The organism is Chlamydia felis Fe/C-56 (genome assembly GCF_000009945.1).
GTDB classification, from domain to species: Bacteria; Chlamydiota; Chlamydiia; order Chlamydiales; family Chlamydiaceae; genus Chlamydia; species Chlamydia felis.
Map to the genome: position 1 here is coordinate 230687 of NC_007899.1, position 57671 is coordinate 288357.

Sequence of the window (57671 nt, forward strand, 5' to 3'; positions counted from 1 at the left end):
TAGGATGTGGTGAGAAAATCCTTCCTTATAAAGACTGCAAAAGAGAAGAGAGATTCGTACTATATTTTTCTGATCAAGGAGTCCTTACTAAAGATGCCTTTTCTTACGTACGTTCCGAAGACTTCTCTCAAAGGGAAGAAAATATCTCTTTATACAAAAAAGAAAATGATTTAGAGAAGTCTGTATTTCGTTTCCGTCGGGATCTGGAAGAGAAAAAACAAATGCTAAAAAAGATGTGGAGTCCTTTTCATGCTCATGTCTGTATGTCCGGAGCTGGGGCAACTTTATTTGTAAGCTATCCCAGGAAACTGGAAATAGATCCTTCCATTGCCAAAGCTATTCACGCAACTATCCAAAATAGTCAAGGTGTGCTTGTAAATAGCCTACGCAAACACAGCGGGTGGTTCCCGTGTCCCGATAATTTATTTGCAACAACAAGATAACAAAGCTCCTTCAGCAATAGAAGCGATCTTACTGGCTTCTACAGAAAGAGTGCTCTCGGCTTGGCAAACTTCGTAAGATTGATCGTCTTTTCCCTGCTCGTGTGAAAATCCAAGAACACACGAAGATGCAGAAGTAATCCTTTGAAGCGCTTTTTTTATTTCTTCAGTATTGCTATCGGTAGTCAATAGTGTGATTGTATGCGACATAATTGTACCCTCATCTATTTCTTTTACTTATAGAAACAAAAAATTTTTTACAATTTCTTTCCCTCACTCTTTTTTTAAAGGAGAGAAAATCTGGAACTATTTATCTCGCGTTTGAGAAAAGGTTTTTGAGACTTTATTTTTACTCAAAATATCTCTATTGCTAACTATAAGAATTAGCATCTCCTTGGATTGTTTATGATTTTACCTCAGTATTCTTCATCATTGAAGGCGGGAGCTGCTCTACTTTTTTTCTTTTCGATATTGCATACATTTCTTACGCCTTGGTTGTTTAGTCAGTGCCAACTGTATCAACATAAAAAGATGGTGTTTCCTGAACGGTGGAAGAAATATCTTTGGTTAAGCGAATTCTATCGATTGGTAAGTAGAGTTGAGCTGGTTTTCGTCCTTTGGGCGGCTCCTCTATTTTTATGGTTTCTCTATTCCGAGGGATATAGAGTGACCATGAGTTATTTCAATAGCAGGAATTACGTGTTTTCCTTGTTTATTGTTATTATGCTAATTCTTCTTGAATCCCGACCCATTGTATATTTCTCAGAACGTATTTTTTCAAATATTGCAAAAATAGGGAAACAGTCCCCACGATGCTGGTGGTGGACCCTAATGATAGCTTCGCCACTATCTTCTGTGCTCCTTAAAGAAACGGGAGCTATGATTATCGCCTCAACATTGCTTGTGAGGAATTTTTATAAGTTCTCCCCATCTCCACGTTTTGCTTACGCTACAATGGGATTACTGTTTTCTAATATTTCTATAGGGGGATTAACATCAGCTCTATCTTCCAGAGCCTTGTTTATTATTCTACCCTCAGTAAAATGGGGAAATGGCTTTATTCTAAAATATTTCTGTTGGAAATCTATACTTGCCATTTTGCTGTCGACAACTATCTACTATCTTATTTTCCGAAAGGAATTTAATAATTTTCCTAGGGTTGTTACTAACCCCTCTATGATGAATGAACGTGTACCGAAATGGATTATCTGTGTACATATTGTTCTTGTAGGCTCTGTAATACTGGCTCGATCTATCCCATTAATCATGGCTGCCATTCTCATATTTTATTTGGGATTTCAGAAATTCACCATTTTCTATCAGCACTCGATCAATATCTCTAAGGTATGCTTTGTGGGGCTGTTTTATGCCGGCCTTGTGATTTTCGGAGAACTTCAAGAATGGTGGGTATTGGAGTTAATGCATAGAATGTCGGATTTTGGTTATATGATCACCTCATATACCCTTTCCATATTCTTAGACAATGCTCTGGTGAACTATCTTGTTCACAACCTCCCAGTAGCTACAGATTGTTTCCTTTATCTCGTTATCGTAGGATGCATGTCTGCTGGAGGCCTCACAATTATTTCTAATATGCCCAATGTTGTGGGTTATCTAATCCTAAAACCCTCATTCCCTGCTTTATCATCGTCTTTGGGATGGTTGTTCTTATTTGCACTAGGACCGTCAATCATTTCTTTGATGATCTTTTGGTTTCTCAGAGATGTCCCAGAATTTGTTTACTGCTTCTTCAGATAGGAAATACTTATCCCTCTTTCCCATGAATATACACAGGAATTTCTTCTCCTAATTTCTGGTTAAGAAATTCCTGACAGTAAGATTTAAAAGTCGCATAATCCATATTCTGGGCTGCGGAAATTTTTTCATTAGGTAGTGAAAATTGAACAGAGGCCTTTTCAAAGGCGAAGGAAAATAATGCTGATCCCATGGATTCCAAAGAAGAAGAAGGATCAGTAATGTTTTTTATATATGCATTTTTTAAATCAGAAAAATATTGATCCGACATACCAAATTTCTCTGGAGATACAGCAACCTCTTTGATGAAAGTCTGCGTTTTTGTTGCAAGTTCTTGAGGCGTGTAAGCGTTAGAGCGAATATAAAACAGGCCTGAAGGACATAGTAAAGGCTCGTGATAACATGCTCCTACTACATAACCCAGCTGCTGCTCCGTGCGTAAATGATAAAATGCTATGTGATGTAACCATTTAAACATCATCTCTGTAGCAACGATATGATCCACGGAAGAAGAATGCTTATCTTGAAGAACTAGTAACATAGCATTTCCCGATAAAGGATAGTCTATTTTTATACTTGAGACTTCTTTGTCTTGCCTTTGATAGTAAAAAGCATCCGCAGTATATGTAGGATAAGAAGAGGTGAAATCTTTAACGATAGAGATTAATTGTTGTTCTTGCTCATGTGATGACGGTCCAAGAGCCAAAGCCTCAACATGTAATTGTTCAAACATGAGTTTTGAGAAGTTTTCAATCTCTTCAAAATCTATTGTTTTCAGAGCAGATAGTTTATCTTGATAAGAGTACACATCATGTAATGTATAAGACCAAAGATTAGCCATTCCCGCGCGTATGGGGCATTTCGTAATCTTTTGCTGATAGGTTTCCATGAGCTGCTGCTTATAAATCTCGAATCTCTCTTTGCTTATAGAGGGATCAAAGGAGGATAAAATAGACCTTAATAGAATCGGGGCTGTTGTGCTGTACCCTGAGATTTCTAAGTTCAATCCATCCCCACGCAAAGAAGTAGAGAAACATAGCCCAGCCTGAGAAGCCTAATAGTATTGCTTAACGAGGCGTTCGTTAATGGCTAGAGAACATAGATCGGTGGCTATTAAAGAACGAATATCCTTTCTCGAGATACTGGGGGAGCGCATGCGTAAATTTATAGAAAGTTTGGGCGTGGTGTAATAATGATCTTCACAATAGTAGAAGGTAAGACCAGAATCTTTATAAGCCAGGCGAGGTGAGAAAGGAAACTCTGTACTTTCTCGTTTAGATATCTCTACGACCTCAATATTTTTCGGAATATAGATATTCTGTTGGGGTAGAGTCATAAGCTCTTGGGAAGAAGCTTGTTTGTAGGACTCTAAATCTGACAGAGGTTTTTCATAATAATCCATATTAAAAATTGTGTCGTGGTGTTTTATTGCCTCTTTCCAATTTTCAGAATTTTTTGAGGATAAAACATAGCGTGCCTGATAGGGGTCAGAGAGAATTCCTAAAATATGTTGTTCTTCTTCAGAGGAGTATTCAGGATAAACAAGCGATTGATACGGGAAAGTAGTGAGATCTTCATTTACAAGATTTGTGATTTGTTCCAGAAGAGTTTTAAATAGATCCGTTTTTGAGCTGTAGCAGTATTCTAAAGTATTAATCTTAGAGATATCTTGTAAACAGTGTTTGGGGATCCCTTGCTTTTGGATTTGATGTAGACACTCAAAAGTATGGAGTAATACTCTGGAGTATTCTTTTTCTCCTTTGTCAGTAAGCTGATAATACAAGGTAAAATTCCCCGTATTTTCAGATGTCTTATAAAATCCAGAATCAAACTCTGTAATAAGCTTTTCTTCTTTTAATAAAGAAACAAGACTACCCGGAGCTTCGTGATTTAAAACATAAGAAAGAGCGGCATAATAACCCAGAGGCGCTTGAGAGGTGTTATTATCTATATGCCAGTAGATTTGTATACTTGCTGTGGGTTCTACAGCAGTGTTAATATAAAGTTTCCCTGCTGAAGAGGTGTCCTGAGAGGGAAAAATCGGCTTGTGAATTTTATGGTTTTTCTTGGAAGGGATTTGAGAGAAGATTTTTGAAAAGATCTTCGTGGCTTTCTCTATAGGCTCTGTCGTATGGATAACAGCAATCATGTTTTCTGGATGATAATGCTGGTTAAACCATGTGTGCATGTCTTGAGATCGTACTTGTGCTAGCGTAGAAGCATTTCCACACCCAAACCTTTGAATGGGATTCCCTTGAGGTGCAATGAGTTGCTGAATGCGGTAGACACGGCGAGGATCCGTATTTGGGTGTATGGAAAATTCTTGGTGTACAGCATTTTTCTCCCTGTCAATGTCCTCTTGATGAAAAAGAGGTTGAATAAATAAATGTACAAATTGATCAAGAGCTTCGGTAAATGCTGAGTTGTTTATAGAGAATAGATACCTTGTCGTATAGGAACCGGTAAAAGCATTATAAGTTCCATTGTTATTGCTTAGGAAAAGAGAAAATCCGTCATTACTGGGATATTTTTTATTTCCTAGAAAGACACAGTGTTCTGTTAAGTGTGCTAGTCCAGGAAATTCCTGAGGATCTGAGGAATTCCCTGTTTTTACTGCTAAAGCAGCCCCTGAAGTGGAGAGCCCTGGATTAGAAATTATTAGAAGTTGTAATCCGTTGGCACAGATTACCTTGGAAATTTTTTGATCTGCTATGGAAGGAGTAAGAACTTTTAGAGGACATTGATCGGGAAGCGACCTTGTGTGTTGTTTGCATGATGTTACTAATAAAGATAGCATTAAAGTAACAGACAATGCCTTCCAAATCATTCTTATAGTTCCTCATATAACTTCGTTAAAATGGAAAATGCTTTTTTCGATCTTAATACTCGTTGGCTATGTTTATCGCACTGCATAAGTTCTTCTTCGGAACATAGGCTGTCTAATAAAATCTCCTCACCAAAACTAAAGAAAATCGGAGCAAAGAAAATTGCTCGATATTCCCCAATAGTATCTTCTACAGTCGGTGGTGGAGGGAGAATGTCATAGGTTTTTAATGCGAATGGGTAGAAATGCGCCGGTTTCCCCGAAGCCTTGGTTAATAAACGAAACATTTCTATGCTTTCGGGTTGAAATTCTGTGGGATAAAGAAAATCATCTTTTGTTTTTCTGTCTCTACCTCCTGCAGGAGCTACGTAAATAAATTTCCCCCCCTCATTTAGCAGAGTTTTCAATGTTTTCATGCTTTTCTGATTATGATGAAGCTTCTCCTCTTTTTGTTCTGGAGGATTATTAATATGCCGTTTTGAGTAAATACATAATAAGTCACAACCCATACTAAAAGGACGAGCTAGGGGATCGGAGGTAACACGGTCTCCTGCCACAAAAATCATATTTTCCAAAAGCTGAGCATGGGTCTTCCCTAAGGCATAGTACATCAACTGGGGATCACATTCTGTTTGATGGTTCGCGAGCAAAATCACATTGTCTTTGCGATCTATAAATTCTTGTATGCGATCTAATTGATGAAGGTTATGAATTTGAGAGCGTTCGTCATCCACAAGGACAGAGAAAAATTGCTTACCAAAATCAAATAGATCTACCGGAGAACGGATTTTCTTGTGGTAAGGAGGAAAGATAAAAGGATCTTTAAGATCCTCTATGATAATTTTCAGCCACTGCAAACATAATTCCTCCGCTTGTGCCAAAGAACATTTCTTGGTTGCTGCATCAAGATAGTTCTGATGATAGATCTGAAATTTCTGATACAGAGGTTCTGGTAGGGATTGGTTGCCAAAGGCCTGTGATAAATAGGTAGAAAAATGCATAACCATGCCTATAGCTCAATACTCTCTCCTGTAATTAATGAGAAGAACTGGTAATGATTGAGATGAAGCGAGTCTGATGTGTTAATTTGTAATTTTGCTTTTAAATGTTTAGCTAATCGGATGAGTTCATCATCGTCTTTTTCCTGTTTCATATAATTAGCAATTTCAGGATGGACAACTAAACATAAGTTGGTGTGTTCTTTATGATTGATAACTTTTTTGAGATCTCGTTCAATTTCAATGACCACACTTTCTGGGGTTTTGATAATCGCGTTACCACTGCAATAAGGACACGTTGTAAATAGTGTTTGCATTAAGGATTCACGATTTCTCTGCCGAGTCATTTCTACAAGGCCGAATTCGCTCATGCTTAAAATAGTACAACGTGCGGCATCGTATTTCATATGTTCTTTTAGACGTTCTAAAACGCGACGTTGGTTCTTACGTGATTTCATATCTATGAAATCAATAATAACTAGTCCCCCAACATTACGTAGGCGCAATTGTCTAGCGATTTCCTCTGCAGCTTCTAAGTTGATTTGAACCAAAGTCTCCTCAACACCACTTTCTAATTGCGTGCTTCTTCCAGAGTTCACATCAATTGTATGCATAGCTTCTGTTTTATCGAAAAATAGATAGCCTCCGCTCGATAACCAGATTTTTCTCTTAGTTGCTTTATCAATTTCTTTTTCGATATTAAAACGCTCAAACATGGGAGTTGAATCGCGATAGTATTCTATCTTTACAGAAGAGTCTGGAGAGTACTTCTTGAGCATGCGTTTACATTTTTGATAGGTAGAGTAATCATCAATCAGTAGGCGTTTGTGATTCTTATCTATGCAGGTGATCACAGCCTTTTTTAGGATGTCCGTCTCTTCGTAAAGTAGGCAGGGCTGGTCTGTGGAATGGAATTTTTCTAAAATACCCTTCCATGTAGCCAATAGGTCGTGAGCTTCATTGATTAAAGCATCAGTAGAAGCGAGTGTGCTAGCTGTTCGACAAATAAGACCCATATCTTGCGGCATTTCAAAAGAACGAATTAGTTGTTTTAATTGGTCTCTCATATGAGGATCTTCTATTTTTCTAGATACACCGCGATGAGGGGAGTTAGGAAGCAAAACTAAATAACGTCCGGGAATGGAAATGTTCGAGGTTAGACGCGCTCCTTTCGTCCCTATAGGCTCTTTCACCACCTGAACTAATACAGGGCTGTCTAATTTTAAAAGTTCTTCTATTGGGGCTTCAGGTTTTTCTCCGTTTTCTTTTGAGAGAACATCGAAATCCATATCGAACATTTGTTCAAACTTCTTAGAGTTTTCTAATACGTCTGAAATGTGAATGAAGCCATTTTCTCTTTCATCAATGTTAATGAAAGCAGATTGAATGTTTCTTAAGATATTAGTTACGCGACCTCGATAAATGTTGCCTTTGAGTTGGCGAATTTTTTTTCTTTCAATGATGAGATCAAAAAGCTGTCCGTTTTTTAGATGGGCGTAGCGAATTTCTTTAGACTCTATATTTAATAAGATGTCGTTTTCCATGGTCTTCCTTGATGCCTAATCCATATTTCCTGCTTTTGCTCGGATGTAATTCAGGAATAGGTTTGTTTGTAGAAGCGTAGTTCTAAACTTCCTAGGTATTTGTCTATTGACTGCGAAAAAAAATTATAAAAAAAATAGGTAAAAAATTCTACAGAAATGGTTTATTGATTCTTTTAAATTAAAAATGATAGTTTTATTTATTGTCTCAATAGATTTAAAGTAGGTCCTTGTTTTCTATAATTACCTTGTTTGGTAAACTCTTGTCTTCAAACTCACAGCAACTCTAAACTCAGCTTTGAGATTTTTCTTATGGGAAACATTGACGATTTAAAATTATACATTTTCCGACTGAAGCTTCCCGGAGAAAAAGAAGTAATAAAATATTCTTTAAGTCCGGAGAATATTCGAGATCCTGGTGAGGAGGAACTTTTCTCTCATCCTATTGAAGTTTCTGGGAATTTAGAAAAAATAGACAGTGAACAATGGTTTTTATCCTTCAGCATATCTACTGCATTAGGATTGCGTTGTTGTGTTTGTGACAAAAGTTTTTTATACTCTATTGGCTTAATAGAAGTCTCACATCTGATTTGTCATGAAGATGCCAAGTCTGGGGTGTTTGATTGTAAAGATTTAATTAGACAAGAACTCCTCTTAGAGAGCGATCGTTTTCAAGAATGCAACAAAGAAGGCTGTCCCGAAAGAGGAAATATCGTACAATTTTTAGAAGGTAGAAAAAGAATCAAAGGGGAAACCCCTTTTGATAAGTTATAAAAGGTGAGAGATATGGCAGTACCACGCAACCGACATAGCAATGCGCGAAAAAATATCCGAAGAAGTCACGATGCGAAAAAAGCGCGCCATGCGGCTGTCTGCAACAATTGTAAGCAAGCTTTTATTCCCCACACAGTTTGTACTTCTTGTGGTTTTTATAACGGGAAAGCCGTTATGACTGTGGAAAAGAAATAATAATATATTCGTGTTATGAACGTGCAAATTGGCATAGATCTAATGGGAGGGGATCACTCTCCTCTCGTTATTTGGGAAGTGCTGATCGATGTACTTAATTCTACGGCTTCGAACTCGCACTTTTCTTTTACTGCTTTCGCCTCTCATGAGGTGCAAGAACAGATACTCAGCAGTTGCACGTATAAGGAGTGTCCTAAGATAATTGCTTCAGACAGCTTTGTTACTATGGATGATTCTCCGCTGTCCGCAATTCGCAAAAAGTCTTCATCCATGGCTTTAGGCTTGGATTATCTTAAAGAGGACAAGATTGACGCCTTTATTTCTACAGGAAACACGGCGGCTTTAATTACCCTATCTCGAACTAAAATACCTGTTTTCCCCACAGTTCGTCGTCCAGCCCTACTTGTTCGCGTTCCTACTATGCGAGGGTGTGCGGTTATATTAGATGTTGGAGCCAATGTTTCTGTGAATCCCGAAGAAATGTTGGGTTTTGCTCGTATGGGGCTAGCCTATCGACAATGTATTGGTGAGAAAGAACACCCCACCATAGGTTTGTTAAATATTGGCTCCGAAGAGCGTAAGGGGACAGAGGCACATAGACAGACATTTCGCATTCTTAGAGAGACTTTTCAGGACTCTTTCTTAGGTAATATTGAAAGTGGAGACGTTTTTAGCGGTAGTGTAGATATTGTTGTAGCGGATGGATTTACAGGAAATATCTTTCTAAAGACTGCAGAAGGGGTTTTTGATTTTCTGCGTCATATCTTAGGGGATAAATTAGAGTCTGATGTTAAACGTCAGTTAGATTATACAATTTATCCTGGTTCAATGGTGTGTGGGCTATCTAAGCTTGTAATCAAGTGTCATGGGAAAGCTTGTGGTAGATCTTTATTTAATGGAATTTCTGGATCTATAGATTTAGCTCGCGCACGTGTTTGTCAGCGAATTTTATCAAGTCTTTCTTAATCTTTAAGCTCTCCTTTTTGCGATCTTTCTTTATTGACGGGATCGTGTTGATAGTGATAAACCTTTGGAAAACGAACACTGAAATATCTCTGAATTAGGTTTACGATGATCGCAAAAAAGGTTTCAAGGTTTCAAAAATCTGCATTTTCACATTCCGTAGTTATAGCCATACTGGTTTCCACCGGGATAGTAGCTAATAATCACAGACTGTACGCTTATGAATCTGTTTCAGAGGTATTTTTGGACACGACTTCTTTATCCAAGCCTCCAGTAGAAACTACTGTCGCAGGAATTTTTGGAGATAAGAAAAAAGAGAAATCTTCTGAGAAGAAAAATCCTAAAAAAGAAAATAAAGAAGCTGAAACGCATGTAGATACGTCTCTTCTACATGATATATCTTCATGTGTTACTAAGATTCTAGGAGCGGATGTCGCTCAAAGTCAGTGTTTAGTAGATGTAAGCACCTTATTTAAGACTCCTAATTCACTATCGTGGGCAAACATACACACATTGCCTGCAAATTCTGAGAAAGACGGATACGAAGTACAAGATCCTCAGCACGGGTTGGCTTTTTGCTATAAAAACTCCTCAGAGGATTCTGGAGGCAAAAATAGTCCGGGATTTTTAGGTATAGCTCTTATAGGTGCGGGATCTAAATCAGGACTATCTTTCTCTAATTTGAGTTCTATAGCTTCCGGAGCTGCTGTATACTCAGATGAAGATGTTATTTTTGAGCATTTTAAAGAAAATCTCTTATTTGAAGGCTGTGCATCTCAAGCCTGTGGCGGAGCTGTTTCTGGTCGAAGTATTGCTTTAAATGGTTGTCATGATGTTTCTCTACTTAACTGCAAGAGTGGTGTCGATCTTACAACTTCTGGTGAGATCGCAGATTTTTCTAAAGGAGGCGGAGTTCTTAATGTTCATAAGATACATGGCGAAGCCCACACATCGAGATTTTCTAATGGAGAAGTTTTATTTCTAGATAATTCTGGGACTTTTTTAGTGAAAGGAAACTGTGCAGAGAGTGCTAATGGCGGATCTGTGGCTTGTGCGCAGTTTGTTTGCTCCTTAAATCTTGGTGATCTTTCCTATATTTCCAATCGAGCTCTATCTGGAGGCGCAGTATCTTCTCTTAAGTCTATGGATTTTTGTAAGAATATTGGAACTTTGGATTTTGTAGAAAATTGTGCTTTAGCTTCTTCTCAAAGCTCTGCCTTTTTAGGAGGAGGAGCTTTAGCCTCTGGAGAAAGAATTAGTTTCTTAAACAATGAGAGAATTTCTTGTTGTAAAAACACTTCTAAATCTCATGGAGGAGCGTTTTTATCTAGATATGTAAGAATAGTAGAGAGTGTTGGGGACACTTGTTTTAAGGAAAACTCTGCCGAGTTTACAGGTGGAGCTGTGAGTGCTCAAAATCAGGTGGAAATCTGCAAGAATTTTGGAAGCGTTATTTTTGAAAAAAACACATCTAAACTTGGGGGTGGGGCTATTTATTGCTTGCTTCCTGAACAGCCTTATACAAGTTCTGAAGAGCCGTTACCAGGATCAGGTGATATTAAAATTATCGATAATTCAGGTGCTATCAAATTTGAGGCTAACGAGAATCTCATGAATTCTCCAGAGACTCATAGCCATCTTGGTGGTGGTGCTCTTTATGGAGCGAATATTTTGATTTCTGGAAATACAGGAGAAATTATTTTTTCTAAGAATGCTTCTAGTCAATGTGAATCCAATAGTACACATCTTGGTGGAGGAGCGATTTTTGCTAATGAAAGAGTTATGGTTTCAGATAATTCTGGAGCAATTACCTTTTCTTATAATAGTGGAAAATTTCTCCCTCTTCCAATGCCTTCTGCAGAGGTTTCTGAAGAAAATAGCTCTCAAAATGCTCCTGTAGAATCTTCTAAACTCGTAGATTTGGGAGTCCGTGGTGGAGGAGCGATTTTTGCTAAGAGCATAGACATCGAAGATAACACTGCAGCGATAGTCTTTGCTGAAAATTCCATGGAAATAAAGAATAATAAAGCTCAAAAAGAGAATCCTTTAGGAGGAGGAGCTTTATTCGGAGCAGAAGCTATTGGTTTGAAAAATAACGCAGATTTATTGTTTTCCAGTAACCATGTTTCTGGTGAGAATAGTAGTGGTGGGGCTGTTTTATCTAATGCAGTAACCATTTCCGATAACAAAAAAGTTCAGTTTGTCCGCAACTATTCACAATTTCTTGGTGGGGCTATTTGTGCTCTAGGAGACAAATTAAGCATCAACAATAACGAGACCACAATTTCCTTCATCGGCAACAGAACAGTTTCCGCAGGCGGAGCTATTGCTTGTGCTGAGGGAGAGGTATCTATTTCTAAGAACTTGGGAAGGGTAGAATTTAAGGATAACTTAGTTTTTGGCGATCCCTATGTTGAGAATCTGGAAGAAGGACAAATTAATACGGTAGGACATCATAGTGGAGGCGGGGCTGTCTTTGCTAAAACTGCGGTAGTTATTCGTGAAAATAACGATAAAGTGCTTTTCTCAGGAAATACTACAGGGTGTTTCGGTGGAGCTATTTTAACTGGTTCTTTAACTCCAGCAGAAGATCAAGAGCGTTTTGCTTCTAGAGTGGTGAGTGCTAATACCAAAGTGGTCATTACTGAAAATGTCGGAGATGTGATCTTTTCTGGGAATAGCACCTCAGCGGCGCAACATCCTGACCACAATTTATTCGGTGGGGGTGCAATCTATACCCAAGATCTGATCATTAATAAAAATGAAGGTTCTGTAGCTTTTTATAACAACTATTCCCCTAGAGGTGGAGCTGTTCGTATTAGTGAAAAAGGATCGGTAATCCTAGAAGCTGTAGGAGGCGATATTGTTTTCCAGGGAAATAGAGGTGCTGAAGATGCCTCTGATGGAATTTACTTTTCTGGGAAAGAATCGAGATTAGTTGAGGTTTCTGCCATTGGTGAAAATACCGTAAGCTTTTCGGATGCTATTGTTTTCGAGGACTTAACTTTACGAAAGAGCTCGGAATCTCATGAGAACATTTTACTTGATCCTACTTTAATATTTAATTCTAAGTCGAAAGACGATTCCGGAGTGACTCATTCTGGAAAAGTTCGCTTTGCTTATGCGACATCTAAAATTCCTCAGGTAGCTGTTTTAGAATCTGGGACTTTAGTTTTATCTGATAAAGCTCAGTTATGGTTATGTGGTTTAAAACAGGAAAAAGGTAGTGAAATTCTACTTTCAGTAGGAACAGTACTACGTATTTTTGATCCTAATGTCAAATCTGTAGAGAAAATAGAAAGCCCTTCTGCGAAATCTTATTATAGTAATTACGAGATAGAGAAAAATCCTATTGAGAAAACCTTAGCGGATATTAGTAGTATAGGCGTAGATTTAGCTTCGTTTGTTACTAACGATGATGGCTCATCACCGTTACCACCACAAATTATTGTTCCTAAGGGGACAACAATTGGTTCAGGATCTTTAGATTTAAGTCTCGTGGATTCAGATGGAGCTGGTTATGAAAACCATGCTTTATTAAATAAAGAGACAGATCTTACTTTGATTTCGTTTAAGAGTGCCTCTACAATATCAGATACTCCCGAGCTAGAGCGAATTTTAGAAGATATAAATGTTAAAGTTTCTGTCCCAACAATAACAGAAGAAACCTATGGGCATATGGGAAGATGGTCCGATCCTCAGGTTGTTGATGGTAAATTAATGATCAATTGGAAGCCTACCAGTTATAAGTTAAATCCTGAGAAAGATGGGTCTATAGTATTGAATACCTTATGGGGACAGTACGGAGATTTGCGAGCTTTAAAGCAACAACAGTTGTCTCACAATATTACCGCACAAAGGATGGAATTGGATTTCTCAACGAACATTTGGGGATCTGGTATGGGAACATTTTCCAATTGTGCAACGATTGCTAAAGTAGATGGTTTTACACATCGTGCTGGAGGCTATGCTCTAGGTTTAGATACGCAGTTGATCGAAGACTTTTTAATTGGGGGAAGCTTCGCGCAATTCTTCGGTTATACAGATAGCCAATTGTATTCTTCTCGTAGTAACCAAAGTGGCTATTTAGGCTCTGGATATGTAGGAATTTTGGCAGGTTCTTGGTTATTTAAAGGTATGTTTATCTACAGTGATATTCATAATGACTTGAATACAACGTACTCCGCACAATCTTTAGGTGTGTCTAAAGGGTCTTGGAATAGCCGAGGAATCTTAGCAGATGCTCATGTGGATTATCGTCATATTGTAAACTCTCGCAGATTTATCTCTTCTATAGTCTCTGCTGTTGTTCCTTTTGTAGAGGCTGAATATACCTATATGGATCTTCCTGCTTTTACAGAGACCGGAGATGAAATAAGATCTTTTGCTGAAGGACATTTACAAAATGTTACAATTCCTTTTGGATTGACTTTAGAGCATAACTACTCTCGAGGACAACGTTCTGAGGTCAATAGCTTGAGTTTTTCCTATGCTCTTGATGTTTATCGTTGGGAACCTAAAGTTCTTATTAACCTACCAGTAGCATCCTATTCTTGGGAAGGGATCGGCTCAGATCTTGCTAGAAAATCGATAAAAGCTCAGTTTAGTAATGATACTGAGTGGAACTCGTATTTTAGTACGTTCTTAGGGGCCACTTATGAATGGAGAGAACATACGGTGTCTTATGATGTGAATTGCGGTATGCGGGTAATATTCTAGGGGGCACCGGCTATTTCGAGAATCGAAAAGGCGTTGTGTTGTTTACACAACGCTTTTTTTAGATAGAAGAATGGATTAGGTGTTTTTAGAAACTATGATATCCATAATGTAAAGTAGGTAGATAATACCTTCTCTTTGGAATTCGCAATTATCATCGTAGAAGCAATCCATTACTATGTTAAAGTGTTCTCCAGTTTCAGGCAAATTGATGAGATTGGCAACTTCACTAAGAAGGAAACTATAAATATTGGCTTGTATTTCTGGTGGTGATGTTAAGAATGCATCATAGATGTATTGTATTAGCTCAGAGTACGAAGACTTATATGTTTGCTCAAAATGGTTCTTGAGTACGAAATATTTTAATTTGTTCACAGGAGTCTTTGATGTCTGACGTAAGGTTAGAGCTGAAAGATTCTCATTTAAATGATCAACAATTAAGCCCAGTTCTTCTCCATATGCTTCTTTTAAACCATTGATTTGGTGCCATTCGTCTTGCTGAGAAATAAGTTGTTGTTGAGACAGTAGTTGCTCTTTAAACATTTGCAACCACAATAGTATCTGATCTCTCCCAGAACTTCGTGTATTGTAGAGATTATTGATATTTCTGAAGATAGACTCTGCCCAAGTAGGTTTGCATTTATCTGCGTAGGAGGAGATTTCACGAAGAGCATCGCGTTTCTTTTCTTGAGAAATTTTAGGGTCTTCCAGAGCTAAGATCAAATGATGCATCATGATAGGGAATGTTTGTGCGTCGGGGTGGGAGGTATCTTCTTTTAATTCTACGGTAAGATAGTGGATGATGATCTGCCAACCGGAATTCCAGCTATTTAGCTTATGAATTAGCCTTGTTAGATGTTTGTAGTTACATGAATGCTTTGAATATGTTGTTGTTGCTAAAGAATTTAAAAATGGCGAGGGTAGAGGAGCTAGACTTAAGATGTCTGTCGCCATATTGGGTTCAAATTCTTCTGATACCTTCTGAAGAATCTCGCTTTTTGTTTTTTCAACAAAAGTTTTTTGGAGTTCGGTTAGGGGGAGAAGAGCTTTAGGGGTTGCAGGAAGAGAAGAAATTTCTTGGGGTTTTCTTTGGCAAGGGCATAAGATTGCTAAAATAAGTAATTTAAAAGGGATGAGTAGAATGTAAATTGCCAGAGAGGAGAGGATAGAAACCACGCATATTAGAGTTAGGAGTAGATAATCCCAACAAGATTCTGGTGATTTTAGGCAAGAACCTATAGCTCGAAAATTTTTAGAGAATAAGAAACAGTAGTCAGCACGTTGGATGAATGTCGTAAAGCGTTCGCAATGCGAAAGAGGGTAAGGCTCGGAGACTATGGGAAGCCGAAGGGTATTTGGATTAGGGAACACGCTCATTAGTGTGAATTTATTTAGGGAAATTAGGGCTTATTGTTTTTACTATTATACTGTTTTGTTGGTTGATTCTGATTTAAATGTATAAGGATTTGTTGTTTTAATTTTATAATTGCAAAAAGAGCTTCTTGGGATCGTTCTTAATAATAAGAAGAAGGATTCCGCGGTTAAGGGGAGGAATGGAATCGTGGTGTATTGTGAATGTTAATCATGAGAGAAGAACGTTCGTAATAATCATAACAAGATTATGTTTTTCTGAAATGTTTAATAGAGGCGTTTTTCCCTGGGACAAAAAACTAAAGCGACATAACCTTGAAGTTATGAGGCTTTAGAGATGTAGGAGATTCAAGCAGGCGGTTAAAGATTTATTCTAAGGTGTGCTAGAACGATCCTGAGCGGTGATTACCCCTTCTTTTAATAATAGGTAAAGAATTGCTTCTCTAGACGGATTATAATTGTTGTCTTCTGGGAAGAAAACTTCCGTCATAATGTCCGCCCGATATTCTTCTGGGATGCCTATAGCCGTTAAGTCTGCTAGGATAATATCTCTTAGAGCTAGGATTTGATCCTGAGATCCTCCAAGGGCTTGTGATAGAGCGGAATTGACCAAGCCTTCACCACTAGTTTCATAAGCATTCAGAAATTCTTGAAGATAGTTCTCATGTTTTGTTCTGTACCTGTCACTTGCTAGAGTTCGTGTGTATGTATCTAAAAATACACCCGTATTGTCTAATCCTAATTCGGCACCGTACTGATGTTTAAATGCTGTCATTATGTGCCATTCTCGTTCGTCTCTACATATTTGTGCCAGGAGATGTTCTTTAAAAATTTGTACCCAAGAAAATACAATGTTTGTGGAAACATCGTTAGCGTTGAATATAGCTTGTAATTCCTGACCTGTGGTTCTTACCCATGTAGGAGCACATCTGTTGCTATAGGAGGCTATGTTGCTTAAGATCGATAATTTTTTGTCTTGAGGTATTTTCGGATTATTTAAAAGTTGAAGAAGCTGGTACATAGTTGATTGAGAAAGAGCTTGAGCCTCTTGAGAACTCATTAGTCTATCCCTTGCTGTTGAGAGAACTAATAGAATTCTCGACCACGCATTATGAATACTACTATTGGGTGTTAGTTCTTTAATTCGTTTTTCTAAAGGCTCGCGAATTGGCTTCCAAGTTTTAGGGGAATTCCTCGTCAATGATTCAAGATATTCATCATTAGTTGGAGCAAGATGTATGTTATCCATTTCAGTGCATACTGGGCGGGATAAGAGATTTTTTAGCAGTTTAATGTAGTCATTGAACTCTTTAGTACTTGGTTTAGATTTAAGAGTCGGTAATAGAATTCTTCTTGAGGATATACCAGAGACTCCAGCTGCGCAAGCGCCTTCTTCAGTGTGAAAAGCCATTGTTTTAGGATCAATTTCCTTTTGTAGTGCTAATTCTTGTTGCATAGCCTCTAACCATAAGTGGGCGGGGCTATTCTTATAAGAAGCTACGTATTTTAAGAGTTCTAGCTTTCTCTCTTGAGAGACGTCACTGTTCTTTAAAATAGAGTAAATTTTGAATAAATAGGCTCGAGCGAGATCCTGCGTTTCTTTCCCCTCCAGGTCTGGATCGGACTTTTTCACTATCACATCTAAGATCGTGAACCATTCTCTTCTCAAGGATAAACTTGGAGTTATTGATGTAATGTTGTTTCTTAGTCTGTTTACGAAATCCCAGCGTTTAGGTGAGTTTTCTATAAGATTGCGAATAAAGGCATTATTTTGATCTGCGTATGCCTCGGGAGAGATATCAGAAAACCTTTCTTGGGCTTCTTCTAGAGAAAGAGGTTGGTAGTCAGGTTGAGGAGCAGGTGTAGGAACAAATGCGTTCATGGGGAGTTGAAGAAGATCAAAGTTTTCTGCTTCTATGCCTGCTAAAGAAGCTAATAATTCAATATGTCTACTGTAGTGTTCCGGTTCTACTTCTGGGAAGTTGTTCTGTAGGAACATATATCTGGGGTCACTTGGGGAAATTGGTTCTTCATCAGGAATATTCGGCAATATTTCAGCATGATGGTCAAGAGAGTGTGAGGTGTCGAGATCTAAGGATGTGGGGCGTGCAATAGGTCCAAGCATTAAGTCTGGGAAGACAACAGCAGCGGGAAGATTAAGAACGTCATCATCACTTTCACCCAAAGAAATTCCTAGTAGCGTTGCATTTACACGCGCACCATTAATAAGAGCAACTTGTTGATCTGCATTGGGATAAGCTGCATTTAAGAATTCTCTAGCAGTGAGATTTTGATCGATGTCTCTTCCGGTTGCAGTGTTGGCAGAGATATCCATAGAAAGGGATGATGGTTGGCTAACTACACTTTGATCTTGAGATGTTGTTTGAACTTCTGTTTGGGAGCTGGTTGGAGTTGGTTGATGTATAGTATGAGGTTATAAAGGCTCGTGTGAAGATATAACAGGTAAAGAAGAGGGGGGGATCCATGGGACATCTTGTTGACTAAGGAATGTAGGTTGTTGAACTAGATTTGGTATTTCTTCTTGAAAGAACATTGAGGCGGGAAGATCGAGTATGCTAGTGCCTTGGGGGAGATCTTCTAAATCTAAGCAGGTAATCCCTAAGTTTTCTAAGGTAATGTCCTCTGGGTTTATTCCGGGATAGTTTATTTGTAAGTGCTCTTGAAGCGTGATTTCTTGATGGAGAATTCTTTCTGGAGGGAATGAGGGTTGGCTAGGAATGCTTGTTTGAGTTGAATATGTGGGACGGGGTGGAGGATCTTCTTGGCGGGGGGGGGTAAGGGAACTAGGGGAAAACCTAGACGGATCTAATTCAACAGAAGTCCTAGAGAACGAACTTCTTCTATTTAGCGGTGAAGGAGGAGGTTGGTACGCTGAAGAGGGAATAAGAATATTTTCATTGCTTAGCGTCGTGGGTTTAGAAACACAAGGGCAGCAGCTTAATCCGATTAGAATTAACTTTAGGGGGAGGAGAAGAATACAAAGGAGAACAGAAAGAACAGCAGATAAAACGATAACAAATATCCATCCTGGGCCAGAATGCCTTTCTGGATGTAAACAAAGACAAGACCCCAGTCTATTACAAAACGTTTTGTATATGGATGTAAAAGAAATTTTTTGATTAATTGTTTTTATTAAAGAAGTTCCCCCGTGCAACGAGGCTGCCGGTTGTGGAGGAGTAAGAGTGGATCGGAAATTATTGTGTTCCAGCGACATAAATTTACCTAAATGAAAAATGTGCCAAAAGTGCATCGAAAGGACTATTTCGTGTTCTTCCGGCAAAAAGTCCAAAAATTGTAAATAAACCACGGATTGTTTGCAACTTTTTTTCTTTCTATGTGGTTGATATTCTGGGGATTTGTTCGTAAGTTTCGAATTGTGGAGAACGGTTACGGTCTTGTTCATTGGAGACTACATAGAGAGGTCAGGGTCTACACATTATTTTTTCGAGAGTTGTTTGTGGTCCCGTGGTTAAAATTCCTTGCATGAGTAAAATGAAGGTAATCCCGGTGGAGTTTAACTCCAACTGTGTGTCATAAAATAGTGAGGAGAGAACAGAAGGAATTTCATGTTCTGGGAGTTGGAATGCCCTCATCGTTTCACAGAGATACGACGATAGGGAGTTTTTCAATTCTTGAGAAGATTCGGAGATTTGATCGCGAATATATTCAATGAGATTTTTGACGGAGGCCCTGTAATGGGAAAGGAACCTTTTGTATAACCGGTTATAGAGGGCTTGCTTTTTTAAGATTAGGTGGCTTGTAAATTGAATGCGGGCTAGAGCATCCATATTTAATCCTAGAGAGCGTCCGTGGTAATGCTTGAAACCCGCTATATGGTGCCACTCTTCCGAAGAACGGTTAGTAATAAATTGTAAAAGATTTTCTTTGAACATCTGTACACAAAATAGGACATGGTTGATACCCGTGTCTTGTTTGTTATAGATTTCTACTAACTCTCGGAATGTAACCTCAATCCATGTAGGAGGACACGCACATGCGTAGGATCCAATATAGTTTAGGAGGTCTTGTTTTCTTTGTGTGGAAATCGTAGGGTCTTGCAACGTTGCTGTTAGCTTTTGCATCGTAGAGTAATAAAGGGATCCTTCGTATGATACTTCTTGTGTAGAAGAAGTGTTTCTGTTTTTTAGATACTTGGCGTGAATATGAGTAATGATCTTTGCCCACGGCATAGGAATGGTGGGGAACAACTTGAGTATCTCATGTTCTAAATTAAGACATTTCCAAGAGGCTGTTTCTGGGACTAAGAAGGTTTTTAGGAAGGGAGAGGATTCGGGAGTTTCATGGAGAGTATCAGAGTTAATATAGAGTGTTTTTGTACATATGTCCTGTAGTTTACGTACGAAAGCTTTTATGGGAGATGTAGCAGGTATTTTAGGATCTTTTAGACACAGACTGACAGATAAGATGATTAATTTTATAGGATAGAGAAATAAAATGAAAATTGCACTAGAGATCGCTGCTAGGATAGAAATTAGCATTGTCTGACAGGGGGCTAGAGTTCCTGTACTTTGCGATAATCTCAAAAGTCTTGTTTTTATAAAAAGATATAACACATGATACCGAATGCTCTCTGCATATGTCTGCAGGGTTTGTTTTAAAGATTCCTTAGGGATAATGTTTACAGAGTAGACAGGAAAACCGTTAGAGAGAATGGTTGCCATAAAGCACGTCCCAGTTTTACAAAATTAATCAGTTCATTCAATGCTGTGCAGCACACGTGTGATTGGATTAGATTTGTCTCTTACAAATCTGTGATATGTGGTTATTGGGATAAGTAAATCTTCTGAGAAATGCGCGTAACTATACTTATCCCCCAGAAGAGGGATAGTAAGCGAGATAGGTAGCTTTACAATTATTAATTGTAAGCATGGTAATTCTAACTAAAAAATAGCCTTAATGACAAATAGTGAAAATAGAAAAAAGTTAAAAGTAGACGAAAGATTCTCGTAAAGATCAGAGAAAAAGTCGTTCTAAAAATGGCCTCGGGCCTTTTTTTAATAAATTCCAAGCATATATTTTCTGCGCATTGCTTCCCTACGGAAGAATGTTTCAATAATTTGTATTTTCTTTTTTTTGTTGATTATAAACGGTTTAGGGTAAAACAAATCGGAATTAAATTGACGATTCTTAATAAAAACTTGAAATAAAACGGGGTAGAAAATACTATATTTCAGCCGTTTATAATTTGGATGAATTTCGTATGGTTTGCGCTTCTCTTTGTTGCTATTTGAAATCGGAGAATTCTGAGAAGCGTTGTTGTAATTTCTCTGCTTCTCGAGTTCGTTTAGTAGCAACTATTGTATCGGTAATGGTGAGTCTCTTAATGCTTAGTGGAGCCATAACTCTTGCTATTCTTTTTGGAGCACAGTTAGGAATCTTATACTCCACAGTAATTATTGGCTTATCTGTGGTGATAGGGATTTTGCTTATCACCGCCAGTTTGAAATGTTTTACTTGCTTAGCTCTAGTCCCCCAGTCTCCCCGTATTTCAGGTCAGGCCTTGCGAGGTTGTGGTGAGGATATGGAGGCACAACACATATCTGTGGGAGCCTTGGAAGATTTTGATACTATAGAAACAGCATTAAGTAGTGAGTTATTGGAATATTCTCAAAAAGATCCTGCTTATCAGGATCTTGAGGATAAATTGGCTCGAGTAAAAGAAAATTTGGCTGCGGCTAAAATAGCATTTGCCATAGCTGCTGAGGAGTGTCGAAGGCTTGAAAATCTATGCAAAGATGTTGAAGCTGATGCAAGTATAAACAGCCAATATCGGGAGAGCTCGTTGGCGTTATGGCGTGCATGTTTGGAGCATGTTCAGGCTTTGCAGGCTTATGAGTGTTGTCTTGATCAACTTAGTGATATGCACCAGCTTAATGATTCCCAACGCGTAGCTCCTCAAAGGGAAAAGGATGTTAAAATTCGCATTTATACTTTGGAGAATCGGCTAACCTTATGTGGCGAAGAGTTTGATATTCTGTGTGCAGAATCAGGGTTAGAGCATGAAAAACAGGGACAACAGTCTGATCGTAAGAATGGGCATCAAGGACAAATAGAAAACTTTAGTTGTTTAAAAGAGGAGAAGTCTCATCCACCTTGTGATATGGATGAGACTAGGGTAACGGCTGATGAAGAAATAAGAGATATTGATACCTCGTGTACGCAGCATTATAGTGTTTTCAATACGACTAATGTGGAGATTGCTGATATGGTTTTAGAGGAAGAAGAGCTTCTCAATACCGTCATAATAGTTGATGAAGATATATTTATGGATGCAAATGAAAATTTATCAGAACTCAGTGACTAAAATTTATATTTGCAGGAGATTCATTATTTAAGATTTAAAGAGGAGAAATTCGTACTTATAAAAAAGCGTAGTAGATGTTAACAGAAATACCATGTCTTAATCCTTAAAAGCGTTTTCTTTGGAGTCTGTAATTTGGGGGTGAATACGTGGTAACGAATACTTGGGAGCACTAATATAGGGTAATTTGTGATCTTCACTTGTTATTATTAAAATATGCCGTGCAGCCATGCCTATCAGACGCTTGACTATATCCAACTCGTTAAAGACGAGCGTATGCAAGTTATCTATTTTATCATGGGTGTCTTTATGAAATGTTTCCAGGCGAACTTGTCTTCTAAAGTAGAAGGGCAAGGGGCGGTATCTACATATGTAAGAAGAACGGATGCTAACACTATTATAAATACTATTGCAATAGTATCAGGAATTTTAATTATTGCCTCTAGCATTGCATGCGGTTTTTTTTTAGGAACAGATCTGGGTTTATTAAGTGCTATTCTTTTAAGCATTGCTATTGTCGCTGGGTTATTACTTATAGCTAGCGGGTTATTTTTTTTCTTTAGGGGGATTTTTACACAACGAGAGCTGGCTAGAAGAGCTACCATTGAACAAGAGAGAGTTCTTAGTCTTTCGCAACAACTGGCCTCTACTAAGAAGGAACTAGAAAGTTTAAGTTCTCTACAGATGGAAGAACAGAAAATGCCGAAAGAAAGCAATATAGAAGAGCAAAATCATCTTTTGCAAGAAAGAAGCGAACGTATTGTACATCTAGAAAGTCTGATTCATCAGTTGAGAAAAGAACATGCTGAACTTTTAAAAGAAAAGGATGACGCATGTTGCGCAGAGTTAAAAAGACAAACGGTTATACGTTCTCAACTGGAAGATCAGCATCAAGAAGAAATAATGGCCCGTGAAAAAAGGTTTTGCGAACGACTACGTATTTTAGAAGATGAAATATCCAACCAAACAACAGTACATAATGACGAACTGACAGAAATTCGAAAAATTATATCACAAAACCAGGAAATAATTAATCAAGAGATAAGAGAAAAAGAACAAAAGATTTCAGATTTACAAGACTCAATGCATCAGCAACATGACGTAGATCTTGATTATATTCATGAGCTGGAAACTTTACTAAGGGAAAGGGAAGAGATCGTAGCGAATTTACAAAGCAATATGGATCTCTATGATGATCTTGAATCTGAGGTCAACACCTCCTCTCTTCCTTGTGCCCTAATTCGCATCCGTCAGCAAAAAGAGCGGATTGCTTTATTAGAAACCATAAATTTACAACTGCCTACAAGAACACGTAACCGATCATCGAGTATATAGACTGCCATAACCATGTTCTAAATAGGCTTCACCCTATGTTGTGAAGTCTATTCTATTTCGCACCCGTTTAATTTTAATGCGATGAAAGGGTTTAAAAGGCCCTTTCTCTGAAGAAAAGATCTAAAAATAATAGAATTCAGATCTTAGTTTTTTAATCGTTGTTATTGTTTGTGAGATAATTATGAGATGTATTCCCGCGTGTTTAACGCCAATTTCAGCAATCAATTCATGTTTGGTCAAAGCAAATTCGCCCAGAGCTTGCTTAGTCGTTAATGTGTTTTCCCTGTTTTTATCTTTATTGATAGTTGTTACAGGTATAACCGCTCTGGCGTTTTTCAGTGTTGAACTGGGGATGCTCCATAGCGTGATTTTAAGCCTATGTATTTTGGCCGCGTTATTTTCCTTGGCTATAAGCACTTATTCCATAGCACATAGAAGGACTAGTAGCTGCATGTCTGTTCTACAGAAGCAAGAGCTGCAACAAGAGATGTCGCGACCCCCATCGTTAAGCCATACTCGGACAGATGAAATTTCAGAAGATCAGAATTTCGAGAATCAGAAAATACAAGAAATGGAAAGAGAGAACCAACGCATGTCATCGAGAATTCTAGAGTTAGAATCTCAAGTTTTAAGCCAGAAAGAAGACCAGGGAAGAATTCGTGGATTTGAGAGAATAGATCCTTCTTCGGAGCTAAATGTCAATAAAGAACGTTGTGCTTTTGAGTCCAGAATTCGAGATTTGGAGGAAGCTCTCGCCAAAAGTGAATCTCTGTCCCAAGAACGTTCTTCAGCTGCAGAGACGCGTTTGGGAGAATTGCAAACAGAGCGCTCGCAGTTTCTAGGTCGCATATCGGAGTTAGAGATCTCTCTAGTAAACAGAGACTATCAAATAACATTGTGTACAAATTTAGAAAAGCAATTAGAAGAAAAGACAGAAAAAATACAACAACTAGAAATTCTTCGGATGCAGGTGCTTGAAGAGGTACAAAAACTTCAGAAATCCTTAGATCAAGAAGAGGCAAATAGTAGTATTCTTGCTAGAAAATCTGAACAGATTCGCGTAAGTTTAGAAAGAGATGAGTTGCGTGTACAACGCTTGCACTTAGAATCTCGAGTTGTGCTATTAGAAGTATCTGAATCAATAGCATCGAAGTTTAGTTTAGACATAGAAAAAAGTAATGCAGAGACACAAACAGCAGAGATTAATCAAGAACAACAAGAGGCTCAAAAACAAATCCTAAGGTTAAGGGAAGAACTTAAGGAGAAAGAAGAAAAAATATCCAGTAATGCATCAGAATATCAAAGGATACAATCCCGTTGCGAAAAGGAAATTGCACAATTAAAACAGAGCCAGGCTGAGGCACTAGAAAGAGTTCGAGGATTAGAGCAAGATCTTCTAGATGCTGATAATGAGAAACAATCGTTTGTTCAAGATTTCACTGATAAATGTGGAGAATATGAAGAGAAGATAGCAAAGTTACAGAATAGATGCGTGGATTTTGAAAACTCAATGAGTGATTTGCAAAGAGATTTGCTAGGTGAGAATAGGAATCAAGAGAGTACCGACCGATCTTTAATAACTGATCTAGAGGGCCGGATAGCAGATTTACAAGAAGAAAATCAAAAGCAAGAGATGAAGATCCAGGCTTTTGATAAACAATTGCTTGAGCGTTCGAATGAAAAAACTCGTATTCAGAAAACTGTTAGAGCACAGATAAAAGCTCAAGTGGATAAAAGAAAGGCTGCAGAGAAAGAATTAGGTGAGAGTGAAGCCAAGTTGCAACAATTGGAAGCACAGATCCAACATTTAGAAGATGGACGCGGCCCCAGTATGTCTGCCTTACAAGAACGAGTGCGGACTTTGTATCAAGAAGCTCATGAAAATAATATTTTTATTTCCAATTTGAAGAAGTGCAATCAACAGTTAGAACGTCAGGTTCTAACATTTGTAAATCAAAAACCTCTGTTTTTAGCTTCGAATTCTGTGAAGGAAGGCAATGTGGCTAAGCTAGAGGGATATAGACAAGAGGCACGAACACTTCTGAGCGCAGATGCTCAAGACCGTACACTAATGGCAAAAGACAGAATCAGTAGGTTAGAAAAACTATGTAAAGGTTCTGATTTAAAAGATGAAGTTGATGAATTGGCAGAATTATCAGAAGACCGTCTCAACCATAAGGCGATCTTTCAATTAGAAAGCAAGATGTTTAATCTTCTTCAACAAAATAGTAGCTCTGCCTCTGGGAGAAACAGAGTAGAAAGTTTAAGGGCGTTGAGATTACAACAATATTGTGATGGAGATGCAGGTCTCGAGGCTAGAGTTCGCGAATTTAATTTCCCTAAAGGCTCTCCAATTAATTCCTCTGAGCTTTATGAATTGGAACAAGAGATTTTTGATATTAGAGAAGCTAAGATTTTTACCTTGCGAGAGGGGCTGGAGGGAGCTAACGAACGTTTAATCATAGCAGAGTTAAAAATTAAAGAACTTACAGATATTCTAAGAGCCCATGAAGAAGCTCTGAGTCCGAATACTAAGGAAAAAAGATCACTAGAGGAACAACAAACGTTGTTACAGGTTGGTGTTGATCTTCGCAAACAACTAGACGCAAACCGTTCTGAGTTGGAAGTTTATAAAAACAGATTCTTAGAAATTCAGAGAGAGTTTTTGAAAATCTCTCTAGAGAATCAAGCCAAAGATTTAGCTCTAAAAGTTGCCGAGAATAAATTAAAGCAATTCGAAAAAAAACAATAAATTTTCTTATTTTGATTAAAGATCCTCCTTATGTTTCATGGGGGATCTTTAGTTTCTATTATTCATACAACATTCATACAACGCAAAGTATCCGCTGTATTCTAAGATACTTTCTGTAAAATACACACTTTTTCATTATGTTGAGTCCCTAAATGGTGCCAGTTTAGGTTCTTCGGTCATGATAAGTTCGTGTTTTTTGCTACATATAACTGTTAGTTGTAATCTATTTTCCGTAGTTTTTTACTAAAGCTTTTTGTGGGCTAGTTATATAAAGTTCTTGCATTTAAAGGGTTGCGACGGTTTCACTGTTTTAAGTTTAGTTTACTCAAGAGAGCGGTTTATGACAACAAACTCATTGAACATAGGTTCTAGTTCAGCCACTGTGGTAAATTCTGTAGTACAAAAACAGCCACTTTGGAAAGTGTCTTTAAATAAATATCAACAGGTTGCTGCTGCTATTATTCTTATAGCAGGCTTGGTTCTCATTGGTTCTTTAGTAGGTGCTTTGGTGTTCTTTGCATTGACAGGACCTTCTGTTCTTTTTGCTGCTATGTTGATGGCTCTTGTTTCTGGTGTTGTTCTTATCGCTATGGCAGGGTATCAGTTGGCTGTAGGAGTTCGAAAAGATGCAAAAGAGAGACAGCTGGTTCATGAAAAAATACAGTATGAAGTTGAAGCAGCATTGCTAAAAGATAACAATAAGCTCATCGAAAGAAAATTAGAGGAGTTGCAAAAACACAGCGATGCATTGACAGGACAATTGCTAGGTTTGGCGGGTGATTTAGAATGTTTAAAACAAGAGAAAATAGACTTAGAAGCTAGAGTTATGGATTTGCAGCGTCAGAATGCTTCTTTGAGCAAATTAATGGAGGAAGGACGTCCAGACTTAGTTGCCGAAATAGAAAACCAAAGAAAACAGTGCAAAAACCTCCAGGAGCTTCTTCTTCAAGCTGAAGAAAAAAATAAAAGTTTAGAGAGCACAGTCAAAAAATGTCAAACAGAGTTAATGATTGTGGAACAGCAAAATACTCTACTTATAGAGAGAAATAAAGAACTCAAAGTTCAGAAAGCAGCGCTTGAAAAGATGTTAGAAGACAGCAAGCAAGAAATTAAGATTTTAAAAGAGGTTCTCGCAGATTTTGAGGCCATGAATATACCAGGCAACATTGCAGAGTTACAAGCAAAGATTGAGGAACAAAAATTAGAGCTCGAATCTCTTAAAGATCAAGCAGAAAAGCTACTTTTAGAGAAAGATGCGGTAATGAAAGAAAGTCAGGATCTCAAAGACCTGTTAAACTCTAGTAAATTAGAGATAAGCAAGAATAAATTAGATATAAGCAAGTTGCAATCTGAATTAGAGAGTTTGCAATCACAACCTCATGGAGATGACGGTGCAGATGTAGATGTTCAAGAAGGTGCTGAAGGTGATGCTGGCGACAATGATGTGGCGGGCAGCGAAGAGCATACTAATGATGACGCTAATTAATCTGCGATAATTATTACGAAATAAGAAGATGAGAACCCGTGTTCGCTTCTTTTTAAATTAATATTATAAGTTCTATTGACCCTATTGAGTAAATAGGGTCGATTGTTTTCATTACTACTCCAGTTTTTTCAATATATTCATAACCTAAAAACGATTTCAGAAACGTTGGTCAGATAAGACTGAGAGCCCAACTTATATGCCGAAACCCATCTAAGCTTGTCTATATTTCTTCTATAATTTTTGGCATTATTCAGTGTGATGAGAACTTTTTTGAGGTTTTCATGCTAAAAGCTCTATAAAACAGTCCGCTAGATTTCTCTGTAAATTTTAATATGGTACTTAGTGAGATAGAGGTTGGATTTTTTCTTCTGTATAGTGGAGAAGCTCTTTCTTATATTATTCTATGAGTTTCATTTTCCTCTCCTGTTAAGAAGAAACTTTTAATATAACAATAAAAGAGTGGAAGAATTAGAAACTAAAGAGCAGTCTTATTAATGACTATGCTAAGCAATTGTTTTGGGATAGAAATTAGCAATATACCGAAGTTTTGAAAAGCATCTGAAAATCTTCGCGTTACCTATAGACGAAACTTTTATATTTCTCGATACGTTCTTGTTTTTCATTTTATTCTAGGGAATGCTGTGGATGGAATTTCTAACTGCTTCGGCACGAATCTAAGGACTTCTATTTGTCTTTCTACGCGTGCATCTAAAAGCTATTGTCTTGTGAATATTACTGCCATAGCTTTGTGTTTCATTATACTGGGGATACAGATGGCTGTTTTTGTATCCTCCAGAACCTGTATAAGCGTTCTTTATGTTATTTTTGTTAGTTTTACTCTACTAGCGTCTATTTTGCTTGCCTGCGTGGCTGTTTACAATCTTTTTCATTTCCGAACTACCTCACGACGCTATCAAGATGCTCAAGAAATACTGAATCTGCGGATACGTAATCGAGAAGTTATAGAGCAAGAACTTAACAGACAATTGCAAGAACAAAGAATAGAGTTGGATTACCTTAAAGAAGAAAGCACGATACAATTCGAAAGAGCTCAGCATATTGAAGAAAGATATAGCGAATATATGCATCGATTTGAGGCAGATAAAGCAGATTTAGAACAACAACTCCAGGACTGTAGGGAAGAGATCATTAATCTATCTCGGGACTTGGAATCTCGACTTTCAGAGGCGAGTATACAGACAGAACGGCCCTCTAGCGATGATGAGGATGAATATAACGCTAGTTGGTTTGAAGCTGCTAATATTTTAGAATCTCCAAATCGAGAATCAGACATTACTTACATGACTGTAGAAGAAGGTAATATAGATAACGGTTCTTCTTCAGAACATGAATATTCTAGATAGCTTGCAACATAAAGATGTTAAAACAGGCTTCTCACCATTATGAGAGCCTGTTTTCTTGTTTTATAATTGAGGCAACCTATTGATGCGCTTGGTTTTAAGAACAAATAACTTGCTATTAAATGCAAAGGGTGTATTGAATGTTTAAAAATTATTCGAATTAGAATTCGTTGTTTATTATATGGCTATGTTTAAGCGAGCAACTTATGAAACTTTCCTCCTCCTTAAGACTTGCTAGTGCGCAGCAACTAAATCCCTGTCATTATCGTATCAATAAACCTTACCTTGTTCTTATTACTTCCGTCATTACAACAATTCTAGGTCTAGCTGTGATAGCTGCTAGTATAGCTTTGCTTGTGCTGTTTGGGGCTCAAGCATCAGCTGTGTTTAATGGGCTTATGGTTGGTGTGATTCTAGGAATAGCTCTTCTCCTTCTTATAGGAGGGATCCGTTCTGCTCTTATCCTTAATTTAACCTGTGTACGCAAGAAAGAGATTTCTGGATTTTCTAAGACTCTAAAGGAGTTTCAAGATCTTTTGCAAGACCGACAAAAACATATATCAGAACAAGAAAATTTTATTGCGAGTCTCCAGAATCAGCTAGATGAAGAATCGAACAAATATAATAAGCTGTTGACGACTAAACAAGAAGAATTGACAAGCCTCACTCGAAGATATATTGCTACAACTAGCGAAAGTTCGAATTTGGAGGAAACAGTTAATAACTTACGCTCGGAGTTAATGGAATTGAGAAGTTCATCAAGCGAACTCATAGATAAACTTCGAACTAACGTGGAGCTACTCCACGCAGAATCTATAATAGCTCGTCAAGCTATGGAGGCAGAACAAGTCATTGCCAGCAACTTAAGCCACCTTTCTGAAAGCCTAAAATTTAAGCTTCAAGAAAAAGAACAAGAAATTGCTGACAAGGAGCAGGAAGTTCAAGTTTTGATACACAAGGTATCCGAGCTGCAACAAGAAATTTCCGACCTTCAGTTTTTCATTACCGATAACATAGATAAGCAAGCACTCCCAAGTGATGTTAGTGAAGGTTTGGAAGCAAAACTTACTACATTGAAAGGTAAGATTGAATGTCTTTTATCCTTTATCTCTGATGGCATAACAAATAATGACATCGCAATTTCGGCAGGGCATCACTTAATGCTAAAAATAAAAGAATTACGCGATGACATTTCTAATATTCAAGACAGTGTGACTGTCTTAATGACCGTGCAACCTGAAAAGGATTCCCAAAACAAGGAGGAATAAAACTTAGACTTCTCTTTGTTGTACTAATTAACGATTAAACGCTAGAGTCTCTGGGATGGAGATTTTTAAGAATACCTTTCTCTAAATGCAAATGACTGTTTTGTGAACATATAATGCGCAAACATTCTTCGGGAGTCACTACGTTGGTCATTAGAGTATCTAGAAGTTGCTGACAAGCGAGTTTCTGCTTTTCTTTAGATTTGGGTTTAGCAAGGATATCTATAGCCGCAGCTACTTCTTCGGGATTGAAATCGTGTTTACCACCTATGAACTCAGGAAAAATAATCGATCCCGTAATGATATTAGGGAGTGAATACGCAGGCATGAGAATCTTAAAGATGTATTTTGCTAAAAAGGTGTCAATAGGTCCAAGAAGGCAGGTAACAATTGTCGGGGTTTGATTTAAAGCTGCCTCAAGGACAATTGTTCCACATTTTGCCAAAGCGCAATCGCAATCTCTCATTAATTGATAACGGAATGTTGAAGAGATGATTTTACCACGACAACCCTCTTTTTCTAGGACATCTAGGATGTTCTTATCGTACTTAGGGTTACAAGAGGATACGAGAATCTGATGTGATTGTGCCAATGATGAAGCTAGAAAGGCTCGTATTTGTACTTGTAAGTTTCTAAAAATGTCGCCAGGGCGACTGCCAGGAAATAACGCAACAATGGGTTGATCAGAAATAGATAGCTGTTGTTTCCACGATGAGCAATATTGGAAGTTCGAAATTGTCTTTACTAGGGGATGCCCTAGATAGATTGTTTTTAAAGGAGAGTTTATGAAAAGATCTTTTTCAAATGGAAGAATTAGTAAAAGTGTATCTAGGTATTTCTCTAAGATCTTTTTTCTTTTAGGTCTCCAAGCCCAAATGCTCGGACAGACATAGTGTATAATCTTTCCTTTATACCCACATTTTCTTAGTTTCTTAATAAGGAAAAAATGAAAGTCTGGAAAATCAATGCAAAAGACTGTTTCAGGATTTTCTTGAAGAATAGCTTTATATAGTCTTCGATATTTCTTAAATAATCCAAAAATCGAAAAAAAGACTTCCAAAAATCCTGATACTTGGAACTCTTCCATGTGAATGAGGGGCTCAAAACCCTCTTTACGCATCAAGGGGCCTCCCACACCAAAACAACGTATAGTAGGATCACAAGTTTTGATATTGTGAAGAAGATCGCTTCCTAAAATATCCCCGCTAGGCTCCCCGGCAGACAGGAAATAACTGTGGTTATGGAACTCTGGTAATCGTGATTTCTTATATATAATGAGTAGATTTGCTAAAGAAGGAAGCAGCCCACAACCATAGCTAATGATGTTTACAGGATCTCCTGTGCGGATGAAATAGAGAAACGCAAGAAAACCACCGATAAAACTTACCAGCCAAAATAACGCTGGTAAGGTAGAGCGGTTATTTATTTCTAAGTGACACCATTGAATAAAAAACCGAGAGGAAAAAGTAAATAATCCTATACAACCAGCGATGTGCCAATAGATATTCGGTGGAGGTAAAGGAAGATGGAAGATATTAGGACTGGCCATCCATTGCATATTTGGATAGTAATAGCTCCCTAAAACAAAAGGTAGTGTTGTAAGTAATAATGTTACAACAAGGATGAACAGTGTTGCTCTTAAAGAGAGACTGTGAGAGGAGGATACATTGAGATTCCTAAAATAAATTACAAGATTAGCTCCATGAAGAAGCGCTATAGGGAACTGACTTTGGATAAAGCCGTGAGCGATCATCATTACCGCCCCTATAGAGGATAAAATCCAAAAAGATTTAGGAACGCACGCCTTTTTCCGTCTTTCACTTAAAAACCACTGAATAGTAAACGCACTGCCAAAAAATAAGTTGGCAATTAATCCTATAGGATACAGTACGTGAACCAGGTGAAGAGGAAGCATGGCAAGTTTAAACTCAAGAAGGAAGTTCCTTTTTATGTAAAGCTTGGTAATAGCGCATCCAAGCTGCAAGTACTTTATCTAGTTTAGGGTAAACTAGGCTACGAATTTCTAAAAGAGAAAGAGCTTCTGAGAAACGTATGTGGTGTAAGAGCTTGCGGTTAAAGAAGTGCGTTTTTTTTGTAGGCACTAAAGGAGTTAACCGGTACTGCATCTGCAAAATAAGCGCAGTTAAAATAAAATTCTTTTTAGAGCAGCTGGTGAATGAATCAGCAAAGAATTTTCCCAAAAAGTTTTTAATATAGTCGAAAACAGAAGTTAAAGATAAATTCGGATGTTTCTTCTGCTTGTAACGTACATTAAAATTCACAATGGGGAACAAAAGTACAGCCATGAGTTGATGACGATCGTAATTGTATTTTTTTTGCGAAATGTTCTTATCTAAAACATCCAAACAAGCAAAGGTCTGCTCCTCCAGAGTCTTGTTCAAACGAAAAACTTTATCCATATAAGGGAAAAGAATCTCTAAGATCTGATATTCTACCGTTAATTTGAAAAATTTAGAGGAAACTCCTGAACCTAGCATTTTAATAAGTTCTTCAAAAACACGTGCTTGAGAACTTTTAATTAGTTCATAACGGCATTCTCGAAGAGCTTCCAAGGTTTTGGGATCAACAGTAAACTGGGCCCTTGAAAGAATTTTTAATAAGCGCAACATCCTTACTGGATCTTGTTTAAAGCGAACAAAGGGATCGCCAATAGTACGCAAATACCGATTTTCTAAGTCGCTAACCCCGCCAGTATAATCTATAATCGTTTCTTCTGTGGGGTCATAGAAAAGACCGTTGATTGTAAAATCTCTTCTTAAAACATCTTCTTCAGCAGTTCCCCAAAGATTGTCTTTAATAATCAGGCTATCTTCATCAGCGCTTCCTGAACGGAAAGTAGATACCTCGATAATTTGATTTGAAAAGCGTATATGAGCTAATCGGAAACGTTTCCCAACAAGTATACAATTTTTGAAAACAGCTTTAATTTCCTCGGGCTTGGCTGAGGTTGAAATATCAAAGTCTTTCGGAGTTGTGTTGAGCAGTAAATCACGTATGCATCCGCCAACAATATAAGCTTTGTAGCCGGCTTTTCGTAGAGTTTTTACTACAGAGAGTGCGTGTGGAGAAAAGTCTTTAAGTTTTATGTTGTGGTCGGTAGCGGAATAGATGATTGGAGCGGGTGCAGATTTAGAAATTTTTCTAAACAATTCTAAGCCTCTACGCAAGAGAGTTTTGTTGTCACAGACCATTTATTATAGGCATCAAGTGTTAAAAAGTCTTGGAAGAAAAAGGGTTTATATAAGCGCTCTTTTTTCTAGGGGAATTTCACCATAGCAAAAATATTGAAGTTTGCAAGAACAAAATACCTAGCCGAAAGACATTCCTTTATACCCTATGCAAGGATTTTTATGATTATTTATCTATGTTTCCTTAGAGAATTTTTGTTTTGATTCCCCAGAGGGTTCAACGGTTCTGCTAGTAGAGAGATTAGAGATGATAGAGATTTTAACAGACAGGAATTTTCCCATTGAATTGGAAGGAGTTTTCAGAATTTGTTCAATGCAAGGCTTAGGAACATTTGGAAGATGTCTCTCGCAAGAAGAAATCTTTAATAGAAGGTGTGGAATGTATGTCTCAAAAACACAAATAGGAAATCATGATTTCTCTAATAACAATTCTAATTTTGTGTTAGAAAAGTTATAAAGTGTTAAGACGATTGCAAGGATTTCAAAATCAGTAAGCGCAGGCAGTTGCTTGTTAGGAAAAATCCTAACTCAGCGTTTTCTAATTTGTTTTTCCTGTCGAGAAGACAATAAGAATGCTATATTTAAATCTATAAGTTCTTAAAAAAGCTTTTTAGTCTGGTGAGAACGAATCTTTAAGAGAATAAATGACTAGGGAAATTAAACCGCTATTTGGTACGGACGGTGTTCGAGGTAGGGCAAATCATGAACCTATGACTGTCGAGATGTCTGTATTATTGGGAAAAGCTGTTGCTGGAGTTTTGCAGGAATGTAAACCAGGGAGGCATCGCGTTGTTGTCGGTAAAGATACCCGCTTGTCTGGATATATGTTTGAGAATGCTCTCATTGCGGGTTTAACTTCTATGGGTATCGAAACCTTGGTTTTAGGTCCAATTCCTACGCCGGGAGTGGCTTTTATTACTCGTGCTTATCGTGCAGATGCTGGGATAATGATTTCCGCATCTCATAATCCTTATTGGGATAATGGGATAAAAATCTTTTCCTCAGAAGGGTTTAAAATTAGCGACGTGATAGAGAGACGCATTGAGCAAATGGTCGCTTTTAAGGAGTTTGGAAATCTACCAGAAGATTATGCCGTAGGGAAGAATAAGCGTGTAGTAGATGCCATGGGACGTTACATAGAGTTTGCTAAAGCTACTTTCCCTAGAGGACGAACATTAAATGGGTTGAAAATTGTTTTAGATTGTGCCCATGGGGCAGCTTACAAGGTAGCTCCTTCAGTGTTTGAAGAACTTGATGCTGAAGTTATTTGTTATGGTTGCGAACCTACAGGAAGTAATATCAACGACAACTGCGGAGCTCTGTTTCCTTCAGTAATTCAGAAAGCCGTAATAGAGCATAAGGCTGATGTTGGTATTGCTTTAGATGGCGATGGAGACCGTATTATCATGGTAAATGAAAAGGGTCATATTGTTGACGGTGATATGATCTTGAGTATTTGTGCCAATGATTTAAAGAAAAAGGGGATTTTACATGGGAATCGCATTGTAGCTACTGTAATGACTAATTTTGGAGTTTTAAAATATCTTGAAAATGTAGGAATAGACACGTTGATTTCTCCTGTAGGAGATCGTCATGTCTTGCAAAACATGCTAGAATACGAAGCCAATCTTGGTGGTGAGCAAAGTGGCCATATGATTTTCCTAGACTATAATACTACAGGAGACGGTATTGTTTCTGCTTTGCAAGTTTTACGGATTATGATTGAAAGTGAATCCACATTGTCGGATTTAACGTCTCCAATTGTAAAAAGTCCTCAAGCACTTATCAACGTCGCAGTAAAAGAAAAAATCCCCCTAGATACTTTGCCTTTGGTTCAAGAAGCTCTTAGAGATGTTAGATCGTCGTTAGGAGACTCTGGTCGTGTTTTATTAAGATATTCTGGAACTGAAAATATTTGCAGGGTTATGGTTGAGGGCTTAAAGAAGCATCAAGTAGATTCCCTAGCTAAGACCATAGCAGATATTGTTGATTCTGAGCTAGGAGTAGGCATTATAGAGTAGGGTAATGTATGTGCGGAATATTCGGTTATCTAGGTTCTAAATTAGCTATTCCTGTAGTTTTAGATGGATTGGCTAAACTAGAGTATCGTGGTTATGATTCCGCTGGATTGGCAGCAATTACATCGGGTCAATTGTTTGTAAGAAAAACCATCGGACGTGTCGATGAGCTCAGAAATGCTTTAGAAACACATCAGATTCAGTCTTCATTAGCCATAGGTCATACGCGTTGGGCAACGCATGGCGTGCCTACGGTAAATAATGCTCATCCTCATGTGGATGAGAATGCTACCTGTGCTATTGTTCACAATGGGATTATTGAGAATTTTAAAGAATTAAAGTCTTTACTTCTTTCTGAAGGCATTTCTTTTTCCTCAGATACAGACTCTGAGGTTATCGCGCAACTCTTTGCTTTTCGTTATCAAGCTACTGGAGATTTCGTACATAGCTTTTCTTGGACTCTGTCTCAGCTTCAGGGCAGCTTTTCCTGCGGGCTTATTCATAAAGATCATCCTTCAGTTCTTCTCTGTGCTTCTCAGGAAAGCCCGTTAATTATTGGCTTAGGGGATCAAGAGCGGTTGATTGCTTCGGATACTCGTGCTTTCTTAAAATATACAAAGAATGTTCAAGCTTTAGCTTCCGGAGAACTAGCTATTGTCAGTCTGGGCAATGAAGTCGAGACATACAATTTTGCATTAAAACGCATTCAGAAAGAAGTTCGTCAAGTTACTTACACCGATGCAGATTCAGATAAGCAGGGGTATAGCTACTATATGCTTAAAGAAATTTATGAGCAGCCGGAAGTTTTCGAACGTCTTCTTCATAAATATCTAGACCCTCAAGGATATATTGGCGAGAAATTTTTAGAAGGCTTCTCTATAGAAGATTTTGATGAAATTTCTATAGTTGCTTGTGGTTCTTCTTACCACGCAGGCTTGTTAGCGAAGTACATTGTAGAATCTCTAGTTTCAATTCCTGTGCATGTTGAAGTTGCTTCAGAATTTCGTTATAGAAGAGCGTATATCGGAAAGAAGACTTTGGCAATTTTAATTAGTCAATCTGGGGAAACAGCTGATACTTTAGCTGCGCTAAAGGAGTTCCGCCGTAGACACGTTGCTTGTGTTTTAGGAATTTGTAATGTTGAAGAATCCGCGCTAGCTATGGGTGTGGATCATTGCTTATTTTTAGAGGCAGGTATTGAAATTGGCGTTGCCTCTACGAAAGCTTTCACAGCTCAATTACTTTTACTTATTTTATTCGGGTTAAAACTAGCATCTGTAAAACGAACTTTGAGTTTAGAAGAACAACGTTCTTGTGGGAAAGGTTTGCTTGAGCTTCCAGTTTTATGTGATCTTCTATTAGCAAATGAAGGTTTGCGTTCTTGGGCGGATAACTATTGCAATGAAGATAGGTTTATATTTTTAGGACGTCGTCTGATGTATCCTATTTGTATGGAAGCCGCATTGAAACTGAAAGAAATTGCATATGTTGAAGCGAACTGTTATCCTGCTGGGGAAATGAAGCACGGGCCTATTGCTTTAATCAGCAAAGGATCTCTGGTAATTACTTTTTGTGGTGACCCTATTGTCTATGAAAAGATGGTGGGATGTATCATGGAGGTAAAAGCTCGGCAAGCTCATGTGATTGCTATAGCTTCAGAATTGCAAGAAGATATTGCTGCTGTTTCGGACTTTCACATATATGTTCCGAATAGTCATCCCTTAGTGTCTCCAATTCTTTATGCTGTTGTGGGGCAAATCATGGCCTATACCATGGCTTTGAAAAAAGGCAATGAAATAGACCGTCCGAGGAATTTAGCCAAATCTGTAACTGTTGAATAACACAAAAGATTAAGGTTTTATTTCTAAATAACTTTAAATCTGAAATATAAGACAAAATTCGAAAGGTTTGTTATGTCTAGCAAGGTTTTAGGGGGCTCCCTCATTATTGCAGGGACCGCCATAGGTGCTGGGGTGTTAGCTGTCCCTATATTAACAGCGCATGCAGGATTTTTACCTACGACTCTTCTCTATACCCTGTCGTGGTTATTCTCCATGGGATCTGGAATGTGCCTTCTCGAGATTATGACCTGGTTTAAAGATAAACAACAGATCAACATGTTATCGATGGCCCAGTACACTCTAGGAGATGTGGGCAAGATTTGCATGTGGCTTGTTTACTTGTTTCTATTTTACTCTCTACTTATTGCTTACTTTTGTGAGGGAGGCAATATACTATTTCGTATTTTTGGTTGTCAGGGATTGGATATTCCTTGGATACGTCACGTAGCTCCTTTAGCTTTTGCTATTTTGATTTGTCCAGCTTTAATGATGGGAACAAAAATCGTGGACTACTGTAACCGCGTTTGTGTTGTCGGAATAGCTATTGCGTTTGCTGCATTTTGTATTTTAGGAGTTTTATCCTTGAAACCAGAATTGCTTTTACGTGCTTCATGGATGCAATCTGTGAATGGATTGCCTATCTTATTCCTTTCCTTTGGCTTTCAAAGTGTGGTTCCCTCACTGTATTACTATATGAATAGGAACGTTAAAGATGTCAAAAAAGCTATAGTTATTGGTAGCTTTGTACCTTTAATCTTATACTTAATTTGGGAAGGTTTAGTTCTAGGGGTAGTTCCCTTGGATTTTCTTATGAAAGCTAAAGAAAATGGTTACACAGCTGTGGAGGCGATGAAAAATTCGTTGCAATGCTCTCTGTTTTATGTGGCCGGTGAATTCTTCGGCTTCTTTGCTTTGGTTTCTTCATTTTTAGGCGTGGCTTTGGGTGTTACGGACTTCCTTGCCGATGCTTGTCGATGGAACAAACAGAAACACAAGTTTGCTATTTTCTTTTTAACTGTTATGGTCCCTTTAGCTTTATCAATGTGCTATCCTGAGATCGTTCTCAAATGTCTCAATTATGCTGGAGGGGTAGGCTCTGCTTTAATTATCGGAGTTTTCCCTGTACTCATGGTCTGGAAAGGCCGTTACGGGAAAAAACGTTGTCATGAAAAACAAGTGCTTCCGGGTGGGAAAATTGTTTTATTGCTAATGGTCGTGGTAATGGTAATTAATTTGGTGAGTCTTTATTATAAATTTTAAATAAACAGCAGCATGTTTGTTAAGTTTTTAATTGTATGTGAGTATAGGAGGTAATATGGGACTATACGATCGTGATTACGCGCAAGAATCTCGTTTGCCAGGGACATTCACATCCAGAGTGTATGGCTGGATGACAGCAGGTCTGGCTGTAACGACTTTTGTGTCGTTAGGGTTATACTTTTCCGGAATGTATAAAAGTTTGTTCGCATTCTGGTGGGTGTGGTGCATTGCTACACTCGGGGTGTCTTTTTACATTAACGCTAAGATTCATAAACTTTCCGTTCCTGCGGTTATGGGGCTTTTCTTGGCCTATTCTGCTTTAGAAGGATTGTTTTTTGGAACCTTAGTGCCTGTTTACGCCGCTCAATACGGTGGAGGAATTGTTTGGGCTGCTTTTGGATCTGCAGGATTAATTTTTGGTTTGTCAGCCGCCTATGGCGCCTTTACCAAAAGCGATCTTACCCAGATGAGAAGTATTCTGATGTTCGCTCTAATCGGGTTGATGTTGGTCTCAGTGATATTTGCGTTGGTTTCTATATTTGTTTATATGCCAATGTTCTACTTATTGATTTGCTACATAGGGTTAGCTATTTTTGTAGGTTTGACTGTTGTAGACGCTCAAGCTATCCGTAGTGTGGCTAAAAATGTAGGTAATGATGGTGATCTGAGCTACAAACTATCTTTAATCATGGCGTTAAAGATGTATTGTAATGTCATCATGATATTCTGGTATCTTCTACAAATTTTCTCCTCTTCTGGAAAGAGAAATTAAAAATATTTTTTATCTTAAGAAGAAGGGAAAAGTTTTTCTAAGAACCGATCTATATGAAACTCTTCAAGATCCCCAATAAGTTCGCCATAACCAACGAATTTTGTAGGGATCTTCAATTGTTTTGCTATGCGAAACAATGTTCCACCTTTGGCAGAACCGTCTACTTTAGTTAGGATTAAACCAGATAAGGGAATGGTTTCGTGAAAAACACGTACCTGCTCAATAACGTTTCCACCTAAAGTTGCATCTATAGTCATCAACCTTTCATGAGGAGACCCTGCGTGCACCTTATTACAAACAGAAACAATTTTTGATAACTCGTTGAGTAAGTTGGTATGCGTATGTAGACGACCCGATGTATCGATAATCACGCGATCATAGCCCCGAGACTTAGCAGAAGCAATGCCATCGTAAGCAATAGCTGCTGGATCGCCACCGGGCTTCCCAGACACAAATCCACAACCCAATTTCTCCGCCCAACAACGCATCTGATCCATACCAGCACTACGAAAAGTGTCCGTGGCGACAATCATTACCTTCTCTGATCGAGATAGGTAATAGTGGGCAAGTTTAGCTACAGTTGTTGTTTTTCCCGATCCATTTGTTCCTAGCATTAAGGAGACAACAGGTGTGTCCTTCTCAGATTTGATGATAGGAAGATTAGCTAGTGTTTCACGAAGTAGTGAGGAAACAAGATCTTTGACGGTAGATTCATCAGGTTTACGACATTTTCGCAAGCGAGAACACAACTCTTCAGTAAGCTCTGAACCAAAATCTGCTTCGTAAAACAAACTTTCTGTAAATTCTAAAAGATCCGCAGATAAAGCTTTTTTAAATAAAGACTGAATCTTGCTGCTAAAGAACTTAAACACTGATTAGAGCGAAGTTAGTTGAAGTAAAAAGAATGATACAAGATAAAGAGGAAAATTCAAAGGGTTATTTATGCACCTTCATGAATACCAAGCTAAGGATCTTTTGAGCTCTTATGATATTGCCATTCCTCCGTATCGTATAGTCTCTTCTGTAGAAGAAGGAGAACTGGTTCTTAGGGAGCTGGGTATAAATGCCGGTGTTGTCAAAGTGCAAGTGCACGCTGGAGGAAGAGGGAAAAATGGTGGCGTAATCATCGCTAAATCTTCTTCTGAAATTCTAGCTGCTATCGGAAAATTATTAAAGATGCGTTTTGAGAGCAATCAAACTTCAGGAGAATCTCTTCCCGTAGAAAAAGTTCTTATTACACCCCTAGTGAATATTGCTTCTGAGTATTACCTGGCAGTGATTATGGATAGAAAAAATCGTTGTCCAGCAATTATGTTATCGAAAGCTGGAGGGATGGACATTGAAGAGGTTGCTCAAAAATATCCTGATCAGTTGCTCACTGTGCCTTTGACTCCTTCTGCTCGTATATACAATTATCAACTCAGACAGATCATTAAATTTATGAACTGGGAAGGAGATACGGGAAAACAAGGGGTGCAGTTAATTAAAAAGCTTGTCCAATGCTTCTATGATAACGATGCCTCTTTACTTGAAATCAATCCCTTGGTGCTTACTCAGGAAGAGGAACTCTTAGTATTGGATGCTAAAGTAACTATTGATGATAACGCCTTATACCGTCACCCCAAACTTGAAGTACTATACGATCCCTCTCAAGAAAATGTTCGCGATGTACTAGCTAAGAAGATAGGGCTGTCTTACATTGCTCTAGATGGAGACATCGGATGTTTAGTGAATGGCGCAGGATTAGCTATGAGTACTCTAGATATTCTTAAAATTCATGGAGGATCTGCTGCAAATTTTCTCGATGTCGGAGGGAGCGCTACAGAACAACAGATTCAAGAAGCGGTTTCCTTGGTGCTATCAGATGAAAATGTAGAAGTTCTATTTATTAATATCTTTGGCGGAATTATGGATTGCTCAGCAGTTGCCTCAGGACTTGTTGCTGTAATGCAAACAAGAGAAAATCTTATTCCTACAGTGGTGCGTTTAGAGGGAACAAATGTGGAATTGGGAAAAGAAATCGTGCAACGTTCGGGAATCCCCTGCCAATTTACAGATTCCTTAAATGAAGGCGCACGTCTTGCTGTAGCGCTGAGTAAACAAGTTTAAGGGGCTTTATGTTTTGCTCATTAAGTAAAAAAATACCAATAATTACTCAAGGTATCACAGGAAAAGCAGGATCATTTCATACAGAGAAATGCCTAGAGTATGGATCGAATTTTGTTGCAGGAGTTACTCCTGGAAAGGGAGGAACGAAGCACTTGAATCTTCCAGTGTACGATTCCGTATTAGAAGCAAAACAAGCAACCAACTGTCAAATAACAATGATTTTTGTTCCTCCTGCTTATGCAGCAGAAGCTATTCTCGAAGCTGAGGATGCAGGAATTGAACTGATTGTCTGCATTACAGAAGGTATCCCAATAAAAGATATGCTCGAAGTGAGCCATGTTATGCAGCACAGTGCCTCTAGATTAATAGGCCCTAATTGTCCAGGAATTATTAAACCTGGAGCTTGTAAAATTGGCATCATGCCAGGGTATATCCATCTTCCCGGGAATGTTGGCGTAGTATCAAGATCGGGGACATTAACTTATGAAGCCGTTTGGCAGCTAACGCAACGCAGCATAGGACAAAGCGTATGCCTAGGTATAGGAGGAGATCCTTTAAACGGAACCTCGTTTATTGATGTGTTGGAAGAATTCCAGAACGACCCTCAAACAGAACTTATCTTGATGATTGGAGAAATCGGAGGTAGTGCTGAAGAAGAGGCCGCAGAATGGATTCAATCTTACTGTACAAAACCTGTTGTAGCGTTTATCGCGGGAGAAACAGCTCCTAAAGGGAAACGTATGGGGCACGCTGGAGCGATTATCTCTGGGAATTCTGGAGATGCGAAAAGCAAAAAAAAAGCTTTGAAAAGAGCGGGGGTGTCCGTTGTTGAATCTCCAGCTTTAATTGGAGAAGCTGTAGAAACTGTGTTTCGCTCGCTATAGTGAACAAGGCATTGGGGTATAAATATTTCCAGATATATTTACTACTATGTTTTATAAGCATAGAGATTTATATGTCGGGAAAATAGACCTCTATTTCTTCTTATTTTCGGATTCTTTTTAGCAGATATAATTCGTATTTAGACAGTTCTTAAGATAAAAATTCTTTGTAGTAATATCTTGCTACAATAATTCGTTTTTCGTGATTATATTCGAAAAGGCTTAAGAGTCTCTATACTTTATAAAACGCATATTTAAAAAGTATTAGGATTCACAGGCTTTCAAAAATGTGAGCACGAGATCAAGAAAGAATTTAGCGCTTGCCTATAGGGAAAAAAGTATGACAAAGAAGCCAATATATTTATTATTAGCCACAGTGATGTTTTTAAGTGTTTCTATATTTCATCCTGTAGGATTCGCCGCTGTGAAAAAAGATGCGCGGATGGCAGAAGTGCCTCAAGAGACGCTTTTAAAGGAGATTTCTGGAGGGTTTTCTAAAGTCGCAGAACAGGCAACTCCTGGTGTTGTTTATATCGAAAGCTTTCCAAAATGTAATCGTCCTGTAAATCCTGCTCCGGGACGTCGAGGACCTTATGACAATCCTTTTGATTATTTTAATGACGAGTTCTTTAATCGCTTTTTTGGTTTGCCTTCGCAAAAAGAACGTCCCATGTCTAAAGAGGCTGTTCGTGGTACAGGATTTATAGTTTCTCCAGACGGTTATGTCGTTACTAATAATCACGTTGTTGAAGATGCTGGAAAGATTCATGTGACCCTACATGATGGTCAGAAATATCCTGCTAAGGTTATCGGCCTAGATCCTAAAACTGATTTAGCCGTTATTAAAATCAATGCGAATAAGCTTCCCCACCTTACTTTTGGGAATTCTGATAATTTGAAAGTCGGGGATTGGGCAATAGCTATCGGGAATCCTTTTGGGCTGCAAGCTACAGTTACCGTAGGGGTAATTAGTGCAAAAGGTAGAAATCAGTTGCATATTGCCGATTTCGAAGATTTTATTCAGACAGATGCAGCTATTAACCCAGGAAACTCCGGGGGGCCCCTTCTCAATATCGATGGAGAAGTTATAGGAGTGAATACTGCTATCGTAAGTGGTAGTGGAGGTTATATTGGTATCGGATTTGCTATTCCTAGTTTAATGGCTAAGAGAATCATAGATCAGCTTATTAGCGATGGTCAGGTAATTCGTGGATTTTTAGGCGTGACTCTACAACCCATAGATGCTGAGCTCGCTGCTTGCTATAAACTAGACAAGGTATACGGAGCTCTAGTAACAGATGTTGTTAAAGGGTCTCCTGCACATAAAGCAGGATTAAAACAAGAAGATGTAATTATTGCCTATAATGGTAGGGAAGTAGAATCCCTCAGTGCTTTCCGTAACGCTATTTCTTTAATGAATCCTAATACTCGTGTGTTGCTTAAAGTAGTTCGAGAAGGACAAGTTTTAGAAATTCCTGTTATTGTTTCTCAAGCACCCCAAGATGATGGAGTCTCTGCTTTACAGCGTGTGGGTATTCGTGTACAAAATCTTAATGCAGAAACTGCTAAGAAATTAGGAATGGCGCCGGATAGTAAAGGCGTACTGATTGTTTCTGTTGAAGCCGGCTCTGTAGCTGGCTCTTCAGGAGTGGCTCCGGGACAACTTATCTTGGCCGTAAATAGACAGAAAGTATCCTCAGTAGAAGAGTTAAATTCTGTTTTAAAAGATGGAAATAACGAAAATATTCTTCTCATGGTCTCTCAAGGAGAGGTTATTCGCTTTATAGTGTTAAAACCAGAAGAATAAACTGAAATTTTTCAGCAGGTTTATCTTATAAAAGCACTCTTTTCAAGAGTGCTTTTTTTATGCTTTTCCTAATCTATCAAGAAGAAGACAAATAGAAATAAAACCGTTTCTCATTTGCTCTAGGGAGAAGTTTTCCTCGGCAGCATGAATAGCGTCACTTAAATAGGAGGTTCCGCAAATGATAGGTTCTGTTTGAGAAACTTCACCTAGTAACGAAGCTATGGGAATAGTTGCCGCCATAAACAATCTAAGACAAGGCTCGTGATAAAGATCTGAATAAATTTCTTGTAATGCTAGAACCACGGGTAAATTTGGAGAACTTCTCCAACCCGGAGAGCCGTCAAAAATCTCATAGGAAAATTTTAACGTGGGGGGAACAAGTTTTTCTAAATGCTGAATAACCTGTTTGGCTACCTTTTGTGGATGTTGTTTGGGAACAAGCCTGCAAGAAAGATAGGCAGTAGCTTTTTGGGGAATGACAGTTTTAAATCCTGGTCCTGTATAACCTCCAGACAGTCCATTTATTTCCAAAGTGGGGTACAAACTTAAAGCTTCTTCAGCAGTAGTTGCAGGAGGATGTAGAGTAGGACGAAATCCTAAACTTTGCTCCCCATCTTGTAAAAGGTTATCTTTAGGCACATCACAATATTCGTCCTCTTGAGGGAGATGAAGGTCATCATAAAAACCTTCAACAGCAATAGAGTTGTCGCTATGATATAGAGAGGCTAGCATGGTTGCTAGTGCTCTGTTGACATTATAGGCAATGCCGCCAAAAATCCCCGAATGCATGTCTTTGTTACCTTCCTCCAAGATAACTTTCATAGTCACTAAACCTCGAGCTCCGATGCTAACAGAGGGCGATTTTGCAGAAGAAAAGCCTCCGTCAATAATTAGAAGGTAATCGGCTTTTAAGGTGTCTTTCTTTTCCTGAATAAGGGATTTTAATGCTGTGCTATTGCTTTCTTCTTCACCTTCTATAATCCAGGTAATATTCACAGGGAATCCTTTTCGGGATTGATAATAGTATTGAAGAGCTTTCCAGGTGTAAAAGCATTGCCCCTTATTATCAGAAACTCCTCGGGCAATCAGACGGTCTCCTTCTTGTCTCATGGTAAAGGGATCTCCTAGCCATCCGTCATTAATATCCGCAGGCTGGACATCATAGTGGTTATAAAGAAGTAGAGTCGGCTTCGTTGAATCCAACTTACGGTAAGTTGCATAGATTATAGGAGGATGCCCAGGTTTTTCCCATAATTCTACGGAAAATATAGTTTTAAGATTGTCCACAAGGAAATCCGCACAACTTTGGCAATCAGCAAGGCATTCGGGGTCGGCAGATATAGAATGAAAATGAAGAAAATTTGAAAATTCCTTGAGAAATTGTTCGTAATGACTTTCAAAATAATCAAGATCATTGTTCATAATTTCCCCTAGGAGTTATTGAAAATAATATCTAAGGTAACTTAACTTTGCTTTGCTGAAAAGCAGGAACATTATAGTGTAATTAGTACTATAGATTTAAAAAAGAAGGGAAACACCTAATGTTGCGTATTAGGGATTTGGACAGAGTATGAAAGCTGGAGATACATATAGAAATTTTGTCGTTAAGTTAAGCCAGGATCTTCCTGAGATCGAAAGTAAACTGCTCGAGGTGGAACATAAACCCTCTGGCGTTTCTATTATGATGATTATCAATAATGACGATGAAAATGTTTTCAATATCTGCTTCAGAACCTGCCCTCAAACTTCTAACGGCGTGGCTCACGTTTTAGAGCATATGGTGCTTTGCGGTTCCGAGAATTATCCGGTGCGAGATCCTTTCTTTTCGATGACTCGACGTAGTTTAAATACGTTTATGAATGCTTTCACTGGAGCAGATTTTACCTGTTATCCTGCAGCATCTCAAATTCCTGAAGATTTCTATAATTTACTTAGCGTGTACATAGACGCAGTTTTTCATCCTTTGCTTACTGAAAATAGTTTTTTACAAGAAGGATGGAGGTACGAACTTACCCCGGAAAATAATTTAACCTATACCGGTATAGTTTTTAATGAAATGAAAGGCGCGATGATGTCAGGAGAATCTCGGCTTTCAGAAGCATTAAATGCAGCCCTATTCCCATCCGTTACCTATGGAGTGAATTCTGGAGGAGATCCTAAGGATATCCTTTCGCTTTCTCATGAAAACGTGGTGGCGTTTCATCAGAGCCAATATACTTTTGGGCGTTGCCTATTTTATTTTTACGGAAACATTAAACCTTCAAGGCATTTAGATTTTCTTGAAGAAAAATTATTACGTCATGTTGGTAAGTTAGAAAAACAAACAGTGACTGTTCCCTTACAGAAGAGGTTTAAAGAGCCCGTAAGAAATATTCTTAAATATCCTTCAGACACTCAAGATCAAGATAAAGTTCTTTTTGGTTTATCTTGGTTAACATGCTCGATATTGGATCAGCAGGAGCTATTAGCTTTGCATGTTCTTGATGTTGTTCTTATGGGTACAGACGCTGCTCCTTTAAAATCCCGATTGTTAAAATCAGGATTTTGCAAACAAGCAGATATGGGAATTGATAGTGAGATTCGTGAAATTCCTATTACTATTCTTTGTAAGGGTTGTTCTCATGGGGGCGCTCAGAAATTAGAGTCTTGGATTTTTGCTTGTTTAGAAGAGATCATAAGAGAAGGAATTCCTAATAATCTTATAGAAGCTGCTGTGCACCAATTAGAACTAGCAAGAAAAGAAATCGCAGGGTATTCCTTGCCCTATGGATTATCGCTATTCTTCCGTTCAGGATTGTTACGCCAGCATGGGGGAAATGCTGAAGATGGATTGCGAATTCATAGTTTATTTTCAGACCTTCGAGAAAAGTTAAAACAACCCGATTACCTTCCAAAACTTATTAGAAAGTATTTCTTAGATAATACACATTTTGCTCGCGTGATAATGCTTCCTGATGCTGATCTGATTTCTATGGAGAATCAAGAAGAGCTTTTGCGCCTTAAAGAAACCCAAGAGAAGCTTTCCCCAGAGAACATAGAAAAAATACGTCTTACTTCTAAAGTTTTAGAAGAATATCAATCTCAGAATGAAGATTTAGATAGAATTCTTCCGAATTTTTCTTTGGATAAAGTTCCAAATTCGGGAAAAGAGTTTCCTTTGGTTAAAAAAAATGTTTCTCATGGAGAAGTTCTTCATCACGATTGTTTTACTAACGATTTGATTTTCGCAGAATTAGTGATGGATCTTCCCTCTTTATCTGTTGAAGAGCTTCCTTGGTTACGTCTTCTTGTTTTCCTAATGTTACAGTTGGGATGTGGAGGGAGATCTTATAAGGAACAGTTGGAATTTCTTCTAGAGCATACCGGTGGTATGGATGTTTCTTATGAATTTTCTCCACATGCAAATAAAAATACTGTGCTATCACCTTCTGTAGGTATTCGAGGAAAAGCGTTAGCATCGAAAGCTGATAAGCTATTTCAAGTTATGGGAGATACTCTAACGAGCATTGATTTCACAGACGTTCCCAGAATCAAAGAGCTGCTTATGCAGCATAATGAAGCTCTGACAAATAGCGTGCGCAATAGTCCTATGGGTTATGCTGTCAGTATGGCTTGTATGGATAAATCTATAGCGGCAACTATGTCTTATTTAGCTTCTGGTTTGCCTTATGTAGATAAAATCCGCGATCTGACAAATAATTTTGATAAGGAAGTAGATAACGTTATTGGTATTTTACAATCCTTATATGAAAAATGCTTCTTCGGTAAGCGTCAGTTAATTCTTAGCGTCAGTAATGCAAACTACAATCATTTACATGAGAATAATTTTTACGGTATTTTAGATATTGAGGGGCGACAGATCGAGCCTTGGGTAAATCCTTCCACAGATGTTTTCCTAAACTCTCAGGGGTTGTATATACCTGCTCGAGCAGCCTTTAATGCTCTAGCTTTTCCCATAGGAGATTTGTCCTATGATCATCCAGATGCTGCGGCGCTTACCGTAGCTGCGGAAATTCTTGATAACACTGTTTTACATACAAAAATCCGAGAACAAGGCGGAGCCTATGGGTCCGGAGCTACCGTTAACCTGGGCAGAGGAGCGTTTTATTGTTATAGTTATCGCGATCCCGCAATTTTTGGTACCCATCAAGCGTTCCTTCACGGTATTGATGAAATTTCTAAAGGAAATTTCTCAAATAAAGATATTCATGAAGGAGTTCTTGATGTTGTCCAAAATTTAGATTCTCCAATAGCTCCCGGAAGTCGTGCGTCTACAGGATATTACAGATTAAGATGTGGAAGGGTTCCAGCTTTACGACAGGCGTTTCGTAGGGCCGTTCTTAATGTGACGGAAGAGCAAATCTGTTCTGTAACGAAGAAATACCTGAAAGATTCTATTGATCAAACGACATTCATTTCCTTCGCTGGAAAAGATATGCTTCAAGATAATGCGTCGAACTTTGAGCAAGAATTGCCCATAAAGTCTGCTTTATAGATTTAAAGCCTGTCCTCTTGCAATAGAGGATCTTCTATTAAATTAGCTTCTTGTTCTTCGCTACTTGGAAGAAAAGATGTGGCAGGATTATGAATGGGAATTGGGTCTTCTATTTTGTGTAAAGAGGATGATAATTCTAAATCTTCGAATTTCCTTAAGGTGGGTAAGATCCTATGCTGTAAGCTAGATGACATATCATTGTAGCTTTGCACAGCATTATTCAGATTTTTCCCAATCTTATGAAAATGATTGAAAACCACATGTAAGCGATGATGTAGTTCTTTTCCTAATTTCCCTATTTCTTGAATTTGTTTTTGTAGGTTTTCCTGTTTCCATGTGTGGGCCACGGTTTTCAGTAATGCCAGTAATGTGAGAGGCCCGGATAGAATGACATTAGAAGTCGCAGCAACATCAATAAGTTCGGGAGCAATTCTTAGGGCATCATTAAAAATGCTTTCTCCCGGTAAGAAAAGAATCACAAATTCCGGAGAATGATGAAATTTTTCCCAGTAACTTTTTGATTTTAGCGTTTTGATATGATCTTTGATTTTCCCTACAAGATCGGATTTATCAGAAGCATCTTGGGAAAAATATGTGTCAGAAAACGGTGCTTTGGAATCAATAATCAAACAGCGCTCATGTGGAAGGCGAATGATCATATCAGCACGAGCTGAACCTTGAGCATCGGTTGCTTGCGTTTCGTAATCACAGTACTTCAGCATCCCAGAAAGTTCTAGAATTCTCTCTAATTGAATCTCTCCCCAGCGACCTCGCGATCCTGGATGTTTTAAGATGTCCGTAAGAGCTTGCGTTTCTTTTTCAAGTTTTTTCTCGGCTGCAAGGAGATGGGTAATTTGTTCTTTTAAGGAGCCACGGTCCTCAGCATGCTTAGTCTCAAAAGTTTCTAAGTTTTGTTTAAAAGCGGTCAGCGTAGCTTGAACTGGTGTTAATATAGATTCTATGGTTTTGGATTTTTCAGAAAAGTAGCTCTGCGTTTCTTCTTTCATCTCTTTGATAAGAGATTGTGAAGATACTGCCAACTTATTACTGAAATCTTCCATAAGTTGTTCTTGGCGACGTGATAGATCCAAAGAACTTTTCAGTAGTTTGTTCTCATATTCCAAGTTTCTCCTTAATTCGAAAAGAGAAGACTCTCGTTTGCGATAATAAAGAGAGGCTAAATATCCACCGAAGCCAAAGCTCAGGAGAGCAATAGTGATATGAGTTATGGAAATGTCTATCATTGGCGTTTCTTTTTCCCTTGATACGTGATTGCAAAAATAGGGAACACTGCAAAAACATATAACCAAGAAACCAAGAAAAATACTTCGGTAAAGTGATCAACAAGGCCGAGGAAAAATAAACAAGCAACCAACCCTGTAGTAACAACAAGTAAAAACGAGGAAACTTTAAAGCGCAGGTTTTTAATTCCCGGAAATTTCCAAGGGGAGATCATAAGACTTCCAATGAAAAGTAGGCCTAAAGAAATCAAAACAACGCGCACCTGTACAGGTAAGATTGTTGAGAAATTAGAAGCTATAAATAAAGCTAAAGACACAACGCAAGCTGCAGCTGCCGGAATAGGCAAACCAATGAAACAAGAATGCCGAGGCGAATCCGCAGTTTTTTTAGAAAATAGATTATAACGGACTAATCTTAACACGCCGCATAGAGAGTAAATAATTGCAGTTACTAGAAGAAGAGAAGAAAAAAACCCTCCAGCGCACGCGCCATCAAGACTCTTAATTGCAATAAGTGGAGGAGCTATTCCAAATGTCACAGCATCGGAGAGAGAGTCGAACTGCGCTCCGAAAGCGCTTTCTGCTTTCATAATGCGAGCAATAGCGCCGTCGGAAAAATCTGCAATCATTGCACTGATCAACAAAAGCGAAAGCCCCTGTAGACGATGCAATAGTTCTACAGAAGATGATGTCTTTAAAACACTTTTAAAAATAATAAAAAGACCACAACAAAGGCCAAAAGCGGTGATAGCATTAGGAGTCACTACACGGCGCTTGCCTCGGATTTCTGGTTCCAATTCTGCCATGAGAATTCCGGAAGTTCGTTACGGCCTTAGCATAATACATTCATCTAAAATCAACAAGTTTTTGCCGAAAAGATCATCGGATATCTAAGTTGAAAAAAGCTCCTCAGAAGCACATTTTTTTCCGGAGAATGACAGTACTTTTCAATTGCATGAAACGCTGTCTATTCCTATATATGGTATACAAGCACATAATGTTTCACTACATATTGGGTTTTCTAGAAGAATCGCTTTCTAGAAAAGGGAGAGTTTTTTCTAAGTTTTTTGATATTAAACTGCGATGGATTTCTGAACTCCCCCGAAGTGTTTAGTCGAATTTCGTTATTGCTTAGAAATACTTATTTTTAATCGAAAATACAGCTGATAGGGGATGACATATGGTCGAGGTAAAAGAGCAACATTATACTATTGTAAAGCGTAATGGCATGTTTGTTCCCTTTAACCAGGACCGGATATTTCAGGCTTTAGAAGCAGCTTTTCGTGATACCCGTAGTTTGGAAGATACCTCTCCTTTACCCAAAGACTTAGAAAAGTCTATTTCAAGTATCACTCGTCAAGTTGTTAATGAAGTAGTTCAAAAAATTAGAGAAGGCCAGGTTGTTACCGTTGAACGTATTCAGGACATGGTGGAGAATCAGCTGTATGTAAGCGGCATGCAAGATGTGGCTAGAAATTATATTATTTATAGAGATCAACATAAAGAGCGTCGTAAAGGGTCTTGGCATAGTGTTTCCGTAATGCGTAGAGATGGAAATCTTGTAAGATTCAATCCCATGAAAATTTCTGCAGCCTTAGAAAAAGCTTTTAGGGCTACGCTTAAAATTACAGATGTTCTTCTACAAGAAATTCTTTCTGAAATAAACAATCTGACTAATAAAATTGTTGAAGAAACCTTAGCAAAGTGTTCCCGAGAACAAACTATCGATATAGAGGCTATACAGGATATTGTGGAAACACAGTTGATGATAGCAGGCCATTATGACGTTGCGAAAAATTATATTTTATATAGAGAAGCTCGTTCGAGAATTCGTGAGCACAAACAGGAAATAGCCGTACAGGAAGAGATCGTCGAAGAAGTTTACGATGTTGTTAAAAGTGACGGAACTACCTATCAAATAAATAAAGCTCAGCTGACAGAAAAATTTGTTTGGGCATGTCGAAGATTCCCAAAAACAACAAATCCCCATACTCTTGCCGATATGGCCTTTGCAAATTTTTATTCTGGAATTAAAGAATCTGAAATTGTTTTGGCTTGTATTATGGCTGCTCGAGCCAATATTGAAAAAGAACCTGATTATGCGTATGTAGCTGCAGAATTGCTTCTCGATGTGGTTTGTCAAGAAGCGATTGGCAAAAGCATAATGGATGCTGATCTTGTAGAGGCGCACAAGCAATATTTTAAACAATATATTTTAGACGGAGATCAGTATCGATTAAATCCTCGCTTGAAGGAATATGATCTTGATGCTCTTGCTGAAGCCTTAGATATATCAAGAGATCATCAATTCTCTTATATGGGGGTACAAACTCTCTACGATCGTTACTTGAATCAATACGAGGGACGCAGACTAGAAACAACACAGATTTTCTGGATGCGTGTTTCTATGGGGCTTGCGTTAAACGAAGGAGAAGATAAAACTTCGTGGGCAATTACTTTCTACAATCTGTTGTCTTCCTTCCGTTATACACCCGCAACTCCCACGCTATTCAATTCTGGAATGCGTCACTCTCAATTAAGTTCTTGTTACTTGTCCACTGTGCAGGATGACCTCGCTCACATTTACAAGGTTATCTCAGATAACGCAATGCTTTCTAAGTGGGCTGGGGGAATCGGTAATGACTGGACCGGAGTGCGTGCTACTGGTTCTTTGATTAAAGGAACCAACGGAAAAAGTCACGGTGTGATTCCTTTCATCAAAGTAGCCAATGATACTGCTGTTGCTGTGAATCAGGGAGGTAAGCGTAAGGGTGCTACGTGCGTGTACTTAGAGACATGGCATCTAGACTATGAAGATTTCTTAGAGTTAAGAAAAAATACTGGTGATGAGCGTCGCCGTACTCACGATATCAATACTGCCAGTTGGATTCCCGATTTATTTTTCAAACGTTTAGAGCAGAAAGGAACTTGGACGCTATTTAGTCCTGACGATGTTCCTGGATTGCATGAGGCTTACGGTTTTGAATTTGATAAGCTTTATGAAGAATATGAAAGAAAAGTAGATACGGGAGAAATTAAGTTATACAAGAAAATCCCTGCTGAAGATTTATGGCGTAAGATGTTGAGTATGCTCTATGAAACAGGGCATCCTTGGATTACTTTTAAAGACCCTTCGAATATTCGTTCAGCACAAGATCATGCGGGTGTTGTTCGTTGCTCGAACTTGTGTACAGAAATTTTATTAAATAGCTCGGAATCTGAAACAGCAGTTTGTAACCTAGGCTCTGTTAATTTAGTGGAGCATATTAAAAATGGCGATATCGATGAAGAAATGCTAGGGGAAACTATCTCAATAGCGATTCGTATTTTAGATAACGTTATTGATATTAACTTCTACCCAACTCAAGAAGCGGCTAATGCAAACTTGACTCATAGAGCCGTGGGCTTAGGAATGATGGGCTTCCAAGATGCTCTATATAAACTTAATATCAGCTATGCATCTCCAGAAGCTGTAGAATTTGCAGATAAGAGTTCAGAGTTAATAGCTTACTATGCATTACTGTCTTCTAGTTTATTAGCTAAAGAACGAGGAACATATAGTTCTTATAAAGGATCTAAATGGGATCGAGGTTACTTGCCTATAGATACCATAGAGCTGTTAAAAGAATACCGAGGAGAAGATAAGCTCCTTATGGACACCTCATGTCGCAAGGACTGGGCTCCTGTTCGTGAAGCTATCAAATCTTATGGTATGAGAAATAGCCACACTATGGCGATAGCTCCAACAGCTACCATATCGAACATTATTGGTGTTACCCAGTCAATAGAACCAACTTATAAGCATTTGTTTGTAAAATCTAATCTCTCCGGAGAATTTACAATTCCTAATGTGTACTTGATTGAGAAGCTCAAGCAGTTAGGATTATGGGATGCTGATATGTTAGACGATTTGAAATATTTCGATGGGTCGTTATTGGAAATCGAGCGTATTCCTGATGATTTGAAAAAGATTTTCCTTACAGCATTTGAAATTGAACCCGAATGGTTAATCGAATGTGCTTCTAGGAGACAGAAATGGTTAGATATGGGACAGTCCGTCAATTTATATTTATCGGAGCCTAACGGGAAAAAACTTTCTGCTATGTATCTTACAGCATGGAAAAAAGGGTTAAAAACTACGTATTACTTAAGATCCCTGGCAGCTACTTCTGTGGAGAAATCATTTATCGATATTAATAAGCGAGGAATTCAACCTCGATGGATGAAGAATAAGTCAGCTTCCACAAGTATTGTCGTAGAAAGAACTAGGGAAACACCCGTCTGTTCTCTCGAAGAAGGTTGTGAATCTTGCCAGTAATATAAAAGAGAGGGATGGAAAGCATGGAAGCAGATATTTTAGAAGGTAAATCAAAACGCGTACAATTAAATAGCAAACGTTTGGTTAATTGTAATCAGGTGGACGTGAATCAGCTAGTCCCCATTAAGTATAAATGGGCTTGGGAACATTATTTAAATGGTTGTGCAAATAACTGGTTGCCAACAGAAGTCCCAATGGCTCGCGATATTGACTTATGGAAATCTAATGAACTTTCCGAAGATGAACGTCGAGTGATTCTTTTAAACTTAGGATTTTTCAGTACAGCAGAGAGTTTAGTAGGGAATAACATTGTATTGGCTATTTTTAAGCACATTACAAATCCTGAAGTACGTCAATATTTATTGAGACAAGCTTTCGAAGAAGCTGTGCATACTCATACTTTTCTTTATATCTGTGAGTCTTTAGGACTAGATGAATCCGAAGTTTTCAATGCTTATAACGAGCGCGCGACTATCAAGGCTAAGGATGATTTCCAAATGGATTTGACCAGGGATGTTTTGGACCCTAATTTCTCTACACATACTATAGAGAATTTGCGCCAATTTATTAAAAACTTAGTGGGCTATTACATCATTATGGAGGGGATTTTCTTCTATAGTGGTTTTGTCATGATCCTTTCTTTCCATCGTCAAAATAAGATGACGGGAATCGGGGAACAGTATCAGTACATTTTACGCGATGAAACTATTCATTTGAATTTCGGTATTGATCTTATCAACGGTATTAAAGAAGAAAATCCTGAAGTATGGTCTCAACAACTTCAAGACGAAATCGTTGATCTTATCCAGAAAGCCGTGGATTTAGAAATCGAATATGCTAGAGATTGTTTGCCACGAGGCATTCTAGGACTAAGATCTTCGATGTTCATTGACTATGTCCGTCATATTGCTGATCGCCGTTTGGAGAGAATCGGTTTGAAACCTATCTATAATTCTAAAAATCCATTCCCATGGATGAGTGAAACTATAGATCTTAATAAAGAGAAAAACTTTTTTGAAACTCGCGTAACAGAATACCAAACCGCAGCGAATTTAAATTGGTAATGCTTTTTAAGTTATTTCTATAAGTGATTGACGACTTTCAGAGTTCCTGAATGTCGTTCAATCGTATTTGGAAAACTTTTTCACCTTTTTCTCTTGAAAAGAAAATCCTTAGAAAAAACTAAGTGAGTTTTTATAATTTCCTGAGATATAAGTTCTTATTATTAATTTTAAATGAAACCCCAAGATTTAAAAGTTCCTTTTTTCTGGGAAGAACGTAGTACCAAAATTAAGGACAACGTTCTCTACGTCCCAGAGCATTATTTCAAGCATCATCAATTTATCATGCCATCTTGGGAAGAGTTTTTTGGAAATGACAATCCTATTTCCTGCGAGCTCTGCTCAGGAAATGGTGATTGGGTTGTTGCCCAAGCTAAAGAAACTCCTGAGGTGAATTGGATAGCTGTTGAGAAGCGGTTTGATAGGGTAAGAAAAATCTGGTCAAAAATGCATAATTGTCGGGTTACTAACCTGAGAATTGTTTGCGGTGATGCGCAAACATTTTTCCTTCACTATCTAGGAGAAGCAGTAGTACAACGTATAATTGTTAATTTCCCCGATCCATGGCCAAAGTCGCGTCATCGTAAACACCGTTTATTTCAGGATGAGTTCTTAAACAATGTCGTCAGAGTACTAACAGAGCCTGGAATACTTATTCTTGCCACAGATGATAAAAACTATCTTCTTCAAGCAATACAAATCATGAGACAATATTTGAGTCCTACTATGGAAGACCCCTACTATTGTGAAGTAGAGAATTACGGGAATTCTTGGTTTGAAACGTTGTGGAGATCCAAAGGTCGAGAAATCTTTTATACAGAATTTGTAAAGAAGTTGGGATATAGCTGACTTGAACAGCTGACCTTCACGATGTCAACGTGACGCTCTAACCAACTGAGCTAATACCCCAAACTAAGCTACAATGTTATCGAGAAAAGAGTATCTTTGCAATAGGCTTATTGATGTTTAAAGGAATAAGATTGCTACAAGGAAATGTTGTTCGATTGTCCCATGAAATTTTTCAAGAAATTCTTACTCCTGGAGATACAGTGGTGGATGCTACTTGTGGAAATGGTAAAGACTGTTTAGTCCTTGCTCGTTTATTGCAGGGGAGAGGGAAACTCGTGGCTTATGACGTGCAGAGACGAGCTTTAGACCAGGCTGCACTGTTGTGCTCTACATTTCTGTCGAAAGAAGAAAGGGAAATCATAGAATTTAAAGAAATGTCTCATGAATATATCAATGAAGCAGGAGCTAAGTTATTTCATTATAACTTAGGATACCTTCCCTGTGGGGATAAAAGTATTACCACTTTAGAAAGAACAACGTTAATTAGCATTCAAAAAGCTCTCGATTTAGTGGCTCCTCAAGGAGTGGTTACTGTGGTTTGTTATCCAGGGCATGAAGAGGGGGTGAATGAAACGCAGGCTGTTGAGCGACTAGCAAGAGAATTAGATTCTAGATTATGGGAAGTGGGATCCTTCTACATAATGAATAGAAATAGGGCCCCAAGACTTTTGATATTTCGCTCTCTTAAGGTAGGCGATAGGGAATAATACGCACCTCTTCTTCTAAACTTATCCCTTGAGATTTCAACTTGTCTCGAACTATTTGGATAAGCTCTTTAACTTCGTGAGAGGTCGCTCTCCCATTATTCACAATGAAATTAGCATGCTTAGAAGATATCTGAGCTCCCCCTAAAGAAAGACCTTTTAAACCCGCTTCATCTATGAGCTTACCCGCATAATTTCCCGGAGGATTACGGAAAATGCAACCCGCAGAAGGTTGTTGATAGGGTTGTGAGAGCAATTTATTCTGAAGCAAATCTTTCGCAATCTGTATAGATGAAGCGCTTTTAGATAGGCGGAAGGTCGCAGATAAGATAAATTCCTTACTATTTTGAAAACGGGATCTTCGATAACCGAATTCTAACTCTGCGGCTTGGTACGAAATGATATCACCGTTTGAATTAATTGCTTCCACGCTTTCAATAGCCGAAGCGATATCTTGATTGCCGATACCGGCATTCATAAATACAGCACCTCCAACAGACCCTGGAATGCCTACAGCAAACTCTAAACCCGAATACCCCGATGAAGAAAGAGTTTTACCTAAAAAAGAAAAAGACATTCCTGAATAGACTTTAATGGTAGTCTCTGAGAGAAATTCCTTTTTCTGAATGTTGTTATATAAAACAAAACCATCAAATCCTTGATCATCAAATAAGCAATTGGAACCCTTACCTACGATAATAAAAGGATAGTTTTGACTATATAAAAACTGAATGACTTGTTGAGCTTCTTCGGCTGAGTTCACTTCCTTAAAATAATTCGCAGGCCCTCCGATACGAAACGTAGAATACTTACTTAACCAAACGCCACGACGAACTGAAAAAGGAAAATGTATCACGGTCGATTCTTTCACGTTTAGGACCCCAGATAAAATTAAGATAATTGACCTAATATCGTACTAATGAAGTTTCTGGATGTGCTATAGAGGAGTAGCTAAACGAAAAATATCATTCAAGACTGCATGAACAA

General features: G+C 38.3%; 39 protein-coding genes, 1 tRNA gene and 2 pseudogenes (2 of these 42 running past the window's edge). 24 read left to right on the forward strand and 18 right to left on the reverse strand.

Annotated elements, in window-relative coordinates:
• Positions 1–443 carry the 3' portion of a 4-(cytidine 5'-diphospho)-2-C-methyl-D-erythritol kinase gene (gene ispE / locus CF_RS01015; RefSeq protein WP_011457753.1) on the forward strand. 430 nt of this gene lie to the left of the window's left edge, so only the last 443 of its 873 coding nucleotides appear in the window; the start codon falls outside the window, past its left edge; its stop codon occupies positions 441–443.
• Here ispE and rbp7 read toward each other — a convergent pair.
• Positions 423–650 (reverse strand): reticulate body protein Rbp-7, encoded by a 228-nt coding sequence (gene rbp7, locus CF_RS01020; RefSeq protein WP_011457754.1) that lies wholly within the window; start codon positions 648–650, stop codon positions 423–425. The genes ispE and rbp7 overlap by 21 nt on opposite strands.
• A gap of 195 nt (positions 651–845) precedes the next feature.
• On the opposite strand from rbp7, the gene CF_RS01025 reads away from it, so the two are divergent.
• Positions 846–2198: a putative Na+/H+ antiporter gene (locus CF_RS01025; RefSeq protein WP_011457755.1), complete on the forward strand. Its 1353-nt coding sequence runs from the start codon at positions 846–848 to the stop codon at positions 2196–2198.
• A gap of 7 nt (positions 2199–2205) precedes the next feature.
• On the opposite strand, the pseudogene CF_RS01030 reads toward CF_RS01025, so the two are convergent.
• The 3 genes and pseudogenes from CF_RS01030 to CF_RS01040 all read right to left on the reverse strand — a co-directional run bounded on the left by CF_RS01030 (position 2206) and on the right by CF_RS01040 (position 7561).
• Positions 2206–5022 (reverse strand): annotated as a pseudogene (locus CF_RS01030) (insulinase family protein).
• A gap of 2 nt (positions 5023–5024) precedes the next feature.
• Entirely contained in the window at positions 5025–6020 is a 996-nt protein-coding gene (locus CF_RS01035; protein WP_041468058.1) for a 1-acyl-sn-glycerol-3-phosphate acyltransferase, read from the reverse strand.
• 8 nt (positions 6021–6028) lie between these two features.
• Positions 6029–7561 carry an Rne/Rng family ribonuclease gene (locus tag CF_RS01040; RefSeq protein ID WP_011457759.1) on the reverse strand — a complete coding sequence of 511 codons (1533 nt, stop codon included), beginning with the start codon at positions 7559–7561 and terminating at the stop codon, positions 6029–6031.
• 309 nt (positions 7562–7870) lie between these two features.
• Here CF_RS01040 and CF_RS01045 point away from each other — a divergent pair, with 309 nt between their 5' ends.
• The 4 genes from CF_RS01045 to CF_RS01055 all read left to right on the forward strand — a co-directional run bounded on the left by CF_RS01045 (position 7871) and on the right by CF_RS01055 (position 14209).
• Positions 7871–8332 (forward strand): hypothetical protein, encoded by a 462-nt coding sequence (locus CF_RS01045; protein WP_011457760.1) that lies wholly within the window; start codon positions 7871–7873, stop codon positions 8330–8332.
• A 12-nt stretch (positions 8333–8344) separates the two neighbouring features.
• A complete protein-coding gene (gene rpmF, locus CF_RS05180) occupies positions 8345–8527 on the forward strand; it encodes a 50S ribosomal protein L32 (protein WP_011457761.1) in 183 nt (60 codons plus the stop codon).
• Positions 8528–8542: 15 nt separating this feature from the next.
• Positions 8543–9493 (forward strand): phosphate acyltransferase PlsX, encoded by a 951-nt coding sequence (plsX, locus tag CF_RS01050; protein ID WP_011457762.1) that lies wholly within the window; start codon positions 8543–8545, stop codon positions 9491–9493.
• 105 nt (positions 9494–9598) lie between these two features.
• Entirely contained in the window at positions 9599–14209 is a 4611-nt protein-coding gene (locus CF_RS01055) for a polymorphic outer membrane protein middle domain-containing protein (protein WP_011457763.1), read from the forward strand.
• A gap of 75 nt (positions 14210–14284) precedes the next feature.
• On the opposite strand, the gene CF_RS01060 is transcribed toward CF_RS01055, so the two are convergent.
• The 4 genes from CF_RS01060 to CF_RS01070 all read right to left on the reverse strand — a co-directional run bounded on the left by CF_RS01060 (position 14285) and on the right by CF_RS01070 (position 20280).
• Positions 14285–15583, reverse strand: coding sequence for a DUF1548 domain-containing protein (locus tag CF_RS01060; RefSeq protein ID WP_011457764.1), 1299 nt, complete (start codon positions 15581–15583; stop codon positions 14285–14287).
• Positions 15584–15950: 367 nt separating this feature from the next.
• A complete protein-coding gene (locus tag CF_RS01065; protein WP_011457766.1) occupies positions 15951–17912 on the reverse strand; it encodes a DUF1539 domain-containing protein in 1962 nt (653 codons plus the stop codon).
• 99 nt (positions 17913–18011) lie between these two features.
• Positions 18012–18812 carry a hypothetical protein gene (locus CF_RS05330; RefSeq protein ID WP_408609916.1) on the reverse strand — a complete coding sequence of 267 codons (801 nt, stop codon included), beginning with the start codon at positions 18810–18812 and terminating at the stop codon, positions 18012–18014.
• Positions 18813–19020: 208 nt separating this feature from the next.
• Entirely contained in the window at positions 19021–20280 is a 1260-nt protein-coding gene (locus CF_RS01070) for a DUF1548 domain-containing protein (RefSeq protein WP_011457768.1), read from the reverse strand.
• A 539-nt stretch (positions 20281–20819) separates the two neighbouring features.
• On the opposite strand from CF_RS01070, the gene CF_RS01075 reads away from it, so the two are divergent.
• Positions 20820–21923, forward strand: coding sequence for an IncA family protein (locus CF_RS01075; RefSeq protein WP_011457769.1), 1104 nt, complete (start codon positions 20820–20822; stop codon positions 21921–21923).
• Between the two features lie 306 nt (positions 21924–22229).
• The gene (locus tag CF_RS01080; protein WP_173023624.1) at positions 22230–23255 is read left to right on the forward strand and encodes an IncA family protein; all 1026 of its coding nucleotides are present in this window, start codon (positions 22230–22232) and stop codon (positions 23253–23255) included.
• Positions 23256–23375: 120 nt separating this feature from the next.
• Here CF_RS01080 and CF_RS05255 read toward each other — a convergent pair whose 3' ends face one another.
• Positions 23376–23672, reverse strand: a complete 297-nt coding sequence (locus tag CF_RS05255) for a hypothetical protein (protein WP_041467932.1) — start codon at positions 23670–23672, stop codon at positions 23376–23378.
• Positions 23673–23706: 34 nt separating this feature from the next.
• On the opposite strand from CF_RS05255, the gene CF_RS01090 reads away from it, so the two are divergent.
• From CF_RS01090 to CF_RS01105, 4 genes are all read left to right on the forward strand, one after another.
• On the forward strand, positions 23707–26007 hold the full coding sequence (locus CF_RS01090) for a hypothetical protein (RefSeq protein WP_050711606.1): 2301 nt from the start codon (positions 23707–23709) through the stop codon (positions 26005–26007).
• Between the two features lie 340 nt (positions 26008–26347).
• The gene (locus tag CF_RS01095) at positions 26348–27493 is read left to right on the forward strand and encodes an IncA family protein (RefSeq protein ID WP_011457772.1); all 1146 of its coding nucleotides are present in this window, start codon (positions 26348–26350) and stop codon (positions 27491–27493) included.
• Positions 27494–28134: 641 nt separating this feature from the next.
• Complete coding sequence (locus tag CF_RS01100) at positions 28135–28857, forward strand: hypothetical protein (RefSeq protein ID WP_011457773.1); 723 nt, start codon at positions 28135–28137, stop codon at positions 28855–28857.
• 203 nt (positions 28858–29060) lie between these two features.
• Positions 29061–30122, forward strand: coding sequence for an IncA family protein (locus tag CF_RS01105; RefSeq protein ID WP_011457774.1), 1062 nt, complete (start codon positions 29061–29063; stop codon positions 30120–30122).
• A gap of 34 nt (positions 30123–30156) precedes the next feature.
• Here CF_RS01105 and lpxB read toward each other — a convergent pair whose 3' ends face one another.
• Entirely contained in the window at positions 30157–32034 is a 1878-nt protein-coding gene (lpxB, locus tag CF_RS01110) for a lipid-A-disaccharide synthase (RefSeq protein WP_011457775.1), read from the reverse strand.
• Positions 32035–32047: 13 nt separating this feature from the next.
• Positions 32048–33331, reverse strand: coding sequence for a polynucleotide adenylyltransferase PcnB (gene pcnB / locus CF_RS01115; protein WP_011457776.1), 1284 nt, complete (start codon positions 33329–33331; stop codon positions 32048–32050).
• Between the two features lie 641 nt (positions 33332–33972).
• Between pcnB and glmM the strand changes: the two genes are divergently transcribed.
• The 4 genes from glmM (at position 33973) to CF_RS01140 (ending at position 39219) form a co-directional block, all read left to right on the forward strand.
• Positions 33973–35349 (forward strand): phosphoglucosamine mutase, encoded by a 1377-nt coding sequence (gene glmM, locus CF_RS01125; RefSeq protein WP_011457778.1) that lies wholly within the window; start codon positions 33973–33975, stop codon positions 35347–35349.
• 8 nt (positions 35350–35357) lie between these two features.
• Positions 35358–37187 carry a glutamine--fructose-6-phosphate transaminase (isomerizing) gene (gene glmS, locus CF_RS01130; RefSeq protein ID WP_011457779.1) on the forward strand — a complete coding sequence of 610 codons (1830 nt, stop codon included), beginning with the start codon at positions 35358–35360 and terminating at the stop codon, positions 37185–37187.
• A gap of 72 nt (positions 37188–37259) precedes the next feature.
• The gene (locus CF_RS01135) at positions 37260–38447 is read left to right on the forward strand and encodes an aromatic amino acid transport family protein (RefSeq protein WP_011457780.1); all 1188 of its coding nucleotides are present in this window, start codon (positions 37260–37262) and stop codon (positions 38445–38447) included.
• 55 nt (positions 38448–38502) lie between these two features.
• The gene (locus CF_RS01140; RefSeq protein ID WP_011457781.1) at positions 38503–39219 is read left to right on the forward strand and encodes a Bax inhibitor-1/YccA family protein; all 717 of its coding nucleotides are present in this window, start codon (positions 38503–38505) and stop codon (positions 39217–39219) included.
• A gap of 14 nt (positions 39220–39233) precedes the next feature.
• On the opposite strand, the gene ftsY is transcribed toward CF_RS01140, so the two are convergent.
• Positions 39234–40091: a signal recognition particle-docking protein FtsY gene (gene ftsY, locus CF_RS01145; protein WP_011457782.1), complete on the reverse strand. Its 858-nt coding sequence runs from the start codon at positions 40089–40091 to the stop codon at positions 39234–39236.
• Positions 40092–40161: 70 nt separating this feature from the next.
• On the opposite strand from ftsY, the gene sucC reads away from it, so the two are divergent.
• The 3 genes from sucC to CF_RS01160 all read left to right on the forward strand — a co-directional run bounded on the left by sucC (position 40162) and on the right by CF_RS01160 (position 44016).
• Positions 40162–41328 (forward strand): ADP-forming succinate--CoA ligase subunit beta, encoded by a 1167-nt coding sequence (sucC, locus tag CF_RS01150; RefSeq protein WP_011457783.1) that lies wholly within the window; start codon positions 40162–40164, stop codon positions 41326–41328.
• Between the two features lie 8 nt (positions 41329–41336).
• Positions 41337–42212 (forward strand): succinate--CoA ligase subunit alpha, encoded by an 876-nt coding sequence (gene sucD, locus CF_RS01155; RefSeq protein ID WP_011457784.1) that lies wholly within the window; start codon positions 41337–41339, stop codon positions 42210–42212.
• A gap of 337 nt (positions 42213–42549) precedes the next feature.
• The gene (locus CF_RS01160; RefSeq protein WP_011457785.1) at positions 42550–44016 is read left to right on the forward strand and encodes a serine protease HtrA; all 1467 of its coding nucleotides are present in this window, start codon (positions 42550–42552) and stop codon (positions 44014–44016) included.
• Positions 44017–44073: 57 nt separating this feature from the next.
• On the opposite strand, the gene CF_RS01165 is transcribed toward CF_RS01160, so the two are convergent.
• Entirely contained in the window at positions 44074–45438 is a 1365-nt protein-coding gene (locus tag CF_RS01165) for a M20/M25/M40 family metallo-hydrolase (protein ID WP_011457786.1), read from the reverse strand.
• A gap of 148 nt (positions 45439–45586) precedes the next feature.
• Between CF_RS01165 and CF_RS01170 the strand changes: the two genes are divergently transcribed.
• Positions 45587–48511: an insulinase family protein gene (locus tag CF_RS01170; protein ID WP_011457787.1), complete on the forward strand. Its 2925-nt coding sequence runs from the start codon at positions 45587–45589 to the stop codon at positions 48509–48511.
• 2 nt (positions 48512–48513) lie between these two features.
• Here CF_RS01170 and CF_RS01175 read toward each other — a convergent pair whose 3' ends face one another.
• On the reverse strand, positions 48514–49755 hold the full coding sequence (locus CF_RS01175) for a DNA recombination protein RmuC (RefSeq protein WP_011457788.1): 1242 nt from the start codon (positions 49753–49755) through the stop codon (positions 48514–48516).
• Positions 49752–50558 (reverse strand): CDP-alcohol phosphatidyltransferase family protein, encoded by an 807-nt coding sequence (locus CF_RS01180; protein ID WP_011457789.1) that lies wholly within the window; start codon positions 50556–50558, stop codon positions 49752–49754. The genes CF_RS01175 and CF_RS01180 overlap by 4 nt, the downstream gene beginning before the upstream one ends.
• A 374-nt stretch (positions 50559–50932) precedes the next feature.
• Here CF_RS01180 and CF_RS01185 point away from each other — a divergent pair, with 374 nt between their 5' ends.
• From CF_RS01185 to trmB, 3 genes are all read left to right on the forward strand, one after another.
• Entirely contained in the window at positions 50933–54070 is a 3138-nt protein-coding gene (locus CF_RS01185) for a ribonucleoside-diphosphate reductase subunit alpha (protein ID WP_011457791.1), read from the forward strand.
• Between the two features lie 23 nt (positions 54071–54093).
• On the forward strand, positions 54094–55134 hold the full coding sequence (locus CF_RS01190; protein WP_041468061.1) for a ribonucleotide-diphosphate reductase subunit beta: 1041 nt from the start codon (positions 54094–54096) through the stop codon (positions 55132–55134).
• Between the two features lie 171 nt (positions 55135–55305).
• Positions 55306–55980, forward strand: coding sequence for a tRNA (guanosine(46)-N7)-methyltransferase TrmB (trmB, locus tag CF_RS05150; protein ID WP_011457793.1), 675 nt, complete (start codon positions 55306–55308; stop codon positions 55978–55980).
• Here the strand turns inward: trmB and CF_RS01195 are convergent.
• Positions 55967–56040 (reverse strand) — tRNA-Val (locus CF_RS01195). The two genes, trmB and CF_RS01195, sit on opposite strands and share 14 nt — an antisense overlap.
• A gap of 53 nt (positions 56041–56093) precedes the next feature.
• On the opposite strand from CF_RS01195, the gene CF_RS01200 reads away from it, so the two are divergent.
• Complete coding sequence (locus tag CF_RS01200) at positions 56094–56687, forward strand: class I SAM-dependent methyltransferase (protein WP_011457794.1); 594 nt, start codon at positions 56094–56096, stop codon at positions 56685–56687.
• Here the strand turns inward: CF_RS01200 and murB are convergent.
• Positions 56665–57555 carry a UDP-N-acetylmuramate dehydrogenase gene (gene murB / locus CF_RS01205; protein ID WP_011457795.1) on the reverse strand — a complete coding sequence of 297 codons (891 nt, stop codon included), beginning with the start codon at positions 57553–57555 and terminating at the stop codon, positions 56665–56667. The genes CF_RS01200 and murB overlap by 23 nt on opposite strands.
• Positions 57556–57589: 34 nt before the next feature.
• Positions 57590–57671: pseudogene (nusB, locus tag CF_RS01210) on the reverse strand (transcription antitermination factor NusB); it runs 415 nt beyond the window's last position.

Coding starts and splice junctions, on each gene's coding strand:
- rbp7 (WP_011457754.1), bottom strand. CDS start 650: ATGTCGCATACAATCACACTATTGACTACCGATAGCAATACTGAAGAA.
- CF_RS01025 (WP_011457755.1), top strand. CDS start 846: ATGATTTTACCTCAGTATTCTTCATCATTGAAGGCGGGAGCTGCTCTA.
- CF_RS01035 (WP_041468058.1), bottom strand. CDS start 6,020: ATGCATTTTTCTACCTATTTATCACAGGCCTTTGGCAACCAATCCCTA.
- CF_RS01040 (WP_011457759.1), bottom strand. CDS start 7,561: ATGGAAAACGACATCTTATTAAATATAGAGTCTAAAGAAATTCGCTAC.
- CF_RS01045 (WP_011457760.1), top strand. CDS start 7,871: ATGGGAAACATTGACGATTTAAAATTATACATTTTCCGACTGAAGCTT.
- rpmF (WP_011457761.1), top strand. CDS start 8,345: ATGGCAGTACCACGCAACCGACATAGCAATGCGCGAAAAAATATCCGA.
- plsX (WP_011457762.1), top strand. CDS start 8,543: ATGAACGTGCAAATTGGCATAGATCTAATGGGAGGGGATCACTCTCCT.
- CF_RS01055 (WP_011457763.1), top strand. CDS start 9,599: ATGATCGCAAAAAAGGTTTCAAGGTTTCAAAAATCTGCATTTTCACAT.
- CF_RS01060 (WP_011457764.1), bottom strand. CDS start 15,583: ATGAGCGTGTTCCCTAATCCAAATACCCTTCGGCTTCCCATAGTCTCC.
- CF_RS01065 (WP_011457766.1), bottom strand. CDS start 17,912: ATGGATATCTCTGCCAACACTGCAACCGGAAGAGACATCGATCAAAAT.
- CF_RS05330 (WP_408609916.1), bottom strand. CDS start 18,812: ATGTCGCTGGAACACAATAATTTCCGATCCACTCTTACTCCTCCACAA.
- CF_RS01070 (WP_011457768.1), bottom strand. CDS start 20,280: ATGGCAACCATTCTCTCTAACGGTTTTCCTGTCTACTCTGTAAACATT.
- CF_RS01075 (WP_011457769.1), top strand. CDS start 20,820: ATGGTTTGCGCTTCTCTTTGTTGCTATTTGAAATCGGAGAATTCTGAG.
- CF_RS01080 (WP_173023624.1), top strand. CDS start 22,230: ATGAAATGTTTCCAGGCGAACTTGTCTTCTAAAGTAGAAGGGCAAGGG.
- CF_RS01090 (WP_050711606.1), top strand. CDS start 23,707: ATGTCTGTTCTACAGAAGCAAGAGCTGCAACAAGAGATGTCGCGACCC.
- CF_RS01095 (WP_011457772.1), top strand. CDS start 26,348: ATGACAACAAACTCATTGAACATAGGTTCTAGTTCAGCCACTGTGGTA.
- CF_RS01105 (WP_011457774.1), top strand. CDS start 29,061: ATGAAACTTTCCTCCTCCTTAAGACTTGCTAGTGCGCAGCAACTAAAT.
- lpxB (WP_011457775.1), bottom strand. CDS start 32,034: ATGCTTCCTCTTCACCTGGTTCACGTACTGTATCCTATAGGATTAATT.
- pcnB (WP_011457776.1), bottom strand. CDS start 33,331: ATGGTCTGTGACAACAAAACTCTCTTGCGTAGAGGCTTAGAATTGTTT.
- glmM (WP_011457778.1), top strand. CDS start 33,973: ATGACTAGGGAAATTAAACCGCTATTTGGTACGGACGGTGTTCGAGGT.
- glmS (WP_011457779.1), top strand. CDS start 35,358: ATGTGCGGAATATTCGGTTATCTAGGTTCTAAATTAGCTATTCCTGTA.
- CF_RS01135 (WP_011457780.1), top strand. CDS start 37,260: ATGTCTAGCAAGGTTTTAGGGGGCTCCCTCATTATTGCAGGGACCGCC.
- CF_RS01140 (WP_011457781.1), top strand. CDS start 38,503: ATGGGACTATACGATCGTGATTACGCGCAAGAATCTCGTTTGCCAGGG.
- sucC (WP_011457783.1), top strand. CDS start 40,162: ATGCACCTTCATGAATACCAAGCTAAGGATCTTTTGAGCTCTTATGAT.
- sucD (WP_011457784.1), top strand. CDS start 41,337: ATGTTTTGCTCATTAAGTAAAAAAATACCAATAATTACTCAAGGTATC.
- CF_RS01160 (WP_011457785.1), top strand. CDS start 42,550: ATGACAAAGAAGCCAATATATTTATTATTAGCCACAGTGATGTTTTTA.
- CF_RS01165 (WP_011457786.1), bottom strand. CDS start 45,438: ATGAACAATGATCTTGATTATTTTGAAAGTCATTACGAACAATTTCTC.
- CF_RS01170 (WP_011457787.1), top strand. CDS start 45,587: ATGAAAGCTGGAGATACATATAGAAATTTTGTCGTTAAGTTAAGCCAG.
- CF_RS01175 (WP_011457788.1), bottom strand. CDS start 49,755: ATGATAGACATTTCCATAACTCATATCACTATTGCTCTCCTGAGCTTT.
- CF_RS01180 (WP_011457789.1), bottom strand. CDS start 50,558: ATGGCAGAATTGGAACCAGAAATCCGAGGCAAGCGCCGTGTAGTGACT.
- CF_RS01185 (WP_011457791.1), top strand. CDS start 50,933: ATGGTCGAGGTAAAAGAGCAACATTATACTATTGTAAAGCGTAATGGC.
- CF_RS01190 (WP_041468061.1), top strand. CDS start 54,094: ATGGAAGCAGATATTTTAGAAGGTAAATCAAAACGCGTACAATTAAAT.
- trmB (WP_011457793.1), top strand. CDS start 55,306: ATGAAACCCCAAGATTTAAAAGTTCCTTTTTTCTGGGAAGAACGTAGT.
- CF_RS01200 (WP_011457794.1), top strand. CDS start 56,094: ATGTTTAAAGGAATAAGATTGCTACAAGGAAATGTTGTTCGATTGTCC.